The sequence below is a fragment of the Mesorhizobium sp. J18 genome (genome assembly GCF_007829525.1).
In the GTDB taxonomy this organism is placed as follows: Bacteria; Pseudomonadota; Alphaproteobacteria; order Rhizobiales; family Rhizobiaceae; genus VLJP01.
Map to the genome: position 1 here is coordinate 11,702 of NZ_VLJP01000089.1, position 56,622 is coordinate 68,323.

A 56,622-nucleotide genomic window follows, 5' to 3' on the forward strand; every position below is an offset into this window, starting at 1 on the left:
CAGCCGCCAGATCGCGTGCAATCCCGTAGACACTCGTGCAGTCGGGGCGATTCGGCGTCAGGTTTATTTCGATCACCGGATCGTCCAGTCCCGCATAGGAGGCGAAACTGGTGCCGACCGGTGCATCTGCCGGCAGGTCGATGATGCCCGAATGCTCGTCTGACATCTGCAATTCGCGCTCCGAGCACATCATGCCGAAGCTTTCGACGCCGCGGATCTTGCCGACCTGAATGGTCGTATCGATGCCCGGAACATATGTGCCCGGCTTTGCGAACGCCCCGACGAGCCCCGCGCGCGCATTCGGTGCGCCGCAGACGACCTGCAGCGGCTGGCCGTCGCCTGTATCGACCGAAAGGACGCGCAGCTTGTCGGCATCGGGATGCTGCTCCGCCGTCAGCACCCTGGCGATGACGAATGGTTTCAGCGCCGCCTTGTCGTCGACCGATTCGACCTCGAGACCGATCATAGTGAGGCGCTCGCAGATCTCCTCAAGCGTGGCCTCTGTTTCGAGATGTTCCTTGAGCCAGGAAAGAGTGAATTTCATTGTCGTCAATCCGTTTCCGGGCGCTCGACGCTCGACTTCAGGTGTCGCGGCAGATTGTCGGGCATATGAACGAAGGGTAGCTGCTCGCGCACATAGGCGTGCAGCGCTGGCTTGTAATGGCTGGGAGCGTCCATTGCCCCCAGCATGAAATAGATACGTTCACCGATGCGGCGATCGAAATAGGAAACCGGTGAGCCGCAGACGCTGCAGAATCTGCGAGAGACCGGCCCGTTTTCATAGGACTTCAGCGTGCTGCCGGTGACCAATACGGCATCGACATCGAAACCCACAAAGGCCGACACCGGCGCGCCCGTCGCTCGCCGGCAATCACTGCAATGGCAGTAACTAATATGCGTCGGGTCGGATGTCGCCTCGAAGCGCACTGCGCCGCAACGACAGCCGCCGGTATGGGGTTCGATCACGTACTGAGCCCTCCGAACAGGGTCGGCATGTCGAGCGGCCTGAAGCCGTAATGGGACAGCCAGCGCACATCAGCGTCGAAGAAGGCGCGGAGATCGGGCATGCCGTATTTCAGCATTGCGATGCGGTCGATGCCCATGCCCCAGGCGAAGCCCTGATATTCGTCGGGATCGAGCCCGCCATAGCGCAGCACATTGGGGTGAACCATGCCGCAGCCGAGGATCTCCATCCAGTCTGATCCCTCGCCGAAACGCACTTCGCCCGGCCGCGAGCGGTCGCACTGAATATCGACCTCCAGGCTTGGTTCAGTGAACGGGAAGAAGCTCGGGCGGAAACGCATCTTCACCGACGCCACTTCGAAATAGGCCTTGCAGAATTCCTCCAGCACCCATTTCATGTTCGCCACATTGGCCGTCCGGTCGATCACCAGTCCTTCGAGCTGATGGAACATCGGTGTGTGAGTGGCGTCGGAATCCGCGCGGTATGTCTTTCCAGGAATGACGATACGGATCGGAGGCTTTTGCGCTTCCATCGTTCGTATCTGCACCGGCGAGGTATGCGTGCGCAGAACCTTCCTCTCGCCATTTGCATCGGGCGGGAAGAAGAAGGTATCGTGCATTTCACGCGCCGGATGTCCGACGGGAAAGTTAAGGGCCGTGAAGTTGTAATAGTCCGTCTCGATATCCGGCCCCTCGGCAATCTGGAAGCCGAGATCGCCAAAAATGGCCGCGATCTCGTCGATGACCTGGCTGATCGGATGGATGCGCCCCCGTTCGGCGGGCGACTGACGGACCGGCAGCGTCACATCCACCTTTTCGGCAGCCAGCCGGGCGGCGATGGCGGCATCGCGGAGCTCCGCCTTGCGGGCTGTCAGCGCCTCGGTCACGCGGTTCCTGAGGCTGTTGAACTGCGGACCCTTCACCTGACGTTCCTCGGGGCTCATCGAGCCCAGGGTCTTCAGGAGCTCCGAGATCGATCCCTTTTTGCCGAGCGCGGCCACGCGTATGGCTTCTATTGCCTGCTCATCGGAGGCAGCGGCGATGTCGGCCAGCAATGAGCTTTCCAGAACTTCGAGATTCCCAGCGGTGACGTTCACGGTGACACTCTTTCGATCCGGCGCCTGTCGATCCTGTCGAACAGCCGCCTTCTGTTGATGTCGGTCCAAAGAAAAACCCGCGCCAGCCCTGCCAGCGCGGGTTTCCCAAATCAAGTCCGATATGCTTCGGGAAGGCGCTGGTCTTAAGCGACTGCGCTTTCAAAAGCGTTCGGAGTGGTGTCCTTGAGGTATTCGAGCGCCGTCTTCGACTTGGCGACAAGCGCTGCGAATGCCTGCGGCTCATGGATCGCCATGTCGGAGAGCACCTTGCGGTCGACCTCGATGCCAGCCTTGTTCAGGCCGTCGATGAAACGGCCATAGGTCAGGCCGTGCTCGCGGACAGCCGCATTGATGCGCTGGATCCAGAGCGCACGGAAATTGCGCTTGCGGTTCTTGCGGTCGCGATAAGCATATTGCATCGACCGCTCGACCGCCTGCTTGGCGATGCGAATGGTATTCTTGCGACGGCCATAGAAGCCCTTGGCGGCCTTCAGGACCTTCTTGTGCTTGGCGTGAGCGGTAACGCCCCTTTTTACACGTGCCATGACATGATCTCCTTATTCAGTTCCGGCTCAGAGGCCGCCGCCGTTGGGCAGGAAGTTCCTGATGACTTTCCGGGCATCCGGTTCTGCCAGAACCGTTGTGCCGCGGGCGTCGCGGATGAACTTGTTCGAACGCTTGATCATGCCGTGCCGCTTACCGGCGGCCTGTACCTTGACCTTGCCGGTAGCTGTGATCTTGAACCGCTTCTTGGCGGAGGATTTGGTCTTCATCTTGGGCATTTTGCTCTTTCCTTTTTCCAGATGCGCATGATTGCGCTGATCTTGCTTCGGGCAGACCAGAGCCCGAAAAGCATTACGAACCGCCACGGCATGCCCTGCCGGACGGTTCTGGACGCGGCGCTATTACCAGCAAGTTGGATTGTGCGCAATAGTGGCGCCTGAACTGCTTCGACTTGCAGCGTCACTATTGAATTAAGCCCAGGTGCCGGCCGGCGTGAATGTAGCGTGCTCACGCTCGGCCGGCGTTCAGGCTATCTTGGGGCAAGCACCATCATCATCTGACGGCCTTCGAGCTTCGGCTCGGCTTCGACCTTGGCGATCGGCTCAACCTCCTCGCGGACGCGATTCAGGAGCTTCATGCCGAGTTCCATATGTGCCATCTCGCGACCCCGGAAGCGGAGCGTGAGCTTGACCTTGTCGCCTTCCTCGAAGAAGCGGCGAACAGCCTTCATCTTCACCTCGTAATCATGGGTGTCGATGTTGGGACGCATCTTGATCTCCTTGATCTCGATGGTCTTCTGCTTCTTGCGCGCCTCGGCTGCCTTTTTCTGGCTCTGATATTTCATCTTGCCAAGATCGGTGATCTTGCAAACGGGCGGCTCTGAATTAGGTGCGATTTCGACGAGATCGAGACCCGCATCCTCGGCTGCACGTAGTGCATCCTCGATAGAGACAATCCCTCGATTCTGGCCTTCGTCGTCGATGAGTTGAACCCGGGGAACCCGGATCTCGCGATTGGCGCGCGGCCCTTCCTTGGTAGGGGTCGGCGCTTTGAATGGTCTGCGAATGGTCGTTCTCTCCTGAAAGTTGATCCAAAGGGTTGTAGCGGGCCGGACCGCACGTATGTCGCGACCGGCGCCCGCACTGTCAATACCACATCGGGACAAAAGAATCATCCGCCTGTTGGGTCATGTCAGGCCTTCACGCGGCGGATCGCCCATGGCAAAAGGCCGTCCAACAGGGAGAGTGGGAATGATGGTAGAGGAGAAAGAATTTCTCGAGGTTGGCGGCAGGCCGATCGCAATCCGTCATCTTGAAGGGGCCAACCCCGGCATAATGTGGCTCGGGGGCTACCGGTCCGACATGCGCGGCACCAAGGCCGAGGCACTGGCCGGCTGGGCCCTGGAGAAAGGGCATGCCTGTACGCGCCATGATTATTCGGGCCACGGAGAATCCGGCGGAGCATTTATTGAAGGCACTATTTCTCGCTGGCTGGAGGAGAGTCTCGCCGTTTTTCGCAAATACACGACAGGCAAGCAGATCCTCGTCGGTTCCTCCATGGGCGGATGGATCGCGCTGCGCATGATCGAGGAATTGCGCAAGGCAGGCGAGGAACGCGTGGCCGGTCTCGTCCTGCTGGCGCCGGCACCGGATTTCACCATCGAGTTGATGGAGCCGCAGCTAACCGCAAGGCAACAGCAGGATCTCGAAGAGAAAGGCTATTTCGAGGAACCATCCGAATATTCGCCGGAACCCAATGTCTATACGCGGGCGCTGTTCGAGGATGGCCGCCGGAATCGCGTGCTCGACGGCATCATCGATACCCACTGTCCGGTCCACATTCTGCAGGGGATGGAGGATCCGGATGTGCCCTATAGCCATGCCATGCGACTGGTCGAGCACCTGCCCGCGGACGACGTGACGCTGTCTCTCATCCGTGACGGCGATCATCGTCTGTCCCGGCCCCAGGACATCGCGATGATCCTGCGAACGGTAGAAGCCATGGTCGAGCAGGCTGGCTGACCCGTGCGCCTGTCCATTCCCTCATCGGCCTTCGTGGCGGCCGTTGTCGGCTTCGGCGGCACGCTGGCCCTCATCATTGCCGCAGCCGACGCCGTGGGGGCAACACGCGAGCAGACTGCAAGCTGGGTCGCCGCAATATGCCTCGCGCTGGCTTTCGAGACGCTGTGGCTTTCCTGGCGATACAGGATGCCGGTCATCACCGCATGGTCTACGCCGGGCGCCGCCCTGATTGCCGCCAGTAACGGCTATACGATGAACGACGCCGTCGGGGCCTTCATCGTGACCGCGCTCATGCTGGCCGCAACCGGACTCTTTAGGCCGCTGACCCGGTTCATTTCCCGTATTCCGACTTCCGTCGCCTCTGGCATGCTCGCAGGGATAGTGGTGACTTTCGTCATAGGTGCGGCCGAAACCCTTCCGGCCGACCCGCAGCTGATCCTGCCCCTCCTGGCCGCTTTCTTTATCGTGCGGCTCTTCAATCCGGCACTTTCCGTGCTCGTGGTCCTGGTGGGCGGCGTTGTTCTTGCCTTTGCCCTCGGTCGCGTAGACAGCCTGCCGCCGCCGGAGCTTTCAACTCTGGTTTTCACCGTACCTAGTTTCTCCCTTTCGGCCGTGATCGGCCTGGCGGTCCCGCTCTATCTGGTGACCATGGCCTCGCAGAACCTTTCCGGCCTCGCGGTCCTGAAGGCTTCCGGCTATGAACCGCCGGCGGGCCCTCTGATCGCAGTTACCGGCTTCTTCTCGCTCATTTCGGCGCCGTTCAACGCTCTGACCACCAATCTGGCGGCCATATCGGCTGCGATCTGCACCGGGTCTGATACCCACCCCGATCCGGGCAAGCGCTGGCTGACCGGACCCTTTTACGCACTCGCATATATCATTTTCGCAATTTTCGGCGCATCGCTTGTCGCGCTGTTTGCCGTCCTTCCGCCGGGACTGATCGTTCTCGTCGCCGGTCTGGGATTGCTTGCGCCCCTTGCCAATGCACTGGCCATCGCACTGGATGCGCCCGCCGAACGGATCGCCGCGACCACGGCCTTTGCCGTCACCTCATCAAGCCTGTCGCTCTTTGGCATCGGGTCGGCTTTCTGGGGACTTGTCGCTGGACTGGCCGTTCTCGGTCTCCAAGCGATGAAAAAACCATGAATTGGCACGGGCTTGTTCGATTCTGAACCCGCCCTTCTTGAATCGCCCCAAGTGCCTTACCATGTCAAAAACATGCAACCGCCGGGGTTGCTCCCTACGAAGGAACGGCTGACGATGACCAACTCTGCATTGATCCGTCCTGCTTGGACGCCCGCGACGATCGCTCTTATGGTGATCGGCTTCATGGTATTCTGGCCGCTGGGTTTCGCGATGCTCGCCTACATCATCTGGGGCGACCGCCTCGAAGGCTTCAAGCGCGACGCCAATCGCGCCACTGACAGTTTCTTCCGCGGTTGCCATCGCGCCTCATGGAAGGCGTCCCGCCGCGGCGGTTACTCCACCGGCAATGTCGCTTTCGACGACTGGCGCGAGAAGGAACTTGAGCGACTGGATGAAGAACGCCGCAAGCTCGACGAGATGCGCAGCGAGTTCGACGAATATGTCCGCGAACTGCGCCGTGCCAAGGACCAGGAAGAGTTCGACCGCTTCATGAACGAGCGGCGCAACAGGCGTACGCCGACCGTGCCTGAAAACGGTTCCGAGAACGGCGAACCTGCTTGAGCGGTTTTCCGCGATAGCTGAGCGCCACGGCGCCCCTTTCCGGGGCGCCGTTTCTTTTTGTCGCGCGACCGCAGACGCGAATCATCTATTTTCACGGCATGGCATTCGGCATTTTCAGGACACCGGGACGTAAAACCTCCCTCCCACAGGAGCGCACGCATGCGGTCGCCGGCCGCACCCTGCCGCTGCGCATCGTGGAGAATGAGCGTGCGCGAAGACTGACGCTGCGCATCGAGGCCGGCGGTCGCGGCCTGCGCATCACCGTGCCGCCGGGGCTGCGGCAAGGCGAGGTAGAGAGTTTTCTCGACCGGCATCGCGGCTGGCTGGAGGAGCGCCTTGTCAGACTGCCGGACCGGCCGCAGGTGCGTCCGGGCATAAAGATTCCTGTCCGCGGCAAACCGCATCGGATCGTGCATGAACCCGGCGCACGCGGCCTGGCCAGAACGGATATGCAGGATGGCGAGCCTGTATTGATCGTCAATGGCGACCGGCGCCACCTGCCGCGCCGCGTCGCCGATTTCCTGAAGCGGGAGGCGAAACGCGATATCGAAGCGCTGGTCGCCAGGCATACGGCCAAGGTCGGCTGCAAGGCGCGGTCTGTCCGCTTCCGCGACACGACGAGCCGCTGGGGCTCCTGCACCTCGGAAGGCAATCTGTCCTTCTGTTGGCGCATCATGATGGCACCGCCGCCGGTCATCGACTATCTGGTCGCCCATGAAGTCGCGCATCTCAAGGAGATGAACCACGGCCCGCGCTTCTGGAAGCTCTGCAGGGAACTCTGCCCCGAAACCGACAAATGCAAGGCCTGGCTCAAGCGTAACGGAAGCGCGCTGCAGGCGATCGGGTTTGATTGAAGAGGCAGGCAAATCCTTGGCCGGATGGACGAGCCGGCAGCTAATCCGCCATTCGCCACGCTTTAATTGCCACTTGCCATTTACCCGTTCCCCTCGACTCCGCCATGATTTCGTGTCACCTCCCTGTCATGACCCTCGACATCAAGATATGCGGATTGAAGACGCCTGAAGCGGTCGCTGCCGCGCTCAATGGCGGCGCAAGTCATATCGGCTTCATCTTCTTCCCCAAGAGCCCGCGCAATATCCTCCCGAGCGAGGCCGCCAAACTGCGCCGGGAGGCCACCGGCGGGGCAAAAGCAGTCGCGGTTACCGTCGATGCTGACGATGCGACGCTGGATGCAATCGTAGCGGCTATGCAGCCGGATATGCTGCAACTGCATGGCAGCGAAAGCCCGGAGCGCGTGGCGGAAGTGAAGGCCCGCTACCGGTTGCCGGTGATGAAAGCCTTCGCGATCCGGGAGGCTGGCGATCTCCATTCCATCGGACCTTACCGCGGCATCGCCGACCGGTTCCTTTTCGATGCCAAGGCGCCTGTCGGATCGGAACTTCCGGGCGGCAATGGCGTCGCCTTCGACTGGATGCTGCTTGCCGCTCTTGACCCGGAGATCGATTACATGCTTTCGGGTGGACTCAACGCTACCAATATCGGACGGGCGCTGAGCGAGGCTCGGCCTCGCGGCATCGACATCTCGTCAGGTGTGGAAAGCGCTCCCGGCATCAAGGATGCAAGGCTGATCGAAGGCTTCTTCCGCGCCGTCCGGGCACATCAGGGCGAACGCGCCGCCTGAGCGGTACGTTCACAGCAGGAGATGGCCATGAACAAGCCGGCTGAACCAAACTCTTTCCGCACCGGGCCGGATGAAGCCGGCATGTTCGGCATATTCGGCGGCCGTTTCGTCGCCGAGACCCTGATGCCGCTCATCCTCGATCTCGAATACCACTGGAACGAGGCCAAGAACGACCCGGCATTCAAGGCCGAGCTGGAAGAGCTCAACAGGCACTACACCGGCCGGCCCTCTCCGCTCTATTTTGCTGAACGGCTGACCCAGCATCTCGGTGGCGCGAAAATCTATTTCAAGCGGGACGAGCTGAACCATACTGGCTCGCATAAGATCAACAATTGCCTCGGCCAGATCCTGCTCGCCAAGCGGATGGGCAAGACACGCATCATCGCCGAGACCGGCGCCGGCCAGCACGGGGTCGCATCGGCGACGGTCGCCGCTCGCTTCGGCTTCCCTTGCGTGGTCTATATGGGCGCGACCGATGTCGAACGGCAGGCGCCGAATGTCTTCCGCATGCGCCTACTCGGCGCCGAAGTGCGTCCGGTCACAGCGGGTCACGGCACGCTCAAGGACGCCATGAACGAGGCGCTGCGCGATTGGGTCACCAATGTAGAGGACACCTACTATCTGATCGGCACGGCGGCCGGACCGCATCCCTATCCGGAGCTTGTGCGAGAGTTCCAATGCGTGATCGGCAGGGAGGTTCGCGAGCAGATCATGGCGGCGGAGGGCCGACTGCCGGACATGCTCATCGCCGCCGTTGGAGGCGGGTCCAACGCCATCGGCCTCTTTCATCCTTTCCTCGATGATCGGCAGGTGCAGATCGTCGGAGTGGAAGCGGGCGGCAAGGGGCTTGAAGGTGACGAGCACTGCGCCTCACTGACCGCCGGATCGCCGGGCGTGCTGCATGGCAACCGCACCTATCTGCTCCAGACCGATGACGGGCAGATCAAGGAAGGCCATTCGATCTCGGCCGGCCTCGACTATCCGGGAATCGGACCCGAGCATTCGTGGCTGAAGGATACTGGCCGGGCCGAATATGTGCCGATCCTCGACCATGAAGCTCTCGAGGCCTTTCAGCTTCTGACCCGCATCGAAGGCATTATTCCGGCGCTGGAACCTTCCCATGCGCTGGCCGAGGTCATGAAGCGCGCGCCGAAGATGGGCAAGGACCAGATCATCGTCATGAATCTCAGCGGGCGCGGAGACAAGGACGTCTTCACCGTCGCGCGCCATCTCGGGCTGGATATCTGAGGCTGAGATGGTGGCGGACTTCATAGATCTATGGGTGAACTGTCCGGATCGGGCAACGGCCGACAGGATCGCCGATGCCTGCATCCAGGAGCGGCTGGCAGCTTGCGCCAATATCATGGCGCCGATCGCCAGTACCTACCATTGGCAGGGCAATATCGAACGCGCCCAGGAGGTGCCGCTGGTGCTGAAGACACGCGCCGGCCTGTTCGATGCGCTCTGTGCCAAGATACGTTCGCTCCATCCTTACGAGGTGCCGAGCATCGTCGCGACCGCTATCGCATTGGCGGACAGGGAATATGCCGACTGGCTGCGGCAGGAAACGAGGGAATCGGCCTGACACCATGAAAACGCGCATCGACAGCCGCTTCGAGAAGCTCCGGGCCGAAGGTCGGCCGGCGCTCGTCACCTATTTCATGGGGGGCGACCCGGACTATGATACCTCTCTCAGGATCATGAAGGCGTTGCCCAAGGCCGGCAGCGATATGATCGAGCTCGGCATGCCCTTCTCCGATCCCATGGCGGACGGCCCGGCGATCCAGGCGGCGGGCCTGCGCGCCCTGAACGGCGGCCAGACGCTTGCCAAGACCTTGCAAATGGCCAGGGAGTTCCGGCGCGAGGACAACAAAACCCCGATCGTGATGATGGGCTATTACAACCCGATCTACATCTATGGCGTCGACCGTTTCCTGGCCGACGCGAAGGAGGCGGGCATAGACGGCCTGATCATTGTCGACCTGCCGCCAGAGATGGACGAGGAGCTGTGCCTGCCCGCGCTGAAGGCAGGCATCAATTTCATCCGGCTCGCAACCCCGACCACCGACAACAAGAGGCTGCCTAAGGTGCTCCGGAACACGTCCGGCTTCGTCTACTATGTTTCGATGACGGGCATCACCGGTTCCGCACTGCCGGATACGACCAGGATCGGCGAGGCGGTGGCCCGCATCAAGGGCCATACGGAGCTGCCGGTCTGCGTCGGCTTCGGTGTCAAGACGGCGAGCCAGGCCACGGCTATCGGCGCGGCGGCCGACGGTGTCGTTGTGGGAACAGCGATCGTCAATGCGGTGGCTAATGTTCTCACCCCGGAGGGCAGGATGACCGCTGACCCGGCGGAGGCAGTCGCTACGCTGGTGCGCGGACTGGCCGAGGGCGTCCGCGAGGCGCGCCTTGCCGCTGCCCTGTAGTTTTCCCATCCTGATGCCGAGGGGAAACAGAAAGGATCACAGATGAACTGGATCACCAATTACGTCCGGCCGAAAATCAATTCCATGCTCGGCCGCCGCGAGATGCCGGAGAACCTCTGGATCAAGGATCCCGAGACCGGCGAAATGATCTTTCACAAAGATCTGGAAGAGAACCAGTGGGTGATCCCGTCCTCGGGCCATCACATGAAGATTTCCGCCAAGGAACGGCTGAAATTCTTCTTCGATGACGGGGTCTATGAGCAGCTCGAAAATCCCAAGGCACCCGTCGACCCGCTGAAGTTCCGCGACGAAAAGCGCTATACCGACCGGCTGCGCGAAGCGCGCGCCAAGACCAATCTGGAAGACGCCGTGCTCAACGGAGTTGGCCGGGTCGAAGGCCTCGAACTGGTCGCCACGGTGCAGGATTTCGCCTTCATGGGCGGCTCGCTCGGCATGGCCGCCGGTGAAGCTATTATCCGCGGCTTCGAGACGGCGATCGAACGCAGGCTGCCGCTCGTCCTGTTCGCGGCTTCCGGTGGTGCGCGCATGCAGGAGGGAATCCTGTCGCTTATGCAGCTTCCGCGTACCACGGTGGCTGTTGACCGGCTCAAGGAAGCCGGTCTGCCCTATATCGTCGTGCTTACAAATCCGACGACCGGCGGCGTTACCGCCTCCTACGCCATGCTGGGCGATGTCCACATCGCCGAGCCGGGCGCGCTGATCGGCTTTGCCGGCCCCCGGGTGATCGAGCAGACCATCCGCGAGAAACTGCCGGACGGGTTCCAGCGCGCCGAGTATCTGAAAGCGCATGGCATGGTCGACATGGTGGTTTCACGGCTGGAGATGAAGGCAACCATCGCCAGACTGCTCAAGATCATGCTGAAGCAGCCTGTCGAGCCGGACAAGGATGTACTGGCCCTGCCGGAACCTGCCGAAGAGCGGCTGGAAGCCTAAAAGCCCGAGAGACGGCAGGTGCCGTCTCCCATTCCCCGAGGGTTCTGTGTCATGACCACCCTGTCGGCTGAAGGGGAAATAGAGCGGCTCATATCGCTTCATCCCAAGGGCTATGATCTTTCGCTCGATCGTATCAAGCGGCTTCTCGAACGACTGGACAATCCGCATTTCAGGCTGCCGCCGGTGATCCATATTGCCGGCACCAACGGGAAAGGGTCTGCCGCCGCATTCTCAAGGGCGTTGATCGAGGCCGGAGGCAGGACTGCCCATGTCCATACATCGCCGCATCTCGTCAACTGGCACGAGCGTTACCGGCTTGGAGCGCCGGGCGGAGGCAGACTGGTCGAGGACCGGGTGCTGGCGGAAACCGTCGCTCGGGTAGCCGAGGCCAATCGCGGCGAGACCATAACGGTTTTCGAGATCCTGACGGCTGTCGCCTTCGTGCTCTTTTCTGAACACCCGGCCGACGCCACCATACTTGAGGTGGGCTTGGGCGGACGATACGACGCCACCAATGTCATACCACCCCCGATCGTTTCGGTGATCATGCCGATTTCGCTCGACCACCAGGCCTATCTCGGCGACCGGGTGGAACTGATCGCGGCGGAGAAAGCCGGCATCATCAAGCCGGGTTCCGCGGTCGTCATCGGCGCACAGGAAACCGATGCTGCACGCGATGTTCTTATTGAGACGGCCGAACGTCTCGGCTGCCCGGCCTTCGTCTACGGTCAGGACTTCCTCGCTTTCGAGGAGAACGGACGGTTGATCTATCAGGACGAATACGGGCTGCTCGATCTCGACCCGCCGCGCCTACCAGGCCGCCATCAATATGCCAATGCCGCCGCCGCCATCGCCGCAGTGAAGGCTGCGGGCTTTGCGGTGACGGATCGGATCGCTGACAAGGCAATGGCAACAGTGGACTGGCCGGGACGCATGCAGAGGCTCACAACCGGCGCGCTGGTCGAATTGGCTCCAGCCGGGGCGGAGATTTGGATCGACGGCGGCCACAATCCTGGTGCCGGACAGGTCGTCGCCGAAGCCTTGGCGGAGCAGGAGGAGCGCTTCCCGCGGCCGCTGTTCCTTATTTGCGGCATGCTGAACACCAAGGACCAGACCGGCTATTTCCACAATTTCGTAGGCATGGCCCGTCACGTCTATACCGTGCCGGTGAACAACAGCGATGCAGGAGTTCCCAACGACCAACTGGCCGCGCGAGCAATGGAGGCAGGGCTTTCGGCAGAGCCGGTCAGCAACGTTGCCAATGCCCTGATGCTCTTGCGTGAGACCTGGAACCCGGGCGAGACGCCTCCACGCATCCTTATCGGCGGCTCGCTTTATCTTGTCGGCGACGTGCTGGCGGAAAACGGCACGCCGCCTGCCTGAGAAAGAAAAGCCCGGCGCGAAGGCCGGGCATTCTGTAAATTTGTTAGGACCGGTCAGGCGACGTTGCCGCTGATCCAGGATGAAAGAGCAGTTTTCGGCGCCGCGCCGACCTTCATGTCAGCCACTTCGCCGCCCTTGAAAAGCATCAGGGTCGGAATCGAGCGCACGCCATACTGAGCCGCAAGCTCGGGATTCTCGTCGATATTGAGCTTGGCGATCTTCACCTTGCCGTCCAGTTCGGCCGCAATCTCATCCAGCGCTGGAGCGATCATCTTGCAAGGGCCGCACCATTCCGCCCAGAAATCGACGACCACCGGCTCGCTCGCCTGAAGCACGTCGGCTTGAAAATTGCTGTTGTCTACCTTGACCGTGGCCATCGGGGTCTCCTTGTCGGACAGGAAAAATATCTCGCCCCGGATGTGGTGCATTCGCGGCGCAGCTTCAAGGAATGTTTTTCTCATCATCCGGTGAGTCGGGCAAGCGCATCCTCCATATATTGTGGCGGGATCTGAATGAGGCGCGGAACCTCGGTGAAAAGGAGCGCGGCAGCGATCGCCTTTTCCGGGTAGAGCGGCTTCAGCAGTTCCGCATAGAGCGCAAGCTGAGTCACATAAGCGGACGGCACGTCCGGCAGATCTGCCGGTGCCGGCCGGTTGGTCTTGTAATCGACAATCAGCACTTCATCGCCGGAAACCGCTAGCCGGTCGATCTTGCCGGAAACAGCATGCATTCTGCTGCCCAGCTTCAAGGTGCCCATGATCGAAATCTCGGGACGAGAACCCGGTGCAAAAATCGGCGCAAATCGTTCGTTCTCCATTATCGTAGCCACGGATTGCCAGGCAGTCTGTCGCTCCTCCAAGGACCACGAGGCCCCGGCCCGCGAAAGATAGCGCCATGCCGCTGCCTCGCGCTGATCGGGAGCAATCTCCGGCAGGATCTGCAACAGGCGGTGGATGGCATGGCCCCTCTCCACGGCAAATCGCGGCATCTCTTCGCCATCCAGCACCGGGGAGCGCAATGAAACGGCTGCCTCATATCCGGGTTCGATCAAGGCCGTCGCCCCGGAAGGTGCAAGCGGACGGGGCAAAGCCGGAGGCGCCGGCACGGGTTTGGTGAAATCCGGCGGAAACGTAGCCGGCTTTATTACCCGATTCTCCTTCTCCTTTTCAGGCTCGATTGGCCGAAGCGGCGTAACCCTGTACCGGTAGACGGGCGCACATGCCTCCGGGACGGCACGCGTCTCGATATTGTCCGCCGATGAAAGCGCGTCGTGAACGATCCTGTGCCAGGTAAGCGCGGAGGAGCCCCGCACGCCGGTATAGCCGCAAATGATCAGGCGATCCTCCGCGCGCGTCATTCCGACATAAAGCAGCCTGCGATATTCCTCCTCGGCCTTCTGCCGCGCTTCCGCTTCCAGCATCCGTGAACTGGTGTTCGAAACATCCTTGCCGGCGCGCCAGAGATAGCCTTTTCCCGTCCAGCCGCCGCCTTTCGGTTCAAAAGCGATGAGTTTCGGTAAATGCTGGTTGCTGATGGGCGCGCTGCCAGGATCGACCAGGAACACGACAGGCGCCTCCAGGCCTTTGGCTGCGTGGACGGTCATGATGCGGACTTCGTTTCGCGTCTGGTCCATTTCGCGCTTGATCTCGGGAGCAGCGCCGTCAAGCGTCGCCAGAAATGCTTCGAGACCGGAGAGCCCGGCACGTTCGGTGGCGAGGCAAAAACTCAGGAATTCGTCCAATATGTCATTGGCCTCGTGGCCCAACCTTGCGACGAGCTTCCGTCGGGCGCCTTCCCGCTCAGGCGTACCCGCGAGTACGCCTGCATAGAATTCGAACACAGGCTTGAAAGCAGCCGCATTCTGCCACTCCTCCAGCGCCTCCACGATCTCGGCCAGCGAAGGGTCGGAACCGGCAGCCATACGCAGAGCCTCAAACAGGGTTACGGAACGGCCCCGCGGCCAGGCAAGGTCGAACAGTTTTTCCTCGCTTATGTCGAAGATCGGGCTACGCAGAAGGGCGGCAAGCGACAGGTCGTCATGGGACTGGAGGATGAACCGTCCGAGCGCCAGCAGGTCCTGCACCGCGATATGATCCGTGAGCCGCAAACGATCGGTGCCGGCGACATTTATGTTCCGGTTCTTCAGGCTGCGCGAAAGGGCGTGGACGAAGCGATCGCGCTTGCGCACCAGCACCATGACGTCGCCGGCCATGAGCTTTCTGCCCTGGCCTTCGATCATCTCGCCTTCCCTAAGCCAGCCGTCGATCGTCTCGGCGATGGTTTCGGCAAGACGAACCGCCGGGGCCGAGGCATGGTCGACAGCCTGCGTCCAGTCTTCCGGTTCCTGCACGACCTGTGGCGAGAGCGACATCCAGAGTTCGACATAACCGGGCGCACCGGCGCGGATCGCCTTGTGGTCGATCGGCTCGGGATCACGGGTCAGCCCGCGACGCACTTCCTCGCGTGAAAAGACGAGATCAACCGCTGACAGCACGTCGCCGGTCGAGCGGAAAGAGCGTGTCAGACGCACCTTCTGGAACGTCCCTCCGGATGCCGGTACCTTGGTGGAGAATTCCGTCCCGTTGTCGGCAAAAGCCGCCGGCTCGGCGCCCTGGAACGAATAGATCGACTGCTTTTCGTCGCCGACCGCAAAGATCGTGCGATGGACATTGTCGCGCCCGCCAAGACCGGCAAAGAATTCCTCCGCAAGCTTCTTCACCACGCTCCACTGGTCAGGACTCGTATCCTGTGCCTCGTCGATCAGAATATGGTCGATGCCCTTGTCGAGCTTGAACTGCACCCAGGGGCCCGCATCCGGGCGCGCCAGGAGACGGATCGTGCGGACGATCAGGTCGTTGAAATCGAGAAAGCCTCGCGCCCGCTTCAGCCATTCGTAACGCGCGATCAGCCAGTCGGCGATGATGAGGGCAGCCCGCGTCGCCTCCAGCATGCGAAAAAGCGCCAACCGGTCACAAGCCGAAACGATCGTTTGAGCAGCCTTCTCGTAACGGTCAAGGAGATCGGGAATCCGGTCGCAAAGGGATTTCTTGAACGTGCTGGAGCCGTATGGAGCGCCGTCGGCCTTGAGGAAGGCTGCCTGAAGGAATTCCAGCCGGCGAATGGGGTCGCTCTCGGCAAAAGCCTGCTGTGCGGCCGGCACGATGTTCTTCAGAACGGCACGGGCGTCGCAGACCTGGGCGGCGGCGACAAAGTCGCCGAATTCCTCTGCCGAAAAACCCGGCAGGGGCCAGGCTGCGGCGGCAATCGAATCGGCATTCTCCTCCTCGCCGAAGCCGAATTCCTCGAACAGGGCCGAAAAGCGGACGCGATCATTGCCGATCTGATCGATGAAGGCACGCAGGCCGTCGCGGCGGGCAAGCATCTCCGTCAGAAGGTCATCCAGGCCTTTTTCGCCGCCGCGCTCCAGCACCTCGGCAAATGCCGCGGCGATCTCGCCGTCGGCCTCGGCCACGATGCCGGTCAGGAGGTCGCGGCGCGCTTCTGCCAGAAGGGCAGCCTCCATCTGTGGATCGAGCAGTTCAAAATGCCCGACGATATTCGCCTCCAGGGGAAACTGATGCAGGATCGCCTCGCAGAAGGCATGGATGGTCTGGATTTTCAGGCCGCCGGGTGTTTCAAGCGCGCGGGCAAAGAGTTGACGGGCCCGTCGCAGCTTTCTGCGATCAGGGAGTTTTCCCTCCAGCTCGGCGATCTTTTGCGACAATTCGGCATCGCTCAACCGGCTCCATTCGGCAAGATTTCCGAATACGCGGTTCGCCATGTTGGCCGCTGCCGCCCGCGTATAGGTCAGGCAAAGTATCTTGGACGGGTCCGTGCCCTCGAGAAGCAGCCGTATGACCCGCTGCGACAGGACATGCGTCTTGCCCGAGCCGGCATTGGCCGACACCCAGGCGGAGTTCCGCGGATCGGAAGCGATCCCTTGGCTTTCACGCGTTTCGACCGGTATATCGGGACGCTGGCTCACGGTGCCTCGCCTCCGCCGTCTTCGTCACCGCCAGCCGACCATTCCAGGACGCGTGCAAGGTGATCATAGTCGCCGCTGGTGTCGCCTTCCCGGAAAGGCAGGGCGCGGGAGAGGTAGCCTGCGGCCGGATCGTCATAGAAGGCCAGCAGATTTTCCAGTCTCGCCCAGGCTTCACTTGCAAGCTCGCCGGCCGTTTTCTCCTGGCGGTTATGGGCAAGGATCGATTCTTCCTTCACCTCGCCATTGGCCTTAAGCCGCACATAGGCGAGTTCGCCTGCGCCGGCCACGAGCGGCGCGAAAGCACCCCGCTCGAGCAATGCTGCTTCAAGCGCGAGCTGTGGCGAGAGCAGCGTATGTGCCTGTGCCTTCGAAGGCGAGGAGCCGGTCTTGTAGTCGAGTATGTCCGCCTTTCCGCCGGCGCGAATATCAATTCGGTCGGCATAGCCGGAAAGGGTCTTGCTCCCTTTGCCAACTGGCCAGGCTGCAGCACGAGCTTCCGCATGACGGGAAACGATGCCTTCGGCGCGACCGCGTTCCCAGCCGATGAAATGAKGGGCCGTGCGGACAAAACGCGGCCACCAGACGGCTTCCACATCGGCTGGCAGTGCCAGTTCCTCAAAGGCCTGGCGGCCTATCGTCATCAGGGCGGAAAAGGCCTCATCCGACAACGGATCGACACCGGATTGCGTGTAGCGTTGCAGGATTTCGTGAAAAAGCGTGCCGCGCTCCGCAGTCCCCGGGTCTCGGATCAGCGGATCGAGTGGCAGGAGGCGGAGAATACGCTTTGCATAGACGGCGTATGGATCGCGGCGCAGCGTCTCGATCTCGGTGACCGAAAACTGCCTGGGTCGTGCTTCGAGCGGCGGTACCGGCCTCGGGCGCGGGGCGAAGTCGACCTTAGAAGCGGTATCGAGAGCGCGTGCCCATTCGATCAGAACCTGCCCGCGCAACCGCATGTCTTCTGCCACATCGCCTGCACAAGTGAGCAGCCGCTGAAGCCAGCGCGAGGCAATGGCCGGCGCATCGCCGGACCGGGCCGCTCTGGTCAGGACGACTTCCGGCGCGCCCATCGCCATCATGAAATCATGGGCAGCGAGACCGATGCGGCGTTCCGGAGGCTCTAGAGCCAGTTCGCCTTTCATGAGGCGGGACATGAAGCGATCAGATGCAGGAATATGCGGCCAGGAACCCTCATTGAGGCCGCCCAACACAAGCGTGTCCACACTCTGCAGCCGTGCTTCAAGCGGCCCCCATATGGCGATGCGCGGATCGGCACCTGCAGGCGGCTTCACGACTTCGGTGGCCATGAGGGCTGCAAGAATGTCCGGCCATTCGCGCGCTTCGAACTCCAGGGCGGACTGCGCCGATATCAGTTTGCGCAGGAAATCCGCGAATACCTGGCCGGCATCTCCGCGATAAAGTTCCGCCACCGCCCCGGTCTCTTCACGCGCCAATGCCTCCAGAGCCTCCACGGAAGCATGCGCGACGTGACCGATCTGCAAGGAAGTTTCGTCGCGGAGTGCCGCCAAGGGCGCAATCGCCCTCTGCAGTTCCGCCAGGACATCACGCGCCTCGATCAAGGCGGTGTCGGAGATGCGGGCAGCCCAGTAAGGTGGACGGCTGCTTTTCCGCATGGCAGTCAATCGTTCCTCGAACAGATCGGAAAGACCGGCCAGATCGGGCCGGCCCGTGCCACCGCGAAGCGCAACGAGCTCAATCGCCTCGGCAGCGGATCTGACCTTTTCACGCCTCATGCCAAGCCGCAGGAGAGGATGCTTCAGGAGCCCCACGATCGGTACCGGATCGCCGACACGGAACACCGCCTCGAGCAGCAGGGAAAGCAGAATTGCCGGTAAGCTGCGAGAAAGCAGGCTGCCGCCGGAATCGTCTGCGACTATGCCGAAACGTCTCAGTTCCGCCGCCACCCGGCGCGCCAGATCCCGGTCCGGCGTCACCAACGCAGCTGTACTTCCCTCGCGCATTATCGCATGTCGCAGCGCAACAGCTATCGTCAGGGCCTCCTCGCGTTCGTTGGCGGCCTCGACCAGACTGATGCCGGCAAGGGCATGGCCGTCAATCGCCGCAGCCTCGGCCCAGGCATCCGTCGTCTCAGCCGGCCGGAGCGCCTCGCTAATCATGGCCCGGCGCGACTGAAGAACGCCTTGCGGAATAGCGATCTCCTCAACATCGGCTCGTTCGATGCCGATCACCGACAACAGCTTCTTCATGCCGAATTGCGGGTGGCCGAAGGCGGATGGCGATCGGTAACCGTCGATTGCGTCCCAGGAACGCTCATCCAGCAGAAGATCGAGCCCGGGAAGCACGACCGCGCCTTTCGGCAGGCGGGAAATGGCGGCGAGCAGCATCGCCGTCGCGGGATTGGTACCGGTGGATCCAGCGGCGATGACAGGTCCCTGCGGCGGGCACCGGCCCAAACGGTCGGCTTCTGCCGAGATGAGTGCGTTGCGATGCGTGGCGGGATTGGAGCGGCCGATTTCGGCCAATATTTCTGGCCATTGCGCAGTGACGATGCGGAGAAAATCCAGAGTCACCTGCCACCACCCGGCGAGATCGGCCGGCACAACGCTCTCCAGACGACGCCAGTCCGCCTCTTCCGTCTCGATCTCGTCCATCAGCGCCGCAAGGTCGCGTGCCAGCCAGATGGCATCGCTGGCCGAAGCCGGCACCACGACGCCCTCCTCGTAGCGTGCCGCAACATGTGCCGGAATGCGGCTCTTCCACGCACGGACCAGCGGTGCCAGAAGGAGAATGCGATCAAGCGCCGCGATCGGCGGCGCAAGGTCAAGCGTAACGGCGCTTTCCTCGGCAAAGGAGGCCGCATCCTCATCGAACTCACCGAGCGGCCGGATCACGGGGAGGATGGCCGAACAGCCTCCCATCCGGTCAACGAAAACGCTCCTGAGCTCTCTCGCGGCGCGGCGCGTGGGCACATAGAAGGTGGTATCGGCCAGGGAAAGCGGATCGCCGTCGAAACGGAATCCGGGCACAAGACGCCCATCCAGGAAAGCCTCGGCGAGTTTCGGCAGGAACGGCACGCCGGGCGGGATGGACAGGACTCTCGGTAGATCGCCCATTATGCAGTAGAACGAAGCCGGTTCACCACGGCTTCCGCGGCACCGATTGCATCAGGCGTGCCGACTGTGATCCATGAACCATCCAGCGGAAGCCCATACAGCCGGCCGGCCTCTATCGCGCGATCAAAATAGAGGTTCAGCGAATGCGGCCTGGCTTCCGTCCCGGTGAATATGCGTGGATGCACGATCGCCGCTCCCGCATAGATGAAGCCGGCTTCGCCCGGCTTCGCCCGGCGCAGTCGTCCATTTCCATGCATGACGAAATCCGCCTTGTCACCATGACCGGTGGCTGATTCGAAATCGGAAAGCATGAGGAGAATATCCAACTCCCGGTCGTCCCATGCAAGCGCCAGCCGCTCGAGGTTCGGGGTCGCGCGATCGATCCAGAAGGTGTCTGCATTGATGACGAAGAAAGGTTCAGCCTCCAGAAGCGTCAGCGCCTTGACGATGCCGCCTGCCGAATCGAGAAGCTGGTCACGCTCATCGGAGATCAGTATCCGGGGACGGACACGCTGCGCAAGATAGGAGATCATCTGGTCCGCTAGGTAGTGGACATTGACCACTGCCGTCTCGATGCCGACTGTGTCCAGCGCGTCCAGTCCCCAGTCGATGAGCGGCTTTCCGGCAACTGGCACCAGGGGCTTTGGCATCGTCTCCGTTATCGGACGCATGCGCTTGCCGAGACCGGCGGCGAGGACCATCGCCGTGCGGGAAATGCCCTGGATCATTCTTCGCCTTCCGGTAGAAAACCCGCCCGCTGATAGAATGCGCCCAGTCCGGTAAGCGCAGGATGGTGCAGCGAGCGGCGCAGATAGTTCCGGATGCGTGGCAGATGCTTCAGATAGGCCGGCTTTCCGTCGCGACGGTCGAGCCGGACGAAAGTACCGAGGAGCTTCGAATTACGCTGCGCGGTCGCTATCGCATAGGTTTCTTCAAAAGCCTCGCGGTTAAAACCGGCACCTCGCGCCGCACAATAGGTATCCAGGATAACACGCTCCAGATCGGGCGGAATGGTGACACGGGCATCGAGGGCAAGCGACGCCACGTCATAGGCGGCTGGGCCGAAAACCGCATCCTGGAAGTCAATGATGCCGAGCCGGTCAAAGCCCTTGCGATCGTCCCGCCAGATGATGTTGGGTGAATGGAAATCGCGCAATACGATGCTTTGCTCCGCCTTTTCCAGACGATCGAACAATGTGCTCCAGCAGGCAAGGAACTCGCCGCGCTCAGCCGCGCTTGCCGGCCGTCCGACAGCGAAAGGCACGTACCAGTCAAGCATAAGCTCGGTCTCGATGCCGAAGGCCTGGCGATCATAGGGCGGCAGATGATGCGTGATACCGCCCGTCACGGGCATCTCGCGATTCCATGGTTTTTGATGAATGAAGGCCAGCAATTCGGCAGCAGCGCAGTAGCGTTCAACAACAGGAATGCCATCTTGCCCCAGAAAGGACCCACTGCCGAGATGCTCGATCAGGAGAAGACCGCGAGCAAGATCCTGCGCCAGGATTTCCGGTGCGGCGAGGCCAGCTTCCCGCAACGCCAGATCGACCGCCACGAAGGCAGATACCGATTGCGCCAGTCGCGCGATATGGCTGTAGGGCAATCCATCTCGAACAACCGGTTCGTCCCGCCGCTCCGGCGCATTCATCAGGATGAGCTTTTCGCCGCCGTCGGTTATCGTTTCATAGGCGCGGATCGAGGCATCGCCGAGTAGAAAGGCACGGCGCGCATCCGGGCGCCCCGCGCTGCCAAGGAATTCGCGAATGGCGAAGGATTGCGCAAGGCGTTTCATCGGCGCATCGGGCCCGGATACTTCTGCCACGCGGCCGTCGCCTTGCTCGCGCAAAGCAACGTTGATTGCGCCCGTGATCCGGCCTTCCGCGCGTTCGGGCCATTCGATCAGCCCGACCCCCGAGGCGGCGGCCTCGTCCAGGCCAAGTTCCTCCAGTTCCTCGGGCGAGCCCAGCCTGTAGAGGTCGAAATGATGAACCTGTATGCGGGTCTCGTAAGCCTGTACCAGCGTAAAGGTGGGGCTCGGTACTTCCAATGCCGGGTCGTCGGCAAGGGAGCGGATGATGGCACGCGCCAGCGTGGTCTTTCCGGCCCCGAGATCCCCTCGAAGCGCCACCACATCCCCCGCCTTGAGGACGACCGCAATGTCCTCGCCAAGCCGGTTCGTTGCCTGCTCATCGGGCAAATGGCGCTCAAGAACGCATCCGGCCATCCGCCGAGCTACTCCGCCGCGACGCGCATGCCCGAAGGCGAAACGGGGAAGCGGCAGATCACCGTGGTTCCGCGTCCAGTTCCGGTCTCGATCTCGACCGTGCCGCCGTGCAATTCGACAAAGCTCTTGACGATCGACAGACCCAGTCCCGCACCACGTCGCCGACCGCCATTGGTGCGCGGTTCGAAGCGCTTGAAGATGGTCTCCAGCACATCGGGCGACATGCCCGGTCCATCGTCATGAACGCGGAATTCCACAGTGCCGTCGCCCCGGCGCGCGGTCAGCGTGATCGTTCCGTGCTCGGGCGCGTAATTGGCAGCGTTGCTGAGCAGATTGAACAGGATCTGCCGAAGCCTGTTTTCATCGGCATGGAAGCTCGCGGAAGCGTCGTCCATGTCGACCACGAGCTTTATGTCATGCTCGCGAAGTCGCTCGGCGACCAGGTCGGCCGCGGCCTGGACGGCGGCCCCTATACGCACTTCCGCTATGTCGAGTTCCATGATGCCTGCGTCAACCGTCGCCAGATCGAGAATATCGTTGACGATTGTCAGGAGCACGGAGGACGACGAGCCGATATGGTCCACATATTCACGCTGTCGTTTCGTCAACGGGCCCGTACCCGGCAGACTCAATAGCTCGGTGAAGCCGATGATATTGGTCAGAGGCGAGCGGAGCTCGTAGGAAACATGCTGCACGAAGTCGTTCTTGAGCTGATCCGCTTTCTGCAGAGCCTCGTTCTTCTCCTTCAGAGCCCGTTCGACATTGGCGCTGTCGGTTACGTCCACAAAGGTCATCATCACCTGTCCGTTCGGCAGATGAATGATGGCGTAGCTCAATATGGTGCCGTTGAGCAGTTCCGTCTGACCATGATGGTCGCGGCGCTCATCATCAAATCCGGTTACGGCGGCGACGAAATCGTCCCATGGACTTTCCTTGGCCACCGCATCGCAAGCGGCCCGGATCGCCGCTATGTGAGAAGTCTCGCTGACAAGCTCGGCAGGCAGCCCCCACAAGGTGCGGAAGGCCGGATTGGACAGCCTGAGCCGGCCGTCCGGCCCGAAAACCGCCACGCCTTCGGCGAGATTGTCCAGAGTTTCGCCCTGCACGCGCATGGCCGCATTGTAGCGGCTTTCAAGATCGAATTTCTCCGTCAAATTCTCGAAAATCCAGGTCACGCCACCGTTTGGCTGCGGATTGGCAATGACGCGGATCGTGCGGCCGTCCGGCAGATGCCACCAATGCTCCTGCGGCTCAGGCGACCGGTAAGCCCCCAATAGATCTTCCTTCCAGCGACGCCATTCCGGCTGTTCCTCGAGCTTTCCTTCGCTGCGCAGACGATCAAGCACGATCGCGTTTTCCGGCGCACTGTCGAGAAATGCGGCATCCAGGTCCCAGAGCTTCTGAAAAGCCTGATTGTAGAAGCGGAGCTTCTCCCCGGCATCGAATATGGCGACTGCGGTCGTAAGCTGATCGAGCGTGTTGGCGTGGCTGCGCACGGTGCGTTCGAATTGGCGGCGAAGACTGTCAATCTCGCTCATATCTACCGCCATTCCGGCCGAGCCCTGCGAGGAAGATATCTCGGTGATCGTGTAGATGCGCCGTTCGCCGCCAACCACCGTCGAAACCTGCCCGCTATAGACAGGCCGGGCGAGACGTTCGCGTGCTATATCTTCGCGGGTCGCCGTTGGCAGCAATTCCCTGTTTTCGCGGACGGCGTCCTCGGGGGCTTGGCTGTCGACGGTCTTGGCATAGGCATTGTTAACCCAGATCAGGCGGCCCCTTGTGTCGCGCAGCCAGATGGGCATGTCGAGTGCGTCGGCAAGGGCAAACAAATTCTCTTTGTCCGCCTGCAGACGCTGGTGCTCGAGCCTCAGCCGCGCATGTTCTTTTTGCACTTCCGACAATGACAGGAAGCGGATCACGGCATGATAGGCCGTCTTGCGCCCAATTACTTCGAGCAAGGTTCCGGACCGCGTCTCAACAACCAGATCAAAGCCTGTCCCGTGGCCACGGAGGGTGGCAGTCGCACGTTCAAGGGCGGTGGCAGTGCCCGGCGAAAGCCACCGGCCGAAAGCGAGGAAGGCGCTGCGGTCGACTGGCACACCGGCGCCGCCCGGCAATTCTCCAAGGATGGAAGGCGCGCCGCCCTCATTCGCCCAGACTATAAAGCGCTGGTCCTTGAGATTGATGAGCGAATCGGAACGCCGCAGGGATTCTCCAAGCTCTGCCACGCGGGTGCGCAGTTCCGCATTCTCGGTTGCGATCCGGCCCCGCTCGCGGATGAGCCATATGGCCGAGAGCAGGGCAGCTCCCATGACGCCGGCAAAAATGGAAAGCTGCATGACTTCGGAAGTGCCGAGCGACATGTCCAGGATCGCAGCAGACCTCCCGGTCAGGTCCTGGGCGAAAGCAGTGCTTGGGAGGGCCATCGCGAATGGAAGCGCAGCCAGCCACGCTCCGACGAAAGAACGAAATGAATCAGTCCCCCGCGGATGCGGGTCCTGCAACCCTTCCGTTCTGCCGCTGCACGGGTTTACCCCCGGCATGCCTCTTCCTCTCCGCCGCGTCGTGGCAACACCGTCTGGACTCATCCGGATGCACCGTCCTTGCAAACCCGGAATTGTCGCGAATCACCTCACTGTAGCCCTTGACCGAATCGGCGTGAAGAAGCGGCCGCCACAAATATAAAGCCGAGCGCCAAGTCAAGCGCTCGGCTTCAATATCTTGTGGCTCAATCAGGAAAAATCAGTATCTGTAGTGTTCAGGCTTGTAGGGTCCCTGTGGCTGAACGCCGATATAGGTGGCCTGCTCCTGCGAAAGACTGGACAGTTTCACACCGAGCTTGTTGAGATGGAGGCGTGCCACCTTCTCGTCGAGATGCTTGGGCAGGACATAAACCTGATTCTCGTACTGGTCGCCCTTGGCCCAAAGCTCGATTTGCGCCAGCACCTGGTTGGTGAAGGACGCGGACATGACAAAGCTCGGATGACCCGTGGCATTGCCGAGATTGAGCAGCCGCCCTTCCGAGAGCAGAATCATCCGTTTGCCGTCAGGAAACTCGATCATATCGACCTGCGGCTTGATGTTTGTCCATTTCAGATTGCGCAGGGAAGCAACCTGAATCTCGTTGTCGAAATGGCCGATATTGCCGACGATCACCATATCCTTCATCCGGCGCATGTGATCGAGCGTGACGACATCCTTGTTGCCGGTAGCGGTGATTACGATGTCTGCCGTCGGCGCGGCCTCTTCCAGCGTCACCACCTCGAAGCCGTCCATGGCTGCCTGCAAAGCGCAGATGGGATCGACCTCGGTCACCCGGACACGCGCGCCGGCGCCGCGTAGCGAGGCGGCAGAGCCTTTGCCGACATCGCCATAGCCGCAGACCACGGCAACCTTGCCGGCCATCATCACGTCGGTGGCGCGGCGGATGCCGTCCACCAGCGATTCCTTGCAGCCATACTTGTTATCGAATTTCGACTTGGTGACGGAATCGTTCACATTGATCGCGGGGAAGGGAAGGAGGCCCTTCTTCTGAAGCTGGTAGAGCCGGTTGACGCCGGTCGTCGTCTCCTCAGTAACGCCGCGGATCGCATCCCTCTGACGGGTGAAGAAGCCCGGCGTCTCCGCCATACGCTTCCTGATTTGCTCAAAAAGGACTTCCTCCTCCTCGCTGCCCGGTTCGGAGAGGACATCCTCGCCGGCCTCGGCGCGCGCGCCGAGCAGGATATACATGGTCGCGTCACCGCCGTCGTCGAGAATCATGTTGGATGGATTGCCGTCCGGCCACTGGAATATCTGGTCCGTGTAGGTCCAGTACTCCTCCAGCGTCTCGCCCTTCACTGCAAAGACAGGGGTTCCCGTCTCGGCGATGGCCGCCGCCGCATGATCCTGGGTAGAGAAGATGTTGCAGGAAGCCCAGCGCACCTCGGCGCCGAGCGCCTTTAGGGTCTCGATGAGAACCGCCGTTTGGATCGTCATGTGCAGGGAGCCCGAGATGCGGGCGCCCTTGAGCGGCCTGGCGGCGCCGAATTCCTCCCGGCAAGCCATAAGGCCGGGCATTTCGGTTTCGGCGATATCGATTTCCTTGCGGCCCCAGGCCGCCAGCCCGATATCGGCAACCATGTAATCCTTCTGGGCGGTCATTTTGGAACTCCGATGAACGTGTTTGCGCCGCCCCTTTCCAGGATGCGGGATTGGCGCCCTGCCTAGCAGATCGCCTCCCGATCGACAACGGATATAAAGAAATCTTTATTCCTGCATACGCGCTGGAGCTTCGCCAGCTCAATTCTCTTCGCCGAACCGGCCGGCGATCAGCATCTCCAATGCATCCATCAGTTCGGCGSCTYCCGGCCCCCGGGCCGTTACCATGATGGAGCAGCCGGGACTTGCGGCCAGCATCATCAGACCCATGATGGACGTTCCGCCGACGACGATGCCGTCCTTCTCGACCTGGACGGTCGCATCATGGCTGCCGACGAGTTGCACGAATTTGGCTGAGGCCCGTGCATGAAGGCCGCGCTGATTGACAATGGAGAATCTGCGGCGAATCCCCTCGGCCTCGGTTTGTCCCGATGCGCCTTTCATTTACCGCTCAACACCTGACTGGCCACATTTATATATTTGCGGCCCGCATTCTGCGCCGCTTCGAGCGCGCTCGCCATATCGTTGGCGGTGCGAACGCTGGAAAGCTTGATGAGCATGGGCAGGTTCATGCCCGCTATGACTTCGATCCGGCCGGTATCCATGACCGAGATGGCCAGATTCGAAGGCGTGCCGCCGAACATGTCGGTGAGGATGATCACGCCGGAACCGGTATCGGCCCTGGCGACTGCATCAACGATATCGCGCCGTCGCTGCTCCATATCGTCCTCGGCGCCGATCGATACCGTCTCGAAATTTTCCTGTCGGCCAACGACATGCTCAACCGCATGACGAAATTCATCGGCCAGGCGTCCATGGGTTACGAGAACGATGCCAATCATGCCTTCGGCACTCCGAAGCAGCATCGGAGGATATCGAAGGTCCCGCGCTTGTCAGAAAACGTTATCGACGCTGTCACACTATCACCAGGTTACATTGGCAGATAAGGTATGTCGTCCGCATTTCCTGTTCGTCCTGCAGACGTCATCATTTCGTCGCGCACTTGCCGCCGACGAGGCAAGAGCGCTATCTTGTCAACGCTTGAAGCGTTGACAAGCCCTAAATTGTAGCGATTCGAACGAATCTTGACCTAACCGGGAAAGCTTCCGCTGCGGAAGGGAACTATCCCGAACAGCGATGCGATCGCGAAAACCGCGCCCTGCGCATTGCGCCGCTCAAGCTTCAGGGACCGGACGGATGTTCCGGGCAGCACCGCCTCCGCGCCGTCATATAAACGGAGCGCATCCTTCGAATCGACCAGTTCCACAAGGAGATCGATCACGGCACGGCGCTCATGCCGAATCTGCGCCGGCCCGGCTCCGAAGGCCTCAGCCATGCCGGCAATCGGCCCGGGCGCGGTTACGATCAGTCGTCCATTGCCGGCACTCAGAAGAACCTGATCGTCTGAAACCAACTGCCCGAAGACGCCGGCCGCGCGGCAATGCGCCAGAAGGGCAAGCGCCAGTGTCGTCTTTCCCGTACCGGACAGGCCCGTGACCAGCACACCGCGATCCCCAAGGATCAGCGCCGTGCCGTGACAGTTTGGAATCTTGACGCTGCTCACGCGTCTGCCGGCAAGGTGACGACGAAGCGCGCACCGCGAAACTCGCCCGGCTTGCCGCCCGGTATGTTTTCAGCCGTCAGGGTGCCGCCATGCGCTTCTACGATCTGGCGGCTGATGGACAATCCGAGACCGGAATTCTGGCCAAAAGCCTCGCCGGCCGGCCGGTCCGTGTAGAAGCGTTCGAAGATCCGCTCGATATTCTCCACACGGATGCCCGGCCCATTGTCGTCAACGGTTATGACATTGTGCTGGCCGGCCCGAGACAGGGAAATGACGATGCGCCCGCCTTCATCCGGCACGAAAGACCGCGCATTTTCTATAAGATTGGTGATCACCTGGCCGATCCGCAGGTCGTGTCCGACAATGAAATAGCCCTTGACACCGGAAGGCAGCTTCTCCGCATGGAATTCGAGCGTGACAGGCTTCTTGCGCAAACCGGTTTCACGCGAAGCATCGACAAGGTCTCCAATGAACTTCTTGAGGTCGATCCGTGTAGCGTCCTCACGCGCGAGTTCCGCGTCGAGCCGCGAAGCATCTGAAATATCGCTGATCAGCCGGTCAAGGCGGCGCACATCATGCTGGATGATCTCCATCAGGCGTTCGCGCGCATTCTGATCCTTGGCCAGCGGCAGGGTCTCGACCGCGCTCCTGAGGGAGGTCAGCGGATTCTTCAATTCGTGTGAAACATCGGCCGCGAAGCTCTCTATCGCCTCAATGCGCGCATAGAGCGCATTGGTCATGTCGCGGATCGCCACCGAAAGATTCCCGATCTCGTCCTGGCGATGGGAGAAATCCGGTATCTCTTCCCTGCTCTTGGTTCCCCTGCGCACGCGAACCGCGGCAGCAGACAGGCGCCGTAGCGGATTGGCGATCGTCGAGGCGAGAAGCATGGAAAGAATGCCCGTCACCAGGGCCGCCACACCAAAGAAACGCAGGATCGCCATGCGTTCGGCGGCAACGATCTTATCGATATCGCCACCCTGGGTGGAAAGCATAAGGACCCCCAGAACGGCGCGGAAGCGTTGAATGGGCACCGCCACCGACACGATCTGTTCGCCCTGCTCGCTGACGCGAACGACAGTCGCGGGACTGCCGGTCAGAGCGGTCATGACTTCCGGATAAGCGGCGCCGTTGCCGCCCGGTTGCTCACGGTAGACCGGAAGATCCGAGCGACGGAAGATATCCATTACGAATTTGGTTATCCGATCTGCCAGATCCGGCTCGTCCTGCTCTACAGGCGGCAGGTTATAGCGAAGAATCTGTCCCCGCGAATAAAGATGGCGCGAATCGAGAAGCAGATTGGCGTCGCGATCATAGATGCGGGCCCGGGTGCGTGTCGGCGAGATCAACCGTCTAAGCACCGGGGCAACACGTTCGGGATTGATCGGAAAATCCAGGTTCTCCAATTGATCAGAGCCCGGGGGCAGGCTTTCGCCGGCCTGCAATTCCAAGAGTTTTTCGGGGTCGATCATGATCGTATCGGTCTCGACCGTCGCCGAGGCGGCAATCGCGCCGGCGATGATCTCGCCCTGCGTCATCAGGCTTTCCACGCGGGCGTCGATCAGGCCCTCGCGGAACTGATTGAGATAGAGGATGCCCGCCACCAGGACGCAAAGCGCCGCAAGATTGAGGAAGAGGATCCGGCGCGTCAGGCTGGAGAAAATATGGTGGCCGAGAAAGCGGCGCAAAGGGACCGTTAGCCGGCCCAACAATGCCGGCCCCGACCGTGTCGGTTTCTTTGCCCCCGTAGCGGCTTTCTTCTGCCTTGCCTCCGTCACCATTCCATTTCGCCGGAGGAACCGCGTCTCCGTCTTTCCAAACCGGTCAGAACCATCTCCGACTGTCGTTCGGCTCTGCAGCCTCGAAGGGCCTAGACCTCGCGAAAGCGATAACCGACGCCGTAAAGGGTCTCGATCATATCGAAATCGCTGTCGACGGCCTTGAACTTCTTGCGCAAGCGCTTGATGTGGCTGTCGATCGTCCGGTCATCGACATAGACCTGCTCATCATAGGCCGAATCCATCAGCGCGTCGCGGCTTTTGACGACGCCGGGCCGTTGCGCAAGCGCGTGCAGTATCAGAAATTCCGTCACCGTCAACGTGACAGGCTGCCCCTTCCAGGTGCAGGTATGGCGTTCCTGGTCCATGGAAAGCTGCCCCCGCTCCAGGGAGCGGCTCTGCGGGGTGGAGGCCTTCGCTCCCACCTCACGGGCGCTGGCGCGCCGCAACACGGCCCGCACGCGCTCGACCAGAAGGCGCTGGGAGAAGGGTTTGCGCACGAAGTCGTCGGCGCCCATCTTCAAGCCGAACAACTCGTCGATCTCGTCGTCTTTCGACGTCAGGAAGATCACCGGCAGATCGGACTTCTGGCGCAACCGACGCAACAGCTCCATGCCGTCCATGCGCGGCATCTTGATATCGAGGATCGCGAGATTGGGCGGCCTTGCGGTCAGGCCCTCGAGAGCGGAGGCGCCATCCGTATAGGTCTCGACACGATACCCCTCGGATTCCAGCGCAATCGAGACCGAAGTCAGAATGTTGCGGTCATCGTCGACAAGCGCGATCGTTGCCATGTCCGGAGGCTCCCTCATGGTCGGATGTCCCTTCTGCCTTGCAAGCCGAGATGCAGTTGCAGGACAAATTGGGTACAAAATGTGGCACAGAATTCCCTCGAAGTCACACCCGCTGCGTCGAAAGCTCGCAGGAAGGTTCCTGTATGGGCATGAGATCAATTTTCGGTAATCGGCAGATTTAAACGATTAAAAATTTTTCAAAATCTTTAAATCGATTAATTATTTGAAATCGTTTGGCTTTTCTGGTTCTCAAAAAGGCCCACCCGTTCGCGCGGGGAGGACCCGGTGCTTTTGTCCCGGATCATGAGTTCGAACCGTAACAACGAGTGGTGGCGACATGAGCGAAATCGGCAAGCGCAATCCTGACTGCGGAATCGAGACCTGCGGCCTCAAGACCTCCGGAACGATCGCCTATAATCTCAAGGAGCATCAGCTCTATGAGGAAGTGATCCGCCGCGGCGAAGCCAGGCTGACCGCACATGGCGCGATCGTTGCCGAAACGGGGCAGCACACAGGGCGCTCGGCGAAGGACAAATTCGTCGTCCGCGATGCGGACACCGAGCCTCATGTCTGGTGGGACAACAACAAGCCGATGACCCGCCAGCATTTCGACGCGCTCTACGCGGATTTCATCGCCCATGCCGCGGAGCGTGATCTCTTCGTTCAGGATCTCGTCGGCGGCGCCGACCCGGAAAACAATCTGCCGACCCGCGTCATCACCGAATTCGCCTGGCACTCGCTCTTCATCCGCAATCTTCTGATCCGCCCGGAGCCTTCGGAACTGGCAAGCTTCCAGCCCAGGATGACGATCATCGACCTACCCTCCTTCCAGGCCGATCCGGAACGTCACGGCACACGCGGCGGCACGGTCATTGCCGTTGACCTTACGCGCCTCGTCGTCTTGATCGGCGGAACTTCCTATGCCGGAGAGATGAAGAAGTCCGTGTTCACCGCGCTCAACTACATTCTGCCGACACGCGGGGTCATGCCCATGCATTGTTCGGCGAATGAAGGCCCGGACGGCGATACGGCAATCTTTTTCGGCCTTTCCGGCACAGGAAAGACAACGCTTTCGGCAGATGCCTCGCGTACGCTCATCGGCGATGACGAGCACGGTTGGGGGCCGGACGGCGTCTTCAATTTCGAGGGCGGCTGCTACGCCAAGACCATCCGCTTGTCGCAGGAAGCAGAGCCGGAAATCTTCGCTACCACGAGACGCTTCGGCACGGTGCTCGAGAATGTCATTCTCGATGAGCATGGCGTCCCCGACTTCAACGATGGAAGGCTGACAGAAAATACGCGTTGCGCCTATCCGCTGCATTTCATTCCGAACGCCAGCGAAACGGGCCGGGCCGGGCATCCGAAGAACATCATCATGCTGACGGCCGATGCCTTCGGCGTGCTGCCGCCCATCGCCAAGCTGACGCCGGCGCAGGCCATGTATCATTTCCTTTCCGGCTACACGGCCAAGGTTGCCGGCACCGAAAAAGGCGTTACCGAGCCTGAGGCGACCTTCTCCACCTGTTTCGGCGCGCCCTTCATGCCCCGCCATCCCTCCGAATACGGCAACCTGCTGCGCGAACTGATCGCCGCTCACAATGTGGATTGCTGGCTGGTCAATACCGGCTGGACCGGAGGCGCCTACGGCATCGGCAACCGGATGCCCATCAAGGCGACGCGGACGCTGCTTTCAGCCGCCCTCGACGGATCTCTGGCGCAGGTCCGTTTCCGCACCGACCCGCATTTCGGCTTCGCCGTGCCGGTCTCTATGCCCGGGATTGATGATGCCATTCTGGACCCGCGATCCACCTGGGCGGACAAGGCCGCCTATGACCGGCAGGCGGAGCGGCTGGTCGGCATGTTCATCGAAAACTTCGAAAAGTTCGAATCCCATGTGGATGCCTCCGTCCTTGGTGCGGCGCCGCGTTATCGTCAGGCGGCCGAATAGCAGGTGCAATCGCAATCATTCCGAAGAACGGCCCGGCAATCGCCGGGCCTTTTTCGTTCCGACGGCCATGTTTAGGATGCTAATTGGGCAAACAATCGAAGGCGGCGCAATGAGCGACGGCGATATCCGGATCGGATCAGGCATGTTCATTGCCGCGGACGAATTGCAGGAGAGCTTTATCCATTCGTCCGGGCCTGGCGGGCAGAATGTCAACAAGGTGGCGACCGCGGTCCAGCTTCGCTTTGATGCGCGAAATGCGCGCGGTTTGCCGGAACGCGTCCGCGAGAACGCGATTCGACTGGCAGGCAGCCGCGCCACCAAGGACGGTGTGATCATTCTCGAGGCTCGCCGTCACCGTACCCAGGAGCGCAACCGTGAGGACGCGCGCATGCGTCTCGCCGCTCTCATCGAGAAAGCGGCCGAACCGCCTCTCAAACCCCGCAAGAAGACGCGCCCCTCGAAGGGAGCCGTCGAGCGCCGCCTCAAGGCGAAAGCCGGGCGATCTTCCGTCAAAAAGATGCGCGGCAAGGTCGCACCGGAATGACGCCGGGCAGCCATCGGCATTTTATAGGGTTGAACTGGCCTGCTTGCGCGCGCCAAACTGATGATCCGGTCTGCGGCATTTTCGCCGGTAAAGATAGGGAGAGCTGATATGCTGCCCCTTCCGCCAGGCGTCCGTCATTTTCCCGGTTTCCTCGATGAGTCCCGGCAACGGGCGCTTGTCGAGGAAATCCGGGTCGTCGTGCAGTCGGCGCCGCTTTTCGTGCCGACCATGCCGAAGACCGGAAAGCCGATGAGCGTTCGCATGACCAATTGCGGCTCTCTCGGCTGGGTGACCGACAAGGAAGGCGGCTATCGCTATCAGCTCTTCCATCCTGTCACGGGCGAGCCCTGGCCGCCTATCCCAGAAAGCCTCCTGGCGATCTGGCGCGAGGCTTCGGAACATTCCGGGCCGCCGGAGGCCTGTCTCGTGAACTTCTATTCGGACAAGGCAAAAATGGGCCTGCATCAGGATCGGGACGAGCAGGATTTCTCGGCGCCGGTGGTATCGGTCTCACTGGGCGACTCGTGCCTCTTCCGCATCGGCAGTATACACCGCAGGGACCGGACCGTGTCTTTCAAGCTGGAAAGCGGCGACGTGGTCGTGCTTGGCGGCGAAAGCCGCCTCGCCTTCCATGGTGTCGACCGCATATATCCTTCGACATCGACGCTGCTGAAGAACGGGGGGCGCATCAACCTAACAATGCGACGGGTCACCAGACTGTCAGGGTCTTGAGCCAGGCCCCTTTTCGGCAAAGCCGTCAGAGCCTCCGCAGCGCCACTTCCTCTACCAGATGATTGGCGCCTTTCTTCAGGATGAGGTCGGCGCGCGGGCGGGTCGGCAGGATGTTTTCCTTGAGATTCTTCAGATTGATGTTGTGCCAGAGCCCTTCGGCAATGGCGAGAGCGGCATCCGCCGAAAGCTGCGAATAGCGATGGAAGAAAGAGTCCGGGTTGCGGAACGCGGTTTCCCGCAGGCGCATGAAGCGCTCGACATACCATTGATGGATCAGTTCTTCCTCGGCATCGATATAGATGGAGAAATCGAAGAAATCCGAGACAAAGGGCACTGCCTTTCCGTCCTGCGGAAGCTCCCGCGTCTGCAGGACGTTGATCCCCTCGAAAATAAGAATATCGGGCCTGTCGATGGTGACGAACTCACCGGGCAGAACGTCATATGTGAAGTGAGAATAAAGCGGCGCGCGGACATTGCGCAGGCCGGCCTTGATGGCCGACAGGAACCTGAGCAGCGCCCCGATGTCGTAACTTTCGGGAAAGCCCTTGCGCTCCATCAGGTTCTCGCGCCGCAGGACCTCGTTCGGATAGAGGAAGCCGTCGGTCGTGACGAGATCGACCTTGGGGCTGGAGGGCCAGCGGGCGAGAAGCTCCTTCAGCACGCGGGCGGTGGTCGATTTCCCCACGGCCACGGAACCGGCAATGCCGATGATGAAGGGCGTCTTCACCGCGCCGCTCGAATTGAAGAAAACCTTTCGCTGATTGAAGAGGAGCTGGCTCGCCTCGACATGCGCCGACAGCAGCCGTGACATGGACAGATAGACACGACGGATTTCTTCCAGATCGACCGGATCATTGAGCGAACGGAGCCGGCGAACCTCGTCCTCGGTCAGAGTCAGCGGCGTGTCGGCCCGGAACTCCGCCCACCTCTCGGCGGTGAAGATGCGATAAGGGGAATATTTTTCGCCGGATACGAGCTGGTCCATATAGCTTCCTCGATCCCGCACCCGATGCCTCAGTCCCGAGAGCGGGCCGCCTTTTCGGCTACACCCGAACGGGCTGTGCGGCGCTCCAGCTCCGCAAGAACATCGTTCAGCGGCACATTTGCGATCGCCAGAACCACCAGCCAGTGATAGATGAGATCCGCGCTTTCGGAAATCAGCGCCTGCCGATCCCGCCCGACCGCCGCGATAACGGTTTCCACCGCCTCCTCGCCGAGCTTCTGGGCGGCCTTTTCCGCCCCGGCTGCGAAGAGCCTTGCCGTCCAGGAGTCCCTCTGATCGGCCGAGGCACGTTCGGCGATGATCCTTTCCAGATCGGATAGGGTGAAACTGCTCATGCGCCCTTTTCACCTCCGCAGCCATCCAGTCGCATGGCAAGACCGGCCTTGGCCATATAGGCCTTTGCCTCGCCGATCGTATAGGTGCCGAAATGGAAAATCGAGGCGGCAAGCACCGCCGTCGCGTGGCCCTCCCTTATGCCTTCCACCAGATGATCGAGCGTTCCCACGCCTCCTGATGCAATGACCGGGGCTTTGACCGCGTCGGCGATGGCGCGCGTCAAAGCCAGATCGTAGCCCGCCTTGGTTCCGTCCCGGTCCATGGAAGTAAGCAGGATTTCGCCGGCGCCGAGAGCGACCACCTTGTGCGCAAAGTCCACCGCATCGATGCCGGTGGGCCGCCGGCCGCCATGGGTGAAGATCTCCCAGCGATCTTCTTCGCCGGCCGCAGAGATCTTCTTCGCATCGATCGCCACCACGATGCATTGGTTTCCGAACTTGTCGGCGGCGCGGGCGACGAAATCGGGATTCATCACCGCAGCCGTATTGATCGAAACCTTGTCCGCCCCGGCAAGCAGCAGCTTGCGGATATCAGTCACCTCACGCACCCCACCACCTACCGTCAGAGGCATGAAGCACTGCTCGGCCGTGCGGGCGACAACGTCGAAAATGGTTTCGCGATTGTCCGACGAGGCGGTGATATCGAGGAAGCAGAGTTCGTCCGCGCCCGCCGCATCATAAGCCTTGGCGGCCTCGACGGGATCGCCGGCATCGATCAGGTCTACGAAATTGACACCCTTGACGACACGGCCGTCCTTGACGTCGAGGCAGGGAATAATGCGGGCCTTGAGTGTCATTGCCGCTCCTCGAGCAGGCCTGCTTCCGCCTTGCGTTCGCCCCGCAGAAGGGCCAGCGCCTCTGTCGGGTCGATCCGGCCGTCATAAAGCGCCCGTCCCGAGATTGCACCTTCAAGCTTGGCAGCATCCGGCATCGTCATGCGCACGATGTCGGCGATCGAGGCGAGACCGCCCGAGGCGATGACCGGTATGGAAACCGCATCGGCGAGCGCGATCGTGGATTCCCAGTTTATGCCCGAAAGCACCCCATCGCGGTCGATATCCGTATAGATGATCGCGGCGACACCTGCCCCCTCGAAGCGTTTGGCAAGCTCCGCCGCCGAAAGGTCGGAGGATTCCGCCCAGCCTTCGACCGCGACCTTGCCGCCCTTCGCGTCGATGCCGACCGCGACCCTGCCGGGAAACGCCTTGCAGGCGGCCCTGACGAGTTCGGGATCACGCACAGCGACCGTACCGAGAATGATGCGGGCAAGGCCTTTGCCGAGCCAGCCCTCGATATGTTCCATGGAACGGATCCCGCCGCCGAGCTGCACCGGATTCTTCGTGGCTGAGAGAATGGCCTCAACAGCCTCCCCGTTTACGCTCGCGCCGGCAAAGGCACCGTTGAGATCGACCACATGCAGCCATTCGAAGCCCTGTTCCTCGAAGGCTTTCGCCTGCGCGGCCGGGTCTTCGTTATAGACAGTGGCGCTCGCCATCTCGCCCAGCTTCAGGCGCACGCACTGGCCGTCCTTCAGGTCGATGGCGGGGAAAAGGATCACGCCTCGTGTCCCTCGACGATCACGAATTTCGCCTCGGAAGCGGCAAGCCTGATTTTCAGGGCCTCCTGATATTCCGGCGAGCGGTAACATTCGAGCGCCTTTTCATAGCTCTCGAACTCCAGCACGACATGACGTGTGCCGACGGGCCCTTCCGGGTCGGTATGCCGCCCCCCTCTCACGAGGAATTTCGCGCCATATTTCTCGAAGGCGGCGGCATTCGCCTTGACATAGTCCTTATAGGTTTCGGGATCGGTCACATCGACCATCGCGATCCAATAGCCCTTCTTGCTCATGGCTTCCACCTCAGGAAATTGGTGATGAGGGCCAGACCGAGCGTCTGGCTCTTTTCGGGATGAAACTGCGTGCCAGCCAGATTGCCCCGCGCCACCACCGCGGTCACCGCTCCGCCGTAATCCGTAGTGGCAAGCACATCTACCGGCCTTTCGGCCTGGAGATGATAGGAATGCACGAAATAGGCATGCAGACCTCTCTCGCCCGTTGGAATGCCATCAAAAAGCGGATGGGGATGTTTCACGTGAATCGTGTTCCAGCCGATCTGCGGGATCTTCAAGGACGCGTCCGACGGCTGCATCTCCACCACGTCGCCCGCGATCCAGCCAAAGCCTTCGGTGACCGTCTTTTCCAGCCCGCGCGATGACATGAGCTGCATTCCGACACAAATGCCGAGAAAGGGGCGGGCCTTCTCGATCGCAACTTCCGCGATTGCCTCGACCATTCCGGGCACGGCATCGAGTCCGGCGCGGCAATCAGCATAGGCGCCGACGCCCGGTAGGACAATGCGGTCGGCTGTCCGCACGCACTCGGCGTCGGCGGTCAGATCGATCTCGGCACGGATGCCGGCCTCCCGGGCAGCGCGTTCGAATGCCTTGGTAGCCGAGCGAAGGTTACCCGAGCCGTAGTCGATGATGGCGACCCGCATCAGCGCGTCCTTGGATAGTCGAACAGGCCCAGCGCCGGCCCGCCGGCAGGCCGGATCGCCCCTGGCAAGATCACAGATCGGGTGCTGACGGGCTCGGTGGGCCGGCCTTCCAGCTCTTCCATCCGTTCGTAGGCGTAGCGGGCTTCGGCGTCCTTCCATCCGCTCGCTTCCACCACGCCCCACATACGCCATCCTCGACGGCGAAGGGACCAAAGCCTCAGCGTCGAAGCTTCCAGCCCTATCAGGAAGGACAGAAGCAGCGAAAAGGCCCAGGCTACATTCGAGACCGATTCGAAAGAACGAAGGCCAGCGAAAGCGACAATGACAATGAGGAGTGCCGCCGCCTCAATCCACATGCGGTGCCACAGGAACCAGAAGAAGGGGACCAGGAACGCGAGAAACGAAAAGCCGTCACGGACAAAGATCGTCGTTTCCGGCGCTTCGGATCTCCCGGTTCCAGTCCGCTCCATGACGACATAACTAGCCATCGAAAGGCCTATCCTTTCAGTGTGCCCTTGGTGGACGGTACGGCATCCGGCTGGCGCGGATCCACTTCCACCGCCTGGCGCAACACGCGCGCTACCGCCTTGAAGCAGGTCTCGGCTATGTGATGGTTGTTGGCCCCGTAGAGATTGGCGACATGGAGCGTAATGCCGGCATTTTGCGCCAGCGCCTGAAAGAACTCCCGCACCAGTTCAGTGTCGAAGCTGCCGATCTTCGGCGAGGAGAATGCTACATTCCAGACGAGGAAGGGCCGGCCCGAAACGTCGACCGCGGCACGCGTCAGCGTTTCGTCCATGGCGAGATCCAGCGAGGCATATCGCATGATGCCGCGCCGGTCACCCAGGGCTTTCGCGATCGCCTGGCCGATGGCAATGCCGCAATCCTCCACCGTATGGTGATCATCGATATGAAGATCGCCCTTGGCCTTCAACGTGACGTCGATCAGGGAATGGCGGGAAAGCTGTTCCAGCATATGATCGAAGAAACCGACGCCGGTCCTGATGTCGAACCGACCGTTTCCGTCGAGATCGACGGAAACGGAAATCTCGGTCTCTTTCGTCTTGCGGCTGAAATCCGCCGAACGCCTTGTCTTGCCGGAAGCCATGGCCTGTCCTTCTTGCCGGGCACGGAGCGGCTGCCTTCTACCAGCATGGCGGCTCGATTGCCAGTCGATTGCTGGCAAGGCCGCCACGGCATGGAAGCCTTTGCATTCCTTGACGTACCACATACATATGCCCGAGGAAGAGCGCCGCATGTCGGTGCGAAACGGAGTTTCTGCATATGAGCGATATTACCATGCACGCCACGACCATCGTCACCGTCCGCAAGGGCGGCAAGGTCGTCATTGCCGGCGACGGGCAGGTCAGCATGGGCCAGACTATAATGAAGGGAAATGCACGCAAGGTGCGCCGCATCGGCAAGGGCAATGTAATTGCCGGCTTTGCGGGCGCGACAGCCGATGCCTTCACGCTTCTGGAGAGGCTCGAGGCCAAGCTGGAGCAATATCCCGACCAGCTGATGCGCGCCTGTGTCGAACTGGCCAAGGACTGGCGAACGGATCGCTACCTGCGACGCCTGGAGGCCATGATGCTGGTTGCCGACAAGAGCGTTTCCCTGGCGCTCACCGGCACCGGCGACGTGCTCGAGCCCGAACAGGGCGTGATGGCGATCGGTTCCGGCGGCAATTACGCGCTGGCGGCGGCCCGCGCCCTGATCGATACGGATATGGACGCCGAGGAGATCGCCCGCAGGGCGATGAAGATTGCTGCCGACATCTGCGTCTACACCAACGACAATGTCATCGTCGAAACCCTCGATGCCGAATGACTTGCCCTCGATCGGCTTCGAGCCGGTGCGGCATGATCATCTGCCTATGCTGCATTCCTGGCTGAAGAAACCCCATGTGAGGCAATGGTGGGGCGAACCCGATCAGGAGATTAGACTGATCCGCGAAGGTCTGGAAACGGGCGAGGTCGATGCGTTTATCATTCGGGTCGACAGCAGGCCGATCGGCTATATCCAGAGCTGGTGGCCCACTGAATATGAAGAAGAGGCTTGGACGAGGGACCTTTCGCCCGACACGCCCGGCATCGACATCTTCATCGGGGAATCCGAAATGATCGGAAATGGCCTTGCCGCGCCCATCGTCCGGGCCTTCGGACGGCGGCTTTTCGAAAACGGTGCCCCGCGCATCGTCATCGATCCCGATGCGCGAAACGGACGTGCCGTCCGCGCTTATGCCAAAGCTGGATTCACCGTCTATCGCGAGTTGGAGGAGCCCGACGGCAAAACCCTCCTGATGGAAAAATTCCCGGATCCCAATTGAATGAGAGGGCTGGGGATCACAGGCTTTTCCTGGGGTACAGGCCTCCTTGTCGCGGCCGTCGTCATCATTGCCCAGGCTCTTATTCTCTATGTCTTTGGAAGAACGCCTATCTGCGAATGCGGCACCGTGAAATTCTGGCATGGGATCGTGCAGAGCTCGGAAAATTCGCAGCATCTTTCAGACTGGTACACCTTCTCCCATCTCATTCATGGTTTCCTTTTCTATCTGCTTTTCTGGTTCCTGGCGCCGAACAGCTCGCCCGGGTTCCGGCTTGTGCTGGCGGTCGGCCTCGAAACGGCATGGGAGATCGTGGAGAATACCGACTTCATCATCAACCGTTATCGCGAAGGTACGATTTCGCTCGACTATTATGGCGACAGCATCGTCAATTCGGTCGCGGACACGCTGGCCGCCGTTGTAGGGTTTGTGATGGCTGCACGGCTACCTATATGGTTCGTGGTGGCGCTCGCGCTTGTCCTGGAAGTCGCTGTAGGCTTCGTCATTCGCGATAATCTGACTCTGAACGTAATCATGCTGCTGCATCCGTTCGAACTCATACGGCAGTGGCAAACCGGATTTATATGACCATGACTACATTTTCCCCCCGAGAGATCGTCTCGGAACTCGACCGCTTCATCATTGGCCAGAAGGATGCCAAACGCGCCGTGGCGATCGCGCTGCGCAACCGCTGGCGCCGGCAGCAGCTCGAGGGCCAGATGCGCGAAGAGGTCATGCCCAAGAACATCCTCATGATCGGCCCGACGGGTGTCGGCAAGACCGAGATTTCCCGCCGCCTGGCCAAGCTTGCCGGCGCGCCTTTCATCAAGGTCGAGGCGACGAAGTTCACCGAGGTCGGCTATGTCGGACGCGACGTGGAGCAGATTGTGCGCGACCTCGTCGAGGTCGCCATCGGTCTCACCCGCGAGAAGATGCGCGAGAACGTCAAGGCCCGCGCCCATATGAATGCCGAGGAACGGGTTCTTGAAGCTCTTGTCGGCAAGACGGCGAGCCCGGCTACACGCGACAGCTTCCGCAAGAAGCTCAGAAACGGCGAGCTTGATGACAAGGAAATCGAGATCGAGGTTTCCGACACAGGAAGCGGCATGCCCGGTTTCGAGATTCCCGGAATGCCGGGGGCCAATATCGGCGTGCTGAACATCAACGACATGCTGCAGAAGGCGATGGGTGGCGGGCGCACGAAGATGCGCAAGACCACCGTCAAGGATTCCTACCAGCATCTGATCAATGACGAATCCGACAAGCTGCTGGACCAGGAGGAGGTGACGCAGCGCGCGCTTGCTGCTGCGGAGAATGACGGCATCGTCTTTCTCGACGAGATCGACAAGATCGCGGCGCGAGAAGGCGGCATGGGCGCCGGCGTTTCGCGCGAGGGCGTTCAGCGCGACCTGCTGCCGCTCGTCGAAGGCACCACGGTGGCGACGAAATACGGGCCGGTTAAGACGGACCACATCCTTTTCATTGCCTCCGGAGCCTTCCACGTTTCCAAGCCTTCGGATCTTCTGCCGGAATTGCAAGGCCGGCTGCCGATCCGCGTAGAGCTTCGGGCACTGGAGAAGGAGGACTTCCGCCGCATCCTGACCGAAACGGAAGCCAGCCTGATCAAGCAATATATAGCGCTAATGCAGACGGAAGGCGTCGAGCTCGAATTCACCGACGATGCGATCGATCGGCTTGCCGGTATTGCCGTGGAGCTCAATGCGAGCGTCGAGAATATCGGCGCGCGTCGCCTGCAGACAGTGATGGAACGGGTCCTGGACGACATCTCCTTCAACGCACCCGACCGTAGCGGGACGAAGATTGTCGTCGATGCCGACTACGTGGACCGGAATGTCGGCGATCTTGCCAGGAACACCGATCTGTCACGCTTCATCCTCTGACGGCAAAGGCCGGTGCGGGATTGCCACAGCCGCATTGTTTCCGCACCGGCGCCCTTGGAGGCCCCTCGACTTCAAGGGGTCTATTTCCTAGTTTGCGCCGTTAACGAATCGCGGCGTCAACCTCCCATGCTCCTGCGACTGGCACTCTTTCTAGGCTTGTTCCTGGCGCCGGCCCTGCCGACGCAGGCTGCGCAGCTCGTGCCGCCAGGTAACCGCAATGTCGAACAGCCCCCGGTTCCGGGAGCATCCGCGCGCCGTACCGCGGCGGGCAAGAGCAGCTACGAAGCGAAGTACCGGAAAGTCTATCAGCTTCTGCGCAACGACCCGGCTCTTATCCGCAAAATCCGAAGCATCTCGGCCCGGTATGGGATAGAACCCATTCACATGGTCGGCGCGATAGTCGGCGAGCATACCTATAATGTGGACGCCTATGACCGCCTGCAGACCTATTATGTGAAGGCGGTTGCCTATCTCAAAAACAGCTTCGCCTTTTCACATCAGGGCGAGACGATCGGAGATTTCATCCAGCGCGCTCAATTCAAGGAATGTCTCGTCCACAAGGACAGCTACGATCTGTGGTCCTGCCGCGAACAGGTTTGGGACGAACATTTCCGCGGCAAACGTGTCGACGGCAAAAAATTCCCTAACGACCGCTTCAGCGCCGTGTTCTTCCAACCCCTCTATGCCGGACAGACCTTCGGGCTCGGTCAGCTCAATCCACTGACAGCCTTGCAGATGACGGATCTCGTGCATCGGGTTTCGGGCTATCCGAAGCTCGATTTCAACGATCCCCAGGAGGTATACCGCACCATCATGGATCCGGACGTGACGCTGGCTTATGTCGCGGCAGTCTTGAAGAAATCCATGGATGCCTATCGCACGATCGCGGGCTTCGACATCTCCAGGAATCCGGGCATCACCGCGACGCTCTACAATCTCGGCAATCCGGAAGCGCGGGCTGCCGCTCTTGCCGCCGAAAACCGCATACGCCGCAACCAGGGCAAAGAGGCAAGGCTGCCGCAGGAAAATTACTATGGCTGGCTTGTGAACGACAAGCTCGATGAGCTGATGGCGCTTTTCCAGGATTCCTGATCAGCGCTCGCTTCTCTGAATAAGCGCCTGCAGATGCGCCAGCAGCATCTCGATCTCACTGAGACTCAGCTTTCTTATGTGAAGCGCCAGGAGATTGGCGAGCTCGGTCGCCTGCGGAGGCAGCCCCGCCGTATCCACCACCACTCGCGGATTGGAGGTCTCCGCCAGACGCTGTAATTCCTCGGCATCGTCCCAGATCACGTTGAAGTAACCGATGATCTTTTGGATCATGCTCCAGCTCGGCGGGCTGCGATGCCCGTGTTCGAGCGCAGAAAGATAGGCGGGGCTGACATTGAGCGCCTTGGCCATTTCCTTCTGCGAAATGCCCCTTTCCTGGCGCATTTTCCGCAGTTTCTCACCGAAGGGTGTCATGCCTTCTTTCTCGCTCGACGAAGGCGGACATAGATGGCTCCATCGCCGCCGTGATGCCGCGATGCCCGATCGAAACCGCCGACGATTTCCCGGAAACCTGCCGTAGCGAGCCAGACCGGGACCAGGCGTCGCAATATGCCGTCCCCACCTGCGGAACTCCCCTTGCCGGTTATCACGAGCACGTAACGCAAGCCTGCCGCATGCGCTCTGTGAAGAAAGGAAAGGAGCAAATTGTAAGCTTCGGCCTGTGTCAGTCCATGAAGATCAACGGTTGCACCGATCTGCAGCCTGCCTTTGGCCAGCTTGTCTTTCGTCGGTCTGTCGAGATGTTTCGGGTCTGCCATGGATTTCGGGCCTGCCGGAGGATTCCCGGCTGTGGCACCCTGGATTTTGGAAGGCATTTTTTCCTCCAAAACCGGCCGCACCGGCTCTGGAACCTGCTCGAGCACCTTGTCCTTCAAAGGCTTTACCGTACTCGCGACCCGATTCCAGAGAATTCGGTCCTCCGCACTCAGACGATTGGGGTTGTGCCGGGTCATATGCGGCCCCCTACAAGCGCTTTCGGCAGAAGCGCGTAGAAATCCGCCGGATGACGGACCGTTCCGGCGATTTCGCCAGCCTCCGCGCCGCAGCCGGCGAAGATGTCGCCGCGGGCCGGGCCGGTGATCGCCGAACCGGTATCCTGTGCGATCATGAGCCTGCGGAAAGGGCGGTTTTCGAAAGCGATCAACGAGGGTGCGTCGACGAAGAACGGCGTCCCAAAGGTGTGCAGCAGCCTGTCGACCGCCAGAGAACGTCCGGGCTCGAGTTGCACCTTGGCTGCCGCGATCGGCCCAAGCCGGGGTTCACCCACAGATGTTTCACGAAAGAAGATGAAGGAGCGGTTCTTCCAGAGGATCTCGTCTATGCGGCCGGGATTGCTGCGGAACCAGCGCCGGATTTCCTGCATCGTGACGGCTTCTTCGGGGATTTCCCCCAATCCGACGAGAATCCTGCCCGGACCGGTGAATGGATGACCTGATTTCGCCGCATAGGTCACGCGCGCAACCGTACCGTCTGTCAGTCTCAGTTTCGCAGCACCCTGTACATGAATGAAGAAAGCATCCACCTTGTCGGCAAGCCATGCGATCTCCAGGCCAAGCCCGGCGAGCACTCCGGTCTCGATGGCCCTTCGATCGTGATATTCCGAGATGCCGTCAGAACCCTGCATCCCGAACGCGAAATAAGGATCCATGCCCGCCGGCCGGTTTAATTCGTCGAGATCGATCAGATCCGCCGGCCTGCCATAGAGCGGCACGGTGAATTTTTCCGTCCGCTGCCGCGCGGCCTCGATCTCCGGCTCGTAGTAGCTGGTCACGAAACCCGAACCCTTCTCGGCGGGCCGTATCTTGCACGGAGCGAAATGCCGTTCGAAGAACGCACGCGCCAACTCCTCATCCGCGTCGGCATGTGACAGGGCGTCGGCACAGGCTTCGGCAAAACTCTCGTTTAAAACCCCGAGGCTGCCGGTACGGTAAGGTTTGGAACGGACATGGCTGGCTGAACGCCGGAAGGCCGCGAAGGCGCGGGAGACCTCGTCCTCGCGCCATCCGGGAAGGTCCTCGAAGGAAAGCGGATGGAAAACCGGAGAGAGATCCGTCGCCACTTTCGGCGAAATCCGGGTCCCTGTGCCATCCACGGGATGCTATTCCTCGGCTTCGGTCGCCACAAGCTTCCAGTTGGGATCACGCGCGCGGGTATCGCGGGCAAATGTCCAGACGTCCTTGACCTCTGCTACCGTTTCCGGATCGCCGTCAATGATCGTACCCGAACCGTCCCTGGTCGCGGAAATCAGCTCGCTGACGACGCGCAGCGTAATATGCGCCTCCGAGCCCTTCATTTCAGCCGATACGAACTCGACCTTGTCGATGCCTACAAAAGAGGATTCGATCTTCTCAGACCTGTTCTCGCGTTCCGAAATGGCTGCCACGAAACCGTCATACACCTCTCGCGATAGAAGATTCTTCAAGGTGCGGCGATCGCCGTCGGCGAAAGCCATCACGATCATCTCATAGGCCAGCTTCGCGCCATCGATGAAGGTCTTGGGATCGAATGACGGATCGGCATTCTTGATCGCCCGGAGACCCTTGTTGAGCTCGGTGCCTGGCTTGGCGACGGCATCAATGGCCGCATAAGAATCCGCGGCCTCTTCGGCTTCCTTGCGCCGGGGCAGGGATACGACGTTCTCCGGCTTCGACATATCTTTCTTGGCCGACGTCCGTGCGGCGGTATAAGGGTCGAAAGGCGGCCGTTCCTTCCCGGTACGCCGCCCGAGGACATTGCGCAGCTGGAAGAAGATCACGATTGCCGCGACCAGAAAGAAGATCGTGCCGAAATCGAAGAGTTCCATGTGAGCCAGTTTACCCTTTAGCGCCCGGACATGCAGCATGTCCGCCGCAACCCTTCCAGCCTATCCCATATAGATCGCATACAGCGATCATTCAAATCAAAGCCGCGCCTTCCTATCTGTAGCAAATCGCCGCCATAAGTGTTCAAAACCCGCCTCAAGGTAAAAGATATCGTCGTGAGATCCCTAATTCCGCTGCTGCTGCTTTCGATCCCCATCCTGGAAATTGCGGTTTTCATTCTTGTCGGCAGCAAGATCGGCGTTCTGTCCACTCTGGTCCTGATCTTCGCCACCACGTTGCTCGGCGCGGTTCTTTTGCGCGTGCAGGGCTTCGGCGTCATAAAACGCATCCGGCGGATCCTGGATGAAGGGCACGTGCCTGCAAAGGAACTCGTCCATGGAAGCATGATATTCTTGGCCGGGATATTGCTTTTCATGCCAGGCTTCATAACCGACGCGATCGGCCTTCTTCTCTTCATACCTGCCGCGCGTGAATTCGGCTGGTCGCTCCTGCGCAACCGGATCGTAATCCTGACGCCGGGCCATGGCAGCACGGGCCCTGCCGGCCGCGGCGCCTCGCGGGGACGGACAATCGATCTCGCTACCGACGAATATTCCGAAAACCCGAACTCCGACTCGCCCTGGCGCAGGATCGAACGCGACTGATAATTGCTGATCGGCTGGTTTCGCCTCAGCCTTGTCTTGCCGGAAAGCCCATGATAGCCAACGCGCCATTATAGGAACGGCAGCTACTGCCTCAGGAGAACAAGGAAAAGGCTGATGGCCAAAGAACCGCAGGACAAGAACGCGCCTGGAGCTGGAGCACCGGCAGGTGGCAGCTCGACGACAGGCAATGGCAACACCGTACAGCCGAGCCTCAACATCCTTGCCCAATATGTGAAGGATCTTTCCTTCGAGAGCCCCGGCGCTCCCCAGAGCCTGCGCAGCCGCGACAAGGCACCTGGTATCAACATCAATGTGAATGTGAATGCCAATCCGCTGGGCGACAAGGATTACGACGTCGTCCTTACCCTGAACGCCAAGGCTGAAGCAGAAAAGAACGTGCTCTTCAATGTCGAGTTGGTCTATGGCGGCGTCTTCCGCATCGACGGCTTCCAGCAGGAGCATATGCTTCCCCTGCTCTTCATCGAATGCCCGAGGCTGCTCTTCCCGTTTGCGCGCCAGATCATTGCAGATGCAACGCGTAATGGCGGTTTCCCGCCCCTGATGATCGATCCGATCGACTTTGCCCGTATGTTCCAGCAGCGCATGGCCGAGGAGCAGGCAAAGTCCAAAGTCCAGGTTTCCTGATTGCCCCGTCGGCCGGCCAGATCAAAGGTCGGCCGGTTCAGTCTTCAGCCAGATGGCCTTTTCTCCAAGCGTGGCCACAAGCGCCTTGTGTGCCGCGCGTTCGGTTTCCGTCAACCGTGGCGGTAGAGGTCGTGGACGAGGACCGGTAGAATGGACTGAAGCTGTCGTCTCGATCGTCACTTCCGTGGTTTCGACACGAATCTCCAGGCCGAGCGCAGCCTGCTTGCCGCCGATCAGCTCTATATAGACCTCGGCCAGCAACTCCGCATCGAGCAACGCGCCGTGCTTGGTCCTATGGCTGTTGTCGATGCCATAGCGGCGGCAAAGCGCATCGAGTGAGTTCGGTCCCATCGGATGCTTGCGGCGCGCCATTGCGAGTGTGTCGACGACCCGTTCCGGCTCGACGATTGGCTGGCCGAGACGCAGGAATTCCGCATTGATGAAGCCGATATCGAAATTGGCGTTGTGCGCCACCAGCTTCGCGCCATCGATGAAGTGGATGAACTCGTCGGCGATCATGCGGAAGGTAGGCTTGTCAGCAAGATCGGCGTTGCTGATGCCGTGGACCTCATATGCATCCTGATGAACGGCCCGTCCCTCTGGATTGATGAAATGATGCAGCGTCCGCCCGGTCGGGAACCGGTTCACCAGTTCCACACAACCCAATTCGATGATCCGATCCTCATTGGGGTCAAGACCAGTTGTTTCCGTGTCAAAGACGATTTCACGCATCGAATCACTCCGACACCAGCTTGCGCGGGAGATGGCCTGCGGGCAAGCGGCCGTCAGTTTCGGGCCTTCAAAGCTGGGGAAAGTTCGGCGATTATGGCACGCACAGCCGCACGGGCCGATTCCATTCCCTCACCCGTGTCAATGATGAAGTCCGCGCGCCGGCGCTTCTCGTCATCCGGAACCTGTTTGGCAAGGATGGCCTCGAATTTCTCTTCCGTCATTCCCGGACGAGCCAAGACGCGCTTGTGCTGGACTTCCGGCGAAGCCGTGACCACCACGATCTTGTCGACGCGCCCGGTTCCCCCTGTCTCGAAAAGAAGAGGGATGTCAAGGACCACCAGGGGAGTGCCGTTATTCCGGTGCTCGGCCAAGAACCTGTCCGCCTCGGCGCGAACCAGGGGATGGATGATCGCCTCGAGCTTCTTCAAGGCCTCGGGCTTGCCAAGGACCGCGTTCGACAGTTTCGTGCGGTCCACCGTTCCGTCGACCGTGGTGCCGGGAAAAGCCTGCTCGATGAGCGGAGCCGCGGCACCGGAATAAAGCCGGTGGACCGTTGCGTCGGAATCATGCACCGGAACGCCTTCTTCCATGAACATGCCCGCCGTCGTCGATTTGCCCATGCCGATCGAACCGGTGAGGCCGAGAATGATCATGCCGCTCTCTCCAAATCCGCCACGGCTTCCGCGTGAAGCTCAGCCGTCACCTCCGGGCGGCGGCCAAACCAGCGTTCAAACCCCGGAACGGCCTGATGCAGGAGCATTCCCAGCCCGTCGACAGTCTTCAATCCGCGCCGCTCGGCATCTGCCAGAAGCGCGGTCTTGAGCGGCACATAGACGATATCGTTGACGATCGCTTTGTCCGGCAGCGGCGAAAGATCGATATCGGCAGAATCCTTTCCAGTCATGCCGAGTGTGCTCGTATTCACCAGCAGATCCGTATCGGGAAGAAGTTCCGGGATCGCCTGCCAGCCATGCGCCGTCACTCCGCCGACGAAACGATTGGCCAGTTCTGTAGCTCGCAGAAGGGTGCGATTGACGACGCGGATATCCCTGTAGCCGTTTGATTGCAGCGCATGGATAATGGCCCGCGAAGCGCCCCCGGCCCCTAGAACGGTTGCTATTCGGCCCCGTTTCCAATCGGGTGCCACCTGATCCAGATAGGCGGAAAAGCCGTAAGCGTCCGTATTGCTGCCGCAAAGCAATCCATCCTCGAACCAGAGCGTGTTCACCGCTCCGATGATTGTCGCCGATTCGTCACGATGGGCCACCAGCGCAGCAGCGGCTTCCTTGTGAGGGAGCGTGACATTGCCGCCAACGAAGCCCTGCTCCGCAAGCCGGGCGATGAATTGTGCAAAATCCTCCGGCGCGACGTCGACGCGTTCGTAGGAGCCCGTCAAACCATATCTTTTCAGCCAATGATTATGGATGAGCGGCGAGCGCGAATGGATGATCGGGTGACCGCAGACAAATGCGCGCGGTGTCGTTTCAGCCATCGATGGCACCCATTTCGCGCAGCGCCGCCAGCAAAGGCAGCATGGGAAGACCGACAATGGTGAAATAGTCACCGTCGATCTTTTCGAAAAGCTGGATACCCTGCCCTTCGACCTGATAGGCGCCGACGCTTGAAAGGGCCTTTTCCCCGACCGCAGCAAGGTGCCGGCCGATGAAGCCCGGGTCGAGATTGCGCATGGTCAGATGGGCGATTCCGACATGGCGCCAGACCGCTTCGCCTTTGCGAGCAATTATCACGGCGCTGTTCAGTTGATGCGTCTTTCCCGACAGGGCCAGGAGATGCCGGCGGGCCTCCTCCATATCGGCGGGCTTGTGGAAAATCCGGTCTCCAAGCGACAGCGTCTGGTCGGAACCGATCACCCAGGCTTCGGGGTTGCGCTCGGAAACATCTCGAGCCTTGGCCTCGCCGAGGATCAGGGCCACATCGTCCGGCGTGATATCGGAACCTTCCAGTGTCGCCTGCACCGCGCGTTCGTCGATTTCCGGCGAGACCGTTCTGAACTCCAGGCCCGCATTCTCCAGCAGCTTCCTTCGAAACGGGCTGCTAGAAGCGAGAATGATATCGGTGGGCATTTCAGTCTCCGGTTTCGGGCTTGGCTCGATCTGGCCCTTCATCGCGACTTTCCGCGAAGAGCCATGATCGCCGCCGCGGTTTCCTCTATCGACCGCCGGGTGACATCGATCATCGGCCAGCCATGACGCGTGCAAATCTGTCTTGCATAGGCGAGTTCGCTGGCTATAGCGGTACGATCCGTGTAGATATCCGCATCATAGCTTGCGGCGGTTCCGAGGACACGGTTCTGGCGCACATGGGAAATACGTTCGGCTGAAGCGATCAATCCCACGATCAGCGGGTTCTTCGCCTTCAACAGGCTTTCAGGCAAAGGAACGCCAAGAACGATCGGAATGTTCGCGGTCTTGATGCCACGATTGGCGAGATAGATGCTGGTCGGCGTCTTCGAAGTCCGTGATATGCCGATCAGGACGAGATCGGCCTCATCCACGTCCTGCGGCAACTGGCCGTCATCATGCTCCATGGTGAAGTTCAGCGCATCGATGCGGCGAAAGTAGTCGGCGTCGAGCACATGCTGGGCGCCAACCCGCCGGCCTGCCGGCGTTCCGAGATAGGATTGGAAGACGGTCAACACGGGCTCCAGCACGGAAACACAAGGTAAACCGGCCGAGGCGCACCATTCGTCGATATCCCGCGCCAGCTTCTGATCGACGACCGTGTAAAGCACAATGCCTGGCTCCTGGTCGATTTCCTCGAAAACCTTCTGAAGCTGCTTTTCGGTGCGGATCAACGGGTAAATATGCTCGATGGCCCGCGCATCCTTGTATTGTGCCGCCGCAGCCCGGCCAGCCGCCAGCAGGGTTTCACCCGTGGCGTCGGAAATCAGATGAAGATGGAAGAAACTCTGCGGCTTGTTCACATGTCGGCTTCCGGTCTGTGGAGAGGTGTTGATAGCGTGAGAGTCCCGGCTCCGCCAGAAGTCATGAGCCTGACAGACGCGATTCTGTCCACAATTCAGGTTGACGTGGAGACGTTGTCCCGGCTGTGGAGAATATCAAAGAATTCAAGTTTGTTTCGACGTGTGTGAACAAACCGACAGCGAGCTAATAGTTCTCAACCAATTGAAAATATTATGTAATTTATCACTTTCCCCGATCTTTTCACTATCCTTTGCGGAGGTAGCGCGGCAATTTGCCGATCGATCCGACACGCTTTGTCGTGGATGGGATTGAATCCACGATTCAAACAGAGTCATAGAATCAGAAGAATCCTTTCAAAGAATCTTTCTTTGATTAGGCGCATACTGGATAAGCGAAATGGCCGACCGCAAAATCGTCAGGGCATTGAAGGGAGAAACCATTTTCCCGCCTCCGCTCTGGATGATGCGGCAGGCAGGTCGATATCTCCCGGAATATCGTGCAACACGGAAAAAAGCCGGAAGTTTCCTGGACCTTTGCTACAATCCGGATCTCGCTACCGAAGTGACCATGCAGCCAATAAGGCGCTTCGGCTTTGATGCGGCGATCCTTTTTTCCGATATTCTCGTCATTCCGCATGCCCTTGGCCGGGATCTCGATTTCGTGGAAGGCCGTGGGCCCGTGATGACGCCGATACGCGGGGAAGAGATTTCCCGGCTGGACGGACGAAGCTTCCATGACCATCTCGCCCCGGTCTATGAAACGGTCCGCAGACTACGTCAGGAACTGCCGTCGGAGACGACGTTAATAGGCTTCTGCGGAGCTCCCTGGACGGTCGCAACCTATATGATCGCAGGGCACGGCACTCCCGACCAGGCGCCGGCCCGGCTTTTCGGTTATCGTCATCCTGAGGCCATGGCCAGACTCCTTCAGAGACTTGCGGAGCTTTCCGCGGAATATCTGCTGAAGCAGATTGAGGCGGGAGCAGATGCGATCCAGATTTTCGATTCCTGGTCGGGTGTGCTCGACAGCGGGTCGTTCCAGAAATGGTGCGTGAAGCCTGTTTCCGGGATCGTGAAGCGCGTCCGTGAGGTCCATCCGGAGGTTCCGATCATCGGCTTTCCGCGAGGAGCCGGTGCGCATTATGGCCATTATAGGGAGGAGACGGGTGTGACTGCTCTTGGTCTGGACTGGTCCGTTCCGCTTGCGCAAGCGCGGGAACTGCAGGCCGAAGGTGCCGTGCAGGGCAATCTCGATCCCATGAGACTGGTCGCCGGCGGGAGAGCACTCGACGAAGGTGTAGATGCCATTCTGGCCGAACTCAGCTCCGGTTCCTTGGTCTTCAATCTCGGCCATGGCATCACGCCGGATACTCCGGTGGAGCATGTGGAGGCCATGGTGAAACGCGTTCGGCAGGGAGGACGCTGATGAGTGAGGAGCATTCCGGCGCTCGAGCCGGCAAGCGTGCGGCTGTCGTACTGGCGATTTTCGCGCTCCTTACCGTCGGTCTGTTTCTGCTTGATCCGGAGAATTTCTACTCATGGGCCAAGGCAATCCACGTTATCGCGGTGATTTCCTGGATGGCCGGAATGCTCTATCTGCCGCGGCTTTTTGTCTATCACGCCGGGGCCGAGAAGGGATCCGTTCAGTCCGAGACGTTCAAGCTGATGGAGCAGCGGCTGCTGAGGGTCATCATCAACCCGGCCATGGTGGTAACCTGGGTCTTTGGACTATGGCTCGCCTGGAAGGGCTTCGCCTTTTCGGCTGGCTGGCTGCATGCCAAGATCGCCCTGGTTCTTGTAATGTCGGGTGTGCATGGCTATTTTTCGGGTGCCGTCAGGAAGTTTGCGCGGGACGCGAACGACAAGCCGGCGCGCTACTGGCGGATGATGAACGAGGTTCCGACGGTTCTCATGATTACCATCGTGATTCTCGTCATTGTGAAGCCTTTCTGAGACGGCGAGAGGCCAAATCGCTCCTTGCTCTTTGCGAGCGCGGAGGCTAAAAGACAATTCCTCCCTTTTCGTCCGGTTCCGTTTTACAAAACCGTCCTGGGCGACGCCGGCCTATCCCTAAGCATCGCTATTTTCTATCTCATCTCAGGTCCATAGAGTCCGCCAACATGCAGGAAATGAAACTACAAGAGCTGAAGAGCAAAACACCGACCGATCTGATCGCGTTCGCTGAATCGCTCGAGGTCGAGAATGCCAGCATCATGCGCAAGCAGGAGCTGATGTTCGCGATCCTCAAGAAGCTTTCGATGCAGGATATCGAGATCATAGGCGAAGGCGTCGTCGAGGTGCTTCAGGACGGTTTCGGTTTCCTGCGCTCCGCCAACGCCAATTATCTGCCGGGACCGGATGATATCTATATTTCGCCCTCGCAGATCAGACGCTTCTCTTTAAAGACGGGCGACACGGTTGAGGGTCCGATCCGCAGCCCGAAGGAAGGTGAGCGCTACTTCGCCCTGCTCAAGGTCAATTCGATCAATTTCGAAGACCCGGAGAAGATCCGCCACAAGATTCATTTCGACAATCTGACGCCGCTTTATCCGGACGAGCGGCTGCGCATGGAAATCGAAAATCCGACGACCAAGGACCTTTCGGCCCGGGTGATCGATCTCGTTGCGCCTCTCGGCAAGGGCCAGCGCGGCCTGATCGTCGCGCCGCCGCGCACCGGCAAGACGGTCCTTTTGCAGAACATCGCCCATTCGATCACGTCAAACCACCCGGAATGCTACCTTATCGTGCTTCTGATCGACGAGCGGCCGGAAGAAGTCACGGACATGCAGCGTTCGGTAAAGGGTGAGGTCGTTTCCTCGACTTTTGACGAGCCGGCGGCACGACATGTGCAGGTTGCCGAGATGGTTATCGAAAAGGCCAAGCGCCTTGTAGAGCACGGCCGCGATGTCGTCATCCTGCTCGATTCGATCACCCGCCTCGGCCGCGCCTACAACACCGTGGTGCCTTCCTCCGGCAAGGTTCTGACGGGCGGTGTCGACGCAAATGCTCTGCAACGGCCGAAGCGCTTCTTCGGCGCGGCCCGCAATATCGAGGAAGGCGGCTCGCTGACGATCATAGCGACGGCCCTGATCGATACGGGCAGCCGCATGGATGAGGTTATCTTCGAAGAGTTCAAGGGTACCGGCAATTCGGAAATCGTGCTTGACCGCAAGGTGGCGGACAAGCGCATCTTTCCTGCCATGGACATCCTTAAGTCCGGTACCCGCAAGGAAGATCTTCTCGTTCCCCGTCAGGATCTGCAGAAGATCTTTGTCCTGCGCCGCATCCTGGCGCCCATGGGAACGACAGACGCCATTGAGTTTCTCATAGACAAGCTCAAGCAAACAAAGGGAAATGCTGATTTCTTTGACTCAATGAATACTTGATAAGTATAATCTTTATTATATATAAAGCTGTTATTATTTTCAGATCAAGAGAGCATTGGTATCGGATTTTCTGCTGCGAGGTTAATTAGCTTCGACCAATACCAGCTCGTCGTAGGGTTATCTCCAGTTCAACCGGGTCTTGGATCGGCGGCAGGCATAGTTGGCCGGTACACAACCATGCTCCGGCCTGTGACAGATCGGGCGAAACTCCGCCAGGCAGAAGGTTTGCCTGGCTCGAGCCAGTCGGAACCCATAGATCAACACGCCGCGGATCGGAATTTCGATTCGCAACCGAAATATAGGCTTGATCGCCTCGATCCTCGGCAATGAGCAGTTTCATCGGCTGCAGGGCCAAGGCTGCAGCAAAGACGATGCCGGCCTGGCCATAGCGCTGGGTCGCGACCCGTCCAATGGCTGCTTCGGCGATAGCGACCGCCCGTTCTTGCAGCGCGTAATCGCTTTCGATGGTGGCCAGCCGGGTGAGAGCCTCGATGATCTGGCCTGTGGACGAGGTCATTGCATCGTCCATGTCGCCGCGAATTCTCATGGGGACATCGGGATTATCAGAAGCCGAAAGGTAATATCCGGTGCCGTTTTCATCGGCGTACCATCTGTCCAGCGCGTCCAGCCAGCCACGCGCCTGCTCCAGATATGAGCGCTCCCCGCTGGCTTCGAAAATCGATATTGCAGCATTCATCATTGCCGCGTAATCGCTGGCAATCGCAGGGAAGAGACGCTTTGTTCCCAAAATCGAGTGTGGCAATCTGCCTGCCTCCATCGATCCGACAATGAAACGAAAGGCCTGGATGGCCGCCTTGACCCAGTCGGGGCGCGACAGAATCCGCCCGGCCTGCACCAGACTGACGATCGCCTGACCATTCCAGTCCACCAGTATCTTCTCATCCCGCCCGGGCGGCACTCTCTTGGCCCGAACTTCCCTGAGGCGATCCAAAGCCGATCTCAGGAAGGCTTCCTCCTCGTCGCCGGCGTGATCCGGTTTTCTCTTGCGATGCAGGATCGGCTTGCCCTCCCATCCTGCGGGCTTTGCGAGCTCGAATGTGCCGAAAAGGCGGACGGAGTCACCGCCGAGAATTTCCCGGATTTGTTCCTCAGTCCAGAGATAGAAACGGCCTTCTTCCCCTTCGCTGTCGGCATCGAGACTGGATGCAAAGGCGCCGCCGGGCATTCTCATTTCTCGAAGGAGCCATTCGGCAGTCTCCTCGATGCGTATGCGAAGCAGGTCATCTCCGGTTCGGGAATAAGCCCACGAGGCCAGGCGAATAAGCTGGACATTGTCATAGAGCATCTTTTCGAAATGCGGCACCAGCCATTCTGCGTCCGTTGAATATCGCGCAAGACCACCGCCGACATGATCGTAAATGCCGCCCGCCAGCATCTGCTTGAGCGTCATGAGAACGGCATCGCGGTGGCTTTCTTTGCCCGTTTGCAGGTAGTTCAGCCAGAGAACATTCATGAAGGGTGCGTTCGGGAATTTGGGGGCACCATGAAGACCGCCGCGTTGCCGGTCGATCATGCCATTGACGCTTTCTGCAAAAGTTGAAAGCCGGTCCGGCGAAAGCTCTGCCCGGGCTGCAATCGGTGCCAATTGACCATGAACATGATCGGTGAGCGTATCGGCGCCGCGTTCTATTTCTTCCCTGTTGTTGATCCAGGCTTTATGAACGGCTTCAAGCACTTGGACAAAGCCTGGCCGGCCGTATCGGGGCTCGCGCGGAAAATAGGTGCCGCCCCAGAAAGGCTTGCCCTCGGGTGTCAGGAACATGGTAAGTGGCCAGCCTCCCTGCTCGCCGGTTGCGGAGAGCGCAGCCATGTAGATCTGGTCGATGTCGGGGCGCTCTTCGCGGTCTACCTTGATATTGACGAAGAGGCGGTTCATCACGGATGCCACCTCCTCGTTCTCGAAGGATTCGTGCGCCATGACATGGCACCAGTGACAGGCGGCATAGCCGATGGAAAGCAATATGGGCCGTTGCAGGCTCCTGGCCTCCTCCAGGGCTGCAGGCAACCAGGGCCGCCAATGGACGGGATTTTCCTTGTGCTGGCGCAGATAGGGACTAGCCTCTTCCGCAAGCAGGTTCCTTGGTGGTAGTGGCGCCACGCGAACAATCCTTTTCCTCGGGTCAGGATTCAAAACTAGGGCGGATATGATGGCCGATCAAACTCTGTTCCGCGATACCATATTCGGTCTGTCAAGCGGTGCCCTGCCTGCAGGCGTTGGCGTGATCCGGATTTCCGGTGTGGAGGCAAGAAATGCGCTTTTCAGCCTTGCTGGGAATATCCCTCCCCCGCGGCAGGCACACCTGATGGAATTGCATCTCCCCGGGGGAGAAGTCCTCGATCGAGGGCTGGTCCTGTTCTTCCCTGGCCCCCGCAGTTTCACCGGAGAAGATTGTGCGGAACTGCATCTTCATGGTGGCCGAGCGGTGATTGCGGCCGCCCTGAAGGCTTTGTCGGAAATGCCCGGTTTCCGGCTTGCCGAGGCGGGCGAGTTCACCAGAAGGGCGTTTCTGAACGGGAAGCTCGATCTCATCCAGGCGGAAGGCCTTGCGGACCTGATTGCAGCAGACACCGAAGCTGAGCGCCGATTTGCCCTGGAGAATTCGAATGCCCGACATGGCAAGCTTTACGAAGGCTGGCGAAAACGGCTCATCCACGCAATGGCGATGATCGAGGCAGAACTGGATTTCGCCGACGAAGGCGACGTTCCAGGATCGGTAGCGGATTCCGCCTGGGCCGATATTGCTGCCTTGAGGGAGGAGATCGAGAGTCATGTCGGTGATTTCCGGACAGCCGAGATACTTCGAAAAG

General features: G+C 60.3%; 60 protein-coding genes (1 of these 60 running past the window's edge). 24 read left to right on the forward strand and 36 right to left on the reverse strand.

Annotated features, from left to right (window positions below; translation table 11 throughout):
* The 6 genes from ytpR to infC form a co-directional block, all read right to left on the reverse strand.
* A partial coding sequence (ytpR, locus tag L598_RS20690; RefSeq protein WP_348642780.1) for a YtpR family tRNA-binding protein occupies positions 1-544 on the reverse strand: 544 nt, incomplete at its 3' end.
* A 5-nt stretch (positions 545-549) separates the two neighbouring features.
* Positions 550-966: a GFA family protein gene (locus L598_RS20695; RefSeq protein ID WP_144865792.1), complete on the reverse strand. Its 417-nt coding sequence runs from the start codon at positions 964-966 to the stop codon at positions 550-552.
* Complete coding sequence (gene pheS, locus L598_RS20700) at positions 963-2,060, reverse strand: phenylalanine--tRNA ligase subunit alpha (protein ID WP_144865795.1); 1,098 nt, start codon at positions 2,058-2,060, stop codon at positions 963-965. Before pheS ends, L598_RS20695 begins: the two co-directional genes overlap by 4 nt.
* A gap of 143 nt (positions 2,061-2,203) precedes the next feature.
* Positions 2,204-2,605, reverse strand: a complete 402-nt coding sequence (gene rplT / locus L598_RS20710; RefSeq protein ID WP_144865801.1) for a 50S ribosomal protein L20 — start codon at positions 2,603-2,605, stop codon at positions 2,204-2,206.
* 27 nt (positions 2,606-2,632) lie between these two features.
* On the reverse strand, positions 2,633-2,842 hold the full coding sequence (rpmI, locus tag L598_RS20715) for a 50S ribosomal protein L35 (RefSeq protein WP_144865804.1): 210 nt from the start codon (positions 2,840-2,842) through the stop codon (positions 2,633-2,635).
* Between the two features lie 251 nt (positions 2,843-3,093).
* Positions 3,094-3,630, reverse strand: coding sequence for a translation initiation factor IF-3 (gene infC / locus L598_RS20720; RefSeq protein ID WP_144866112.1), 537 nt, complete (start codon positions 3,628-3,630; stop codon positions 3,094-3,096).
* Between the two features lie 187 nt (positions 3,631-3,817).
* Here infC and L598_RS20725 point away from each other — a divergent pair, with 187 nt between their 5' ends.
* From L598_RS20725 to L598_RS20770, 10 genes are all read left to right on the forward strand, one after another.
* Complete coding sequence (locus L598_RS20725; protein WP_246658864.1) at positions 3,818-4,585, forward strand: alpha/beta hydrolase; 768 nt, start codon at positions 3,818-3,820, stop codon at positions 4,583-4,585.
* A 3-nt stretch (positions 4,586-4,588) separates the two neighbouring features.
* A complete protein-coding gene (locus tag L598_RS20730; protein WP_144865811.1) occupies positions 4,589-5,731 on the forward strand; it encodes a benzoate/H(+) symporter BenE family transporter in 1,143 nt (380 codons plus the stop codon).
* Positions 5,732-5,845: 114 nt separating this feature from the next.
* Complete coding sequence (locus L598_RS20735) at positions 5,846-6,292, forward strand: DUF2852 domain-containing protein (RefSeq protein ID WP_144865814.1); 447 nt, start codon at positions 5,846-5,848, stop codon at positions 6,290-6,292.
* Between the two features lie 98 nt (positions 6,293-6,390).
* Positions 6,391-7,146 carry a M48 family metallopeptidase gene (locus L598_RS20740; protein ID WP_144865817.1) on the forward strand — a complete coding sequence of 252 codons (756 nt, stop codon included), beginning with the start codon at positions 6,391-6,393 and terminating at the stop codon, positions 7,144-7,146.
* Between the two features lie 128 nt (positions 7,147-7,274).
* Positions 7,275-7,934 (forward strand): phosphoribosylanthranilate isomerase, encoded by a 660-nt coding sequence (locus tag L598_RS20745; protein ID WP_144865820.1) that lies wholly within the window; start codon positions 7,275-7,277, stop codon positions 7,932-7,934.
* A 27-nt stretch (positions 7,935-7,961) separates the two neighbouring features.
* The gene (gene trpB / locus L598_RS20750) at positions 7,962-9,182 is read left to right on the forward strand and encodes a tryptophan synthase subunit beta (protein WP_144865824.1); all 1,221 of its coding nucleotides are present in this window, start codon (positions 7,962-7,964) and stop codon (positions 9,180-9,182) included.
* A gap of 10 nt (positions 9,183-9,192) precedes the next feature.
* Positions 9,193-9,519, forward strand: coding sequence for a divalent-cation tolerance protein CutA (gene cutA / locus L598_RS20755; RefSeq protein ID WP_246658865.1), 327 nt, complete (start codon positions 9,193-9,195; stop codon positions 9,517-9,519).
* Positions 9,520-9,523: 4 nt separating this feature from the next.
* A complete protein-coding gene (gene trpA / locus L598_RS20760) occupies positions 9,524-10,363 on the forward strand; it encodes a tryptophan synthase subunit alpha (RefSeq protein WP_144865830.1) in 840 nt (279 codons plus the stop codon).
* A 42-nt stretch (positions 10,364-10,405) separates the two neighbouring features.
* The gene (gene accD, locus L598_RS20765) at positions 10,406-11,317 is read left to right on the forward strand and encodes an acetyl-CoA carboxylase, carboxyltransferase subunit beta (protein WP_144865833.1); all 912 of its coding nucleotides are present in this window, start codon (positions 10,406-10,408) and stop codon (positions 11,315-11,317) included.
* A gap of 51 nt (positions 11,318-11,368) precedes the next feature.
* Positions 11,369-12,700: a folylpolyglutamate synthase/dihydrofolate synthase family protein gene (locus L598_RS20770; RefSeq protein ID WP_144865838.1), complete on the forward strand. Its 1,332-nt coding sequence runs from the start codon at positions 11,369-11,371 to the stop codon at positions 12,698-12,700.
* A gap of 53 nt (positions 12,701-12,753) precedes the next feature.
* On the opposite strand, the gene trxA is transcribed toward L598_RS20770, so the two are convergent.
* The 12 genes from trxA to L598_RS20830 all read right to left on the reverse strand — a co-directional run bounded on the left by trxA (position 12,754) and on the right by L598_RS20830 (position 30,283).
* Entirely contained in the window at positions 12,754-13,077 is a 324-nt protein-coding gene (trxA, locus tag L598_RS20775) for a thioredoxin (RefSeq protein ID WP_144865841.1), read from the reverse strand.
* Positions 13,078-13,160: 83 nt separating this feature from the next.
* The gene (addA, locus tag L598_RS20780; protein ID WP_144865844.1) at positions 13,161-16,685 is read right to left on the reverse strand and encodes a double-strand break repair helicase AddA; all 3,525 of its coding nucleotides are present in this window, start codon (positions 16,683-16,685) and stop codon (positions 13,161-13,163) included.
* On the reverse strand, positions 16,682-19,780 hold the full coding sequence (addB, locus tag L598_RS20785; RefSeq protein ID WP_144865847.1) for a double-strand break repair protein AddB: 3,099 nt from the start codon (positions 19,778-19,780) through the stop codon (positions 16,682-16,684). Before addB ends, addA begins: the two co-directional genes overlap by 4 nt.
* On the reverse strand, positions 19,780-20,508 hold the full coding sequence (locus L598_RS20790) for a nucleotidyltransferase family protein (RefSeq protein ID WP_246658866.1): 729 nt from the start codon (positions 20,506-20,508) through the stop codon (positions 19,780-19,782). Before L598_RS20790 ends, addB begins: the two co-directional genes overlap by 1 nt.
* Positions 20,505-22,004 carry a tRNA (adenosine(37)-N6)-threonylcarbamoyltransferase complex ATPase subunit type 1 TsaE gene (gene tsaE, locus L598_RS20795; protein WP_144865850.1) on the reverse strand — a complete coding sequence of 500 codons (1,500 nt, stop codon included), beginning with the start codon at positions 22,002-22,004 and terminating at the stop codon, positions 20,505-20,507. Before tsaE ends, L598_RS20790 begins: the two co-directional genes overlap by 4 nt.
* Before the next feature lie 8 nt (positions 22,005-22,012).
* Positions 22,013-24,370 carry an ATP-binding protein gene (locus L598_RS20800; RefSeq protein ID WP_246658874.1) on the reverse strand — a complete coding sequence of 786 codons (2,358 nt, stop codon included), beginning with the start codon at positions 24,368-24,370 and terminating at the stop codon, positions 22,013-22,015.
* 379 nt (positions 24,371-24,749) lie between these two features.
* Complete coding sequence (ahcY, locus tag L598_RS20805) at positions 24,750-26,150, reverse strand: adenosylhomocysteinase (protein WP_144865855.1); 1,401 nt, start codon at positions 26,148-26,150, stop codon at positions 24,750-24,752.
* 138 nt (positions 26,151-26,288) lie between these two features.
* Positions 26,289-26,591 (reverse strand): HPr family phosphocarrier protein, encoded by a 303-nt coding sequence (locus tag L598_RS20810; RefSeq protein WP_144865858.1) that lies wholly within the window; start codon positions 26,589-26,591, stop codon positions 26,289-26,291.
* Positions 26,588-26,989, reverse strand: coding sequence for a PTS sugar transporter subunit IIA (locus L598_RS20815; RefSeq protein ID WP_144865861.1), 402 nt, complete (start codon positions 26,987-26,989; stop codon positions 26,588-26,590). Before L598_RS20815 ends, L598_RS20810 begins: the two co-directional genes overlap by 4 nt.
* A 248-nt stretch (positions 26,990-27,237) precedes the next feature.
* Positions 27,238-27,711, reverse strand: coding sequence for an HPr kinase/phosphorylase (locus L598_RS20820; RefSeq protein WP_246658867.1), 474 nt, complete (start codon positions 27,709-27,711; stop codon positions 27,238-27,240).
* Positions 27,708-29,492, reverse strand: coding sequence for a sensor histidine kinase (locus tag L598_RS20825; protein ID WP_144865864.1), 1,785 nt, complete (start codon positions 29,490-29,492; stop codon positions 27,708-27,710). The genes L598_RS20820 and L598_RS20825 overlap by 4 nt, the downstream gene beginning before the upstream one ends.
* An 89-nt stretch (positions 29,493-29,581) precedes the next feature.
* A complete protein-coding gene (locus L598_RS20830; RefSeq protein WP_144865867.1) occupies positions 29,582-30,283 on the reverse strand; it encodes a response regulator transcription factor in 702 nt (233 codons plus the stop codon).
* A 337-nt stretch (positions 30,284-30,620) separates the two neighbouring features.
* Between L598_RS20830 and L598_RS20835 the strand changes: the two genes are divergently transcribed.
* The 3 genes from L598_RS20835 to L598_RS20845 all read left to right on the forward strand — a co-directional run bounded on the left by L598_RS20835 (position 30,621) and on the right by L598_RS20845 (position 33,507).
* A complete protein-coding gene (locus L598_RS20835; protein ID WP_144865870.1) occupies positions 30,621-32,231 on the forward strand; it encodes a phosphoenolpyruvate carboxykinase in 1,611 nt (536 codons plus the stop codon).
* A gap of 109 nt (positions 32,232-32,340) precedes the next feature.
* Entirely contained in the window at positions 32,341-32,775 is a 435-nt protein-coding gene (arfB, locus tag L598_RS20840) for an alternative ribosome rescue aminoacyl-tRNA hydrolase ArfB (protein WP_144865873.1), read from the forward strand.
* 108 nt (positions 32,776-32,883) lie between these two features.
* Positions 32,884-33,507 (forward strand): alpha-ketoglutarate-dependent dioxygenase AlkB, encoded by a 624-nt coding sequence (locus tag L598_RS20845; protein WP_144865876.1) that lies wholly within the window; start codon positions 32,884-32,886, stop codon positions 33,505-33,507.
* A 25-nt stretch (positions 33,508-33,532) separates the two neighbouring features.
* Here the strand turns inward: L598_RS20845 and coaA are convergent, their stop codons facing one another.
* The 8 genes from coaA to hisB are packed head-to-tail and all read right to left on the reverse strand — an operon-like array spanning position 33,533 to position 38,451.
* Positions 33,533-34,492 (reverse strand): type I pantothenate kinase, encoded by a 960-nt coding sequence (gene coaA, locus L598_RS20850; RefSeq protein ID WP_144865880.1) that lies wholly within the window; start codon positions 34,490-34,492, stop codon positions 33,533-33,535.
* 29 nt (positions 34,493-34,521) lie between these two features.
* The gene (locus L598_RS20855; protein WP_144865883.1) at positions 34,522-34,845 is read right to left on the reverse strand and encodes a phosphoribosyl-ATP diphosphatase; all 324 of its coding nucleotides are present in this window, start codon (positions 34,843-34,845) and stop codon (positions 34,522-34,524) included.
* Positions 34,842-35,642: an imidazole glycerol phosphate synthase subunit HisF gene (hisF, locus tag L598_RS20860; protein ID WP_144865886.1), complete on the reverse strand. Its 801-nt coding sequence runs from the start codon at positions 35,640-35,642 to the stop codon at positions 34,842-34,844. The genes L598_RS20855 and hisF overlap by 4 nt, the downstream gene beginning before the upstream one ends.
* Positions 35,639-36,403 carry a 1-(5-phosphoribosyl)-5-[(5-phosphoribosylamino)methylideneamino]imidazole-4-carboxamide isomerase gene (gene hisA, locus L598_RS20865; protein WP_144865889.1) on the reverse strand — a complete coding sequence of 255 codons (765 nt, stop codon included), beginning with the start codon at positions 36,401-36,403 and terminating at the stop codon, positions 35,639-35,641. Before hisA ends, hisF begins: the two co-directional genes overlap by 4 nt.
* Positions 36,400-36,696 carry a DUF1330 domain-containing protein gene (locus L598_RS20870; RefSeq protein WP_144865892.1) on the reverse strand — a complete coding sequence of 99 codons (297 nt, stop codon included), beginning with the start codon at positions 36,694-36,696 and terminating at the stop codon, positions 36,400-36,402. The genes hisA and L598_RS20870 overlap by 4 nt, the downstream gene beginning before the upstream one ends.
* Positions 36,693-37,343 carry an imidazole glycerol phosphate synthase subunit HisH gene (hisH, locus tag L598_RS20875; RefSeq protein WP_144865894.1) on the reverse strand — a complete coding sequence of 217 codons (651 nt, stop codon included), beginning with the start codon at positions 37,341-37,343 and terminating at the stop codon, positions 36,693-36,695. Before hisH ends, L598_RS20870 begins: the two co-directional genes overlap by 4 nt.
* Positions 37,343-37,831, reverse strand: a complete 489-nt coding sequence (locus tag L598_RS20880; protein WP_144865897.1) for a DUF2628 domain-containing protein — start codon at positions 37,829-37,831, stop codon at positions 37,343-37,345. Before L598_RS20880 ends, hisH begins: the two co-directional genes overlap by 1 nt.
* Before the next feature lie 8 nt (positions 37,832-37,839).
* Positions 37,840-38,451 carry an imidazoleglycerol-phosphate dehydratase HisB gene (gene hisB, locus L598_RS20885; RefSeq protein ID WP_144865900.1) on the reverse strand — a complete coding sequence of 204 codons (612 nt, stop codon included), beginning with the start codon at positions 38,449-38,451 and terminating at the stop codon, positions 37,840-37,842.
* 176 nt (positions 38,452-38,627) lie between these two features.
* Here hisB and hslV point away from each other — a divergent pair, with 176 nt between their 5' ends.
* The 5 genes from hslV (at position 38,628) to L598_RS20910 (ending at position 42,662) form a co-directional block, all read left to right on the forward strand.
* On the forward strand, positions 38,628-39,173 hold the full coding sequence (gene hslV, locus L598_RS20890) for an ATP-dependent protease subunit HslV (RefSeq protein ID WP_144865903.1): 546 nt from the start codon (positions 38,628-38,630) through the stop codon (positions 39,171-39,173).
* Positions 39,163-39,672 carry a GNAT family N-acetyltransferase gene (locus L598_RS20895; protein ID WP_144865906.1) on the forward strand — a complete coding sequence of 170 codons (510 nt, stop codon included), beginning with the start codon at positions 39,163-39,165 and terminating at the stop codon, positions 39,670-39,672. The genes hslV and L598_RS20895 overlap by 11 nt, the downstream gene beginning before the upstream one ends.
* Positions 39,673-40,257 carry a DUF2585 domain-containing protein gene (locus tag L598_RS20900; protein ID WP_144865909.1) on the forward strand — a complete coding sequence of 195 codons (585 nt, stop codon included), beginning with the start codon at positions 39,673-39,675 and terminating at the stop codon, positions 40,255-40,257. It abuts the gene before it with no gap.
* 2 nt (positions 40,258-40,259) lie between these two features.
* Positions 40,260-41,570 (forward strand): ATP-dependent protease ATPase subunit HslU, encoded by a 1,311-nt coding sequence (gene hslU / locus L598_RS20905; protein WP_144865912.1) that lies wholly within the window; start codon positions 40,260-40,262, stop codon positions 41,568-41,570.
* A 126-nt stretch (positions 41,571-41,696) separates the two neighbouring features.
* Positions 41,697-42,662 (forward strand): DUF1402 family protein, encoded by a 966-nt coding sequence (locus L598_RS20910; RefSeq protein WP_144865915.1) that lies wholly within the window; start codon positions 41,697-41,699, stop codon positions 42,660-42,662.
* Here L598_RS20910 and L598_RS20915 read toward each other — a convergent pair whose 3' ends face one another.
* From L598_RS20915 to L598_RS20930, 4 genes are all read right to left on the reverse strand, one after another.
* Positions 42,663-43,034, reverse strand: coding sequence for a helix-turn-helix transcriptional regulator (locus L598_RS20915; RefSeq protein ID WP_144865918.1), 372 nt, complete (start codon positions 43,032-43,034; stop codon positions 42,663-42,665). It abuts the gene before it with no gap.
* A complete protein-coding gene (locus tag L598_RS20920; protein ID WP_348642781.1) occupies positions 43,031-43,435 on the reverse strand; it encodes a Smr/MutS family protein in 405 nt (134 codons plus the stop codon). Before L598_RS20920 ends, L598_RS20915 begins: the two co-directional genes overlap by 4 nt.
* 134 nt (positions 43,436-43,569) lie before the next feature.
* Positions 43,570-44,712, reverse strand: a complete 1,143-nt coding sequence (locus L598_RS20925) for a murein transglycosylase A (protein ID WP_246658868.1) — start codon at positions 44,710-44,712, stop codon at positions 43,570-43,572.
* Positions 44,713-44,718: 6 nt separating this feature from the next.
* The gene (locus L598_RS20930; protein ID WP_144866124.1) at positions 44,719-45,423 is read right to left on the reverse strand and encodes a Tim44/TimA family putative adaptor protein; all 705 of its coding nucleotides are present in this window, start codon (positions 45,421-45,423) and stop codon (positions 44,719-44,721) included.
* Between the two features lie 174 nt (positions 45,424-45,597).
* On the opposite strand from L598_RS20930, the gene L598_RS20935 reads away from it, so the two are divergent.
* Together L598_RS20935 and secB are read left to right on the forward strand one after the other, a co-directional pair.
* Positions 45,598-46,086, forward strand: a complete 489-nt coding sequence (locus L598_RS20935; RefSeq protein ID WP_144865924.1) for an FxsA family protein — start codon at positions 45,598-45,600, stop codon at positions 46,084-46,086.
* A gap of 114 nt (positions 46,087-46,200) precedes the next feature.
* A complete protein-coding gene (gene secB / locus L598_RS20940) occupies positions 46,201-46,731 on the forward strand; it encodes a protein-export chaperone SecB (RefSeq protein ID WP_144865927.1) in 531 nt (176 codons plus the stop codon).
* A 21-nt stretch (positions 46,732-46,752) separates the two neighbouring features.
* On the opposite strand, the gene dnaQ is transcribed toward secB, so the two are convergent.
* Genes dnaQ through L598_RS20965 form a run of 5 tightly spaced genes read right to left on the reverse strand, consistent with a single transcriptional unit; the run spans position 46,753 to position 50,407 of the window.
* Entirely contained in the window at positions 46,753-47,463 is a 711-nt protein-coding gene (dnaQ, locus tag L598_RS20945; protein WP_144865930.1) for a DNA polymerase III subunit epsilon, read from the reverse strand.
* A 53-nt stretch (positions 47,464-47,516) separates the two neighbouring features.
* Positions 47,517-48,116: a dephospho-CoA kinase gene (gene coaE / locus L598_RS20950; protein ID WP_144865934.1), complete on the reverse strand. Its 600-nt coding sequence runs from the start codon at positions 48,114-48,116 to the stop codon at positions 47,517-47,519.
* Positions 48,113-48,955: a shikimate dehydrogenase gene (locus L598_RS20955; protein ID WP_144865937.1), complete on the reverse strand. Its 843-nt coding sequence runs from the start codon at positions 48,953-48,955 to the stop codon at positions 48,113-48,115. The genes coaE and L598_RS20955 overlap by 4 nt, the downstream gene beginning before the upstream one ends.
* The gene (locus L598_RS20960; protein ID WP_144865940.1) at positions 48,948-49,547 is read right to left on the reverse strand and encodes a Maf-like protein; all 600 of its coding nucleotides are present in this window, start codon (positions 49,545-49,547) and stop codon (positions 48,948-48,950) included. Before L598_RS20960 ends, L598_RS20955 begins: the two co-directional genes overlap by 8 nt.
* A 38-nt stretch (positions 49,548-49,585) precedes the next feature.
* On the reverse strand, positions 49,586-50,407 hold the full coding sequence (locus L598_RS20965; protein WP_144865943.1) for a pyruvate, water dikinase regulatory protein: 822 nt from the start codon (positions 50,405-50,407) through the stop codon (positions 49,586-49,588).
* A 397-nt stretch (positions 50,408-50,804) separates the two neighbouring features.
* Here L598_RS20965 and hemE point away from each other — a divergent pair, with 397 nt between their 5' ends.
* The 3 genes from hemE (at position 50,805) to rho (ending at position 53,793) form a co-directional block, all read left to right on the forward strand.
* A complete protein-coding gene (gene hemE / locus L598_RS20970; protein WP_144865946.1) occupies positions 50,805-51,833 on the forward strand; it encodes a uroporphyrinogen decarboxylase in 1,029 nt (342 codons plus the stop codon).
* Positions 51,833-52,360 carry a protoporphyrinogen oxidase HemJ gene (hemJ, locus tag L598_RS20975; protein WP_144865949.1) on the forward strand — a complete coding sequence of 176 codons (528 nt, stop codon included), beginning with the start codon at positions 51,833-51,835 and terminating at the stop codon, positions 52,358-52,360. Before hemE ends, hemJ begins: the two co-directional genes overlap by 1 nt.
* Before the next feature lie 167 nt (positions 52,361-52,527).
* The gene (gene rho, locus L598_RS20980; RefSeq protein WP_144865952.1) at positions 52,528-53,793 is read left to right on the forward strand and encodes a transcription termination factor Rho; all 1,266 of its coding nucleotides are present in this window, start codon (positions 52,528-52,530) and stop codon (positions 53,791-53,793) included.
* 85 nt (positions 53,794-53,878) lie between these two features.
* Here the strand turns inward: rho and L598_RS20985 are convergent, their stop codons facing one another.
* Positions 53,879-55,912 carry a thioredoxin domain-containing protein gene (locus tag L598_RS20985; RefSeq protein WP_144865955.1) on the reverse strand — a complete coding sequence of 678 codons (2,034 nt, stop codon included), beginning with the start codon at positions 55,910-55,912 and terminating at the stop codon, positions 53,879-53,881.
* Positions 55,913-55,961: 49 nt separating this feature from the next.
* Between L598_RS20985 and mnmE the strand changes: the two genes are divergently transcribed.
* Positions 55,962-56,622, forward strand: the start of a protein-coding gene (gene mnmE / locus L598_RS20990) for a tRNA uridine-5-carboxymethylaminomethyl(34) synthesis GTPase MnmE (RefSeq protein ID WP_144865958.1). It continues 674 nt past the right edge of the window; the window shows 661 of its 1,335 coding nt (coding positions 1-661); its start codon is at positions 55,962-55,964; its stop codon lies off the right edge, out of view.

Coding starts and splice junctions, on each gene's coding strand:
- L598_RS20745 (WP_144865820.1), top strand. CDS start 7,275: ATGACCCTCGACATCAAGATATGCGGATTGAAGACGCCTGAAGCGGTC.
- accD (WP_144865833.1), top strand. CDS start 10,406: ATGAACTGGATCACCAATTACGTCCGGCCGAAAATCAATTCCATGCTC.
- L598_RS20870 (WP_144865892.1), bottom strand. CDS start 36,696: ATGAGCAAGAAGGGCTATTGGATCGCGATGGTCGATGTGACCGATCCC.
- ahcY (WP_144865855.1), bottom strand. CDS start 26,150: ATGACCGCCCAGAAGGATTACATGGTTGCCGATATCGGGCTGGCGGCC.
- L598_RS20725 (WP_246658864.1), top strand. CDS start 3,818: ATGGTAGAGGAGAAAGAATTTCTCGAGGTTGGCGGCAGGCCGATCGCA.
- L598_RS20845 (WP_144865876.1), top strand. CDS start 32,884: ATGCTGCCCCTTCCGCCAGGCGTCCGTCATTTTCCCGGTTTCCTCGAT.
- coaA (WP_144865880.1), bottom strand. CDS start 34,492: ATGGACCAGCTCGTATCCGGCGAAAAATATTCCCCTTATCGCATCTTC.
- L598_RS20895 (WP_144865906.1), top strand. CDS start 39,163: ATGCCGAATGACTTGCCCTCGATCGGCTTCGAGCCGGTGCGGCATGAT.
- L598_RS20855 (WP_144865883.1), bottom strand. CDS start 34,845: ATGAGCAGTTTCACCCTATCCGATCTGGAAAGGATCATCGCCGAACGT.
- rplT (WP_144865801.1), bottom strand. CDS start 2,605: ATGGCACGTGTAAAAAGGGGCGTTACCGCTCACGCCAAGCACAAGAAG.
- dnaQ (WP_144865930.1), bottom strand. CDS start 47,463: ATGCGTGAAATCGTCTTTGACACGGAAACAACTGGTCTTGACCCCAAT.
- L598_RS20735 (WP_144865814.1), top strand. CDS start 5,846: ATGACCAACTCTGCATTGATCCGTCCTGCTTGGACGCCCGCGACGATC.
- tsaE (WP_144865850.1), bottom strand. CDS start 22,004: ATGGCCGGATGCGTTCTTGAGCGCCATTTGCCCGATGAGCAGGCAACG.
- L598_RS20955 (WP_144865937.1), bottom strand. CDS start 48,955: ATGGCTGAAACGACACCGCGCGCATTTGTCTGCGGTCACCCGATCATC.
- rpmI (WP_144865804.1), bottom strand. CDS start 2,842: ATGCCCAAGATGAAGACCAAATCCTCCGCCAAGAAGCGGTTCAAGATC.
- L598_RS20915 (WP_144865918.1), bottom strand. CDS start 43,034: ATGACACCCTTCGGTGAGAAACTGCGGAAAATGCGCCAGGAAAGGGGC.
- hemE (WP_144865946.1), top strand. CDS start 50,805: ATGGCCGACCGCAAAATCGTCAGGGCATTGAAGGGAGAAACCATTTTC.
- coaE (WP_144865934.1), bottom strand. CDS start 48,116: ATGATCATTCTCGGCCTCACCGGTTCGATCGGCATGGGCAAATCGACG.
- L598_RS20880 (WP_144865897.1), bottom strand. CDS start 37,831: ATGGCTAGTTATGTCGTCATGGAGCGGACTGGAACCGGGAGATCCGAA.
- trpA (WP_144865830.1), top strand. CDS start 9,524: ATGAAAACGCGCATCGACAGCCGCTTCGAGAAGCTCCGGGCCGAAGGT.
- L598_RS20740 (WP_144865817.1), top strand. CDS start 6,391: ATGGCATTCGGCATTTTCAGGACACCGGGACGTAAAACCTCCCTCCCA.
- L598_RS20825 (WP_144865864.1), bottom strand. CDS start 29,492: ATGGTGACGGAGGCAAGGCAGAAGAAAGCCGCTACGGGGGCAAAGAAA.
- L598_RS20900 (WP_144865909.1), top strand. CDS start 39,673: ATGAGAGGGCTGGGGATCACAGGCTTTTCCTGGGGTACAGGCCTCCTT.
- L598_RS20800 (WP_246658874.1), bottom strand. CDS start 24,370: ATGTCGCTCGGCACTTCCGAAGTCATGCAGCTTTCCATTTTTGCCGGC.
- hemJ (WP_144865949.1), top strand. CDS start 51,833: ATGAGTGAGGAGCATTCCGGCGCTCGAGCCGGCAAGCGTGCGGCTGTC.
- trpB (WP_144865824.1), top strand. CDS start 7,962: ATGAACAAGCCGGCTGAACCAAACTCTTTCCGCACCGGGCCGGATGAA.
- L598_RS20835 (WP_144865870.1), top strand. CDS start 30,621: ATGAGCGAAATCGGCAAGCGCAATCCTGACTGCGGAATCGAGACCTGC.
- hisB (WP_144865900.1), bottom strand. CDS start 38,451: ATGGCTTCCGGCAAGACAAGGCGTTCGGCGGATTTCAGCCGCAAGACG.
- trxA (WP_144865841.1), bottom strand. CDS start 13,077: ATGGCCACGGTCAAGGTAGACAACAGCAATTTTCAAGCCGACGTGCTT.
- arfB (WP_144865873.1), top strand. CDS start 32,341: ATGAGCGACGGCGATATCCGGATCGGATCAGGCATGTTCATTGCCGCG.
- hslV (WP_144865903.1), top strand. CDS start 38,628: ATGAGCGATATTACCATGCACGCCACGACCATCGTCACCGTCCGCAAG.
- L598_RS20960 (WP_144865940.1), bottom strand. CDS start 49,547: ATGCCCACCGATATCATTCTCGCTTCTAGCAGCCCGTTTCGAAGGAAG.
- L598_RS20830 (WP_144865867.1), bottom strand. CDS start 30,283: ATGGCAACGATCGCGCTTGTCGACGATGACCGCAACATTCTGACTTCG.
- hisF (WP_144865886.1), bottom strand. CDS start 35,642: ATGACACTCAAGGCCCGCATTATTCCCTGCCTCGACGTCAAGGACGGC.
- hisH (WP_144865894.1), bottom strand. CDS start 37,343: ATGCGGGTCGCCATCATCGACTACGGCTCGGGTAACCTTCGCTCGGCT.
- L598_RS20910 (WP_144865915.1), top strand. CDS start 41,697: ATGCTCCTGCGACTGGCACTCTTTCTAGGCTTGTTCCTGGCGCCGGCC.
- L598_RS20790 (WP_246658866.1), bottom strand. CDS start 20,508: ATGATCCAGGGCATTTCCCGCACGGCGATGGTCCTCGCCGCCGGTCTC.
- L598_RS20930 (WP_144866124.1), bottom strand. CDS start 45,423: ATGGAACTCTTCGATTTCGGCACGATCTTCTTTCTGGTCGCGGCAATC.
- rho (WP_144865952.1), top strand. CDS start 52,528: ATGCAGGAAATGAAACTACAAGAGCTGAAGAGCAAAACACCGACCGAT.
- hslU (WP_144865912.1), top strand. CDS start 40,260: ATGACTACATTTTCCCCCCGAGAGATCGTCTCGGAACTCGACCGCTTC.
- L598_RS20770 (WP_144865838.1), top strand. CDS start 11,369: ATGACCACCCTGTCGGCTGAAGGGGAAATAGAGCGGCTCATATCGCTT.
- secB (WP_144865927.1), top strand. CDS start 46,201: ATGGCCAAAGAACCGCAGGACAAGAACGCGCCTGGAGCTGGAGCACCG.
- L598_RS20920 (WP_348642781.1), bottom strand. CDS start 43,435: ATGCCTTCCAAAATCCAGGGTGCCACAGCCGGGAATCCTCCGGCAGGC.
- L598_RS20815 (WP_144865861.1), bottom strand. CDS start 26,989: ATGATTGGCATCGTTCTCGTAACCCATGGACGCCTGGCCGATGAATTT.